The organism is Pontibacter saemangeumensis, from assembly GCF_039541895.1.
Lineage (GTDB): Bacteria > Bacteroidota > Bacteroidia > Cytophagales > Hymenobacteraceae > Pontibacter > Pontibacter saemangeumensis.
This window is the reverse complement of record NZ_BAABHC010000010.1, coordinates 1-57671: the sequence shown is the minus strand read 5'-3', so window position 1 is coordinate 57671 and position 57671 is coordinate 1. Positions and strand designations below refer to the sequence as shown.

General features: G+C 53.4%; 58 protein-coding genes (1 of these 58 running past the window's edge). 37 read left to right on the top strand and 21 right to left on the bottom strand.

Annotated features, from left to right (window positions below; translation table 11 throughout):
- From ABD920_RS09655 to ABD920_RS09640, 4 genes are all read right to left on the bottom strand, one after another.
- Positions 1-1235: the 5' portion of an arylsulfatase gene (locus tag ABD920_RS09655; protein ID WP_345158618.1), read on the bottom strand. The gene continues 520 nt to the left of window position 1, outside the view; 1235 of the gene's 1755 nt are visible here — the first part of the coding sequence; the start codon lies at positions 1233-1235; the stop codon falls past the left edge of the window.
- A gap of 252 nt (positions 1236-1487) precedes the next feature.
- Complete coding sequence (locus tag ABD920_RS09650) at positions 1488-1619, bottom strand: hypothetical protein (RefSeq protein ID WP_345158616.1); 132 nt, start codon at positions 1617-1619, stop codon at positions 1488-1490.
- Positions 1620-3092: 1473 nt separating this feature from the next.
- Positions 3093-3356, bottom strand: coding sequence for a hypothetical protein (locus ABD920_RS09645; RefSeq protein WP_345158615.1), 264 nt, complete (start codon positions 3354-3356; stop codon positions 3093-3095).
- Positions 3349-4104, bottom strand: a complete 756-nt coding sequence (locus ABD920_RS09640; RefSeq protein ID WP_345158613.1) for a ParA family protein — start codon at positions 4102-4104, stop codon at positions 3349-3351. The genes ABD920_RS09645 and ABD920_RS09640 overlap by 8 nt, the downstream gene beginning before the upstream one ends.
- Positions 4105-4876: 772 nt before the next feature.
- On the opposite strand from ABD920_RS09640, the gene ABD920_RS09635 reads away from it, so the two are divergent.
- From ABD920_RS09635 to ABD920_RS09615, 5 genes are all read left to right on the top strand, one after another.
- On the top strand, positions 4877-5008 hold the full coding sequence (locus ABD920_RS09635) for a hypothetical protein (protein WP_345158611.1): 132 nt from the start codon (positions 4877-4879) through the stop codon (positions 5006-5008).
- A gap of 191 nt (positions 5009-5199) precedes the next feature.
- Complete coding sequence (locus ABD920_RS09630; protein ID WP_345158609.1) at positions 5200-5373, top strand: hypothetical protein; 174 nt, start codon at positions 5200-5202, stop codon at positions 5371-5373.
- A gap of 522 nt (positions 5374-5895) precedes the next feature.
- Complete coding sequence (locus ABD920_RS09625; RefSeq protein ID WP_345158608.1) at positions 5896-6942, top strand: replication initiation protein; 1047 nt, start codon at positions 5896-5898, stop codon at positions 6940-6942.
- A gap of 176 nt (positions 6943-7118) precedes the next feature.
- Entirely contained in the window at positions 7119-7859 is a 741-nt protein-coding gene (locus tag ABD920_RS09620) for a replication initiation protein (RefSeq protein WP_345158606.1), read from the top strand.
- 45 nt (positions 7860-7904) lie between these two features.
- Positions 7905-8294 carry a Dabb family protein gene (locus ABD920_RS09615; RefSeq protein WP_345158604.1) on the top strand — a complete coding sequence of 130 codons (390 nt, stop codon included), beginning with the start codon at positions 7905-7907 and terminating at the stop codon, positions 8292-8294.
- 635 nt (positions 8295-8929) lie between these two features.
- On the opposite strand, the gene ABD920_RS09610 is transcribed toward ABD920_RS09615, so the two are convergent.
- Complete coding sequence (locus ABD920_RS09610) at positions 8930-9850, bottom strand: replication initiation protein (RefSeq protein ID WP_345158602.1); 921 nt, start codon at positions 9848-9850, stop codon at positions 8930-8932.
- Between the two features lie 1245 nt (positions 9851-11095).
- Here ABD920_RS09610 and ABD920_RS09605 point away from each other — a divergent pair.
- From ABD920_RS09605 to ABD920_RS09505, 21 genes are all read left to right on the top strand, one after another.
- Positions 11096-11527: a plasmid mobilization protein gene (locus tag ABD920_RS09605; RefSeq protein ID WP_345158600.1), complete on the top strand. Its 432-nt coding sequence runs from the start codon at positions 11096-11098 to the stop codon at positions 11525-11527.
- Positions 11528-11598: 71 nt separating this feature from the next.
- Entirely contained in the window at positions 11599-12990 is a 1392-nt protein-coding gene (locus ABD920_RS09600; RefSeq protein WP_345158598.1) for a relaxase/mobilization nuclease domain-containing protein, read from the top strand.
- A gap of 10 nt (positions 12991-13000) precedes the next feature.
- Complete coding sequence (locus ABD920_RS09595; protein WP_345158596.1) at positions 13001-13627, top strand: ParA family protein; 627 nt, start codon at positions 13001-13003, stop codon at positions 13625-13627.
- Positions 13628-13761: 134 nt separating this feature from the next.
- Positions 13762-14190, top strand: a complete 429-nt coding sequence (locus ABD920_RS09590; RefSeq protein ID WP_345158594.1) for a hypothetical protein — start codon at positions 13762-13764, stop codon at positions 14188-14190.
- A gap of 71 nt (positions 14191-14261) precedes the next feature.
- Positions 14262-14627: a hypothetical protein gene (locus ABD920_RS09585; RefSeq protein WP_345158593.1), complete on the top strand. Its 366-nt coding sequence runs from the start codon at positions 14262-14264 to the stop codon at positions 14625-14627.
- A 26-nt stretch (positions 14628-14653) separates the two neighbouring features.
- The gene (locus ABD920_RS09580) at positions 14654-14950 is read left to right on the top strand and encodes a DUF4134 domain-containing protein (RefSeq protein ID WP_345158592.1); all 297 of its coding nucleotides are present in this window, start codon (positions 14654-14656) and stop codon (positions 14948-14950) included.
- A gap of 1 nt (position 14951) precedes the next feature.
- Complete coding sequence (locus ABD920_RS09575) at positions 14952-15251, top strand: DUF4133 domain-containing protein (protein ID WP_345158590.1); 300 nt, start codon at positions 14952-14954, stop codon at positions 15249-15251.
- Positions 15252-15282: 31 nt separating this feature from the next.
- Positions 15283-17727: a TraG family conjugative transposon ATPase gene (locus ABD920_RS09570; protein ID WP_345158589.1), complete on the top strand. Its 2445-nt coding sequence runs from the start codon at positions 15283-15285 to the stop codon at positions 17725-17727.
- On the top strand, positions 17702-18373 hold the full coding sequence (locus ABD920_RS09565; RefSeq protein ID WP_345158587.1) for a plasmid transfer protein: 672 nt from the start codon (positions 17702-17704) through the stop codon (positions 18371-18373). Before ABD920_RS09570 ends, ABD920_RS09565 begins: the two co-directional genes overlap by 26 nt.
- Positions 18374-18397: 24 nt before the next feature.
- A complete protein-coding gene (locus ABD920_RS09560; RefSeq protein ID WP_345158585.1) occupies positions 18398-19021 on the top strand; it encodes a hypothetical protein in 624 nt (207 codons plus the stop codon).
- Positions 19022-19029: 8 nt separating this feature from the next.
- On the top strand, positions 19030-20025 hold the full coding sequence (locus ABD920_RS09555) for a TraJ family protein (RefSeq protein WP_345158583.1): 996 nt from the start codon (positions 19030-19032) through the stop codon (positions 20023-20025).
- Positions 20026-20039: 14 nt separating this feature from the next.
- Positions 20040-20648 (top strand): conjugative transposon protein TraK, encoded by a 609-nt coding sequence (gene traK, locus ABD920_RS09550; protein WP_345158581.1) that lies wholly within the window; start codon positions 20040-20042, stop codon positions 20646-20648.
- Positions 20626-20946, top strand: coding sequence for a hypothetical protein (locus tag ABD920_RS09545; RefSeq protein ID WP_345158579.1), 321 nt, complete (start codon positions 20626-20628; stop codon positions 20944-20946). The genes traK and ABD920_RS09545 overlap by 23 nt, the downstream gene beginning before the upstream one ends.
- The gene (gene traM, locus ABD920_RS09540; RefSeq protein ID WP_345158578.1) at positions 20939-22105 is read left to right on the top strand and encodes a conjugative transposon protein TraM; all 1167 of its coding nucleotides are present in this window, start codon (positions 20939-20941) and stop codon (positions 22103-22105) included. The genes ABD920_RS09545 and traM overlap by 8 nt, the downstream gene beginning before the upstream one ends.
- Before the next feature lie 32 nt (positions 22106-22137).
- On the top strand, positions 22138-22932 hold the full coding sequence (gene traN, locus ABD920_RS09535; protein WP_345158577.1) for a conjugative transposon protein TraN: 795 nt from the start codon (positions 22138-22140) through the stop codon (positions 22930-22932).
- 66 nt (positions 22933-22998) lie between these two features.
- Positions 22999-24966 (top strand): type IV secretory system conjugative DNA transfer family protein, encoded by a 1968-nt coding sequence (locus ABD920_RS09530; RefSeq protein ID WP_345158576.1) that lies wholly within the window; start codon positions 22999-23001, stop codon positions 24964-24966.
- An 8-nt stretch (positions 24967-24974) separates the two neighbouring features.
- Entirely contained in the window at positions 24975-25319 is a 345-nt protein-coding gene (locus ABD920_RS09525; RefSeq protein WP_345158574.1) for a helix-turn-helix domain-containing protein, read from the top strand.
- 58 nt (positions 25320-25377) lie between these two features.
- The gene (locus ABD920_RS09520; RefSeq protein ID WP_345158572.1) at positions 25378-26010 is read left to right on the top strand and encodes a DUF4099 domain-containing protein; all 633 of its coding nucleotides are present in this window, start codon (positions 25378-25380) and stop codon (positions 26008-26010) included.
- Between the two features lie 14 nt (positions 26011-26024).
- Positions 26025-27122 carry a DUF3991 domain-containing protein gene (locus ABD920_RS09515; protein WP_345158570.1) on the top strand — a complete coding sequence of 366 codons (1098 nt, stop codon included), beginning with the start codon at positions 26025-26027 and terminating at the stop codon, positions 27120-27122.
- 27 nt (positions 27123-27149) lie between these two features.
- Entirely contained in the window at positions 27150-27593 is a 444-nt protein-coding gene (locus ABD920_RS09510) for a beta-barrel fold lipoprotein (protein ID WP_345158569.1), read from the top strand.
- Between the two features lie 243 nt (positions 27594-27836).
- Positions 27837-28154 carry a hypothetical protein gene (locus tag ABD920_RS09505; protein ID WP_345158568.1) on the top strand — a complete coding sequence of 106 codons (318 nt, stop codon included), beginning with the start codon at positions 27837-27839 and terminating at the stop codon, positions 28152-28154.
- 110 nt (positions 28155-28264) lie between these two features.
- Here the strand turns inward: ABD920_RS09505 and ABD920_RS09500 are convergent, their stop codons facing one another.
- From ABD920_RS09500 to ABD920_RS09490, 3 genes are all read right to left on the bottom strand, one after another.
- The gene (locus tag ABD920_RS09500) at positions 28265-29899 is read right to left on the bottom strand and encodes a Kelch repeat-containing protein (protein WP_345158566.1); all 1635 of its coding nucleotides are present in this window, start codon (positions 29897-29899) and stop codon (positions 28265-28267) included.
- A gap of 128 nt (positions 29900-30027) precedes the next feature.
- A complete protein-coding gene (locus tag ABD920_RS09495; RefSeq protein WP_345158564.1) occupies positions 30028-31470 on the bottom strand; it encodes a fibronectin type III domain-containing protein in 1443 nt (480 codons plus the stop codon).
- Between the two features lie 459 nt (positions 31471-31929).
- Positions 31930-33198, bottom strand: a complete 1269-nt coding sequence (locus ABD920_RS09490) for a hypothetical protein (RefSeq protein ID WP_345158562.1) — start codon at positions 33196-33198, stop codon at positions 31930-31932.
- A 466-nt stretch (positions 33199-33664) separates the two neighbouring features.
- On the opposite strand from ABD920_RS09490, the gene ABD920_RS09485 reads away from it, so the two are divergent.
- The 5 genes from ABD920_RS09485 (at position 33665) to ABD920_RS09465 (ending at position 37848) form a co-directional block, all read left to right on the top strand.
- A complete protein-coding gene (locus ABD920_RS09485; RefSeq protein WP_345158560.1) occupies positions 33665-33958 on the top strand; it encodes a hypothetical protein in 294 nt (97 codons plus the stop codon).
- A gap of 417 nt (positions 33959-34375) precedes the next feature.
- Complete coding sequence (locus ABD920_RS09480) at positions 34376-34846, top strand: hypothetical protein (protein WP_345158559.1); 471 nt, start codon at positions 34376-34378, stop codon at positions 34844-34846.
- A 155-nt stretch (positions 34847-35001) separates the two neighbouring features.
- Positions 35002-36519 carry a sensor histidine kinase gene (locus tag ABD920_RS09475; RefSeq protein ID WP_345158557.1) on the top strand — a complete coding sequence of 506 codons (1518 nt, stop codon included), beginning with the start codon at positions 35002-35004 and terminating at the stop codon, positions 36517-36519.
- A 54-nt stretch (positions 36520-36573) separates the two neighbouring features.
- Positions 36574-37257, top strand: a complete 684-nt coding sequence (locus ABD920_RS09470) for a LytR/AlgR family response regulator transcription factor (protein ID WP_345158555.1) — start codon at positions 36574-36576, stop codon at positions 37255-37257.
- 186 nt (positions 37258-37443) lie between these two features.
- The gene (locus ABD920_RS09465) at positions 37444-37848 is read left to right on the top strand and encodes a CorA family divalent cation transporter (protein ID WP_345158553.1); all 405 of its coding nucleotides are present in this window, start codon (positions 37444-37446) and stop codon (positions 37846-37848) included.
- Positions 37849-37959: 111 nt separating this feature from the next.
- Here the strand turns inward: ABD920_RS09465 and ABD920_RS09460 are convergent, their stop codons facing one another.
- The 5 genes from ABD920_RS09460 to ABD920_RS09440 form a co-directional block, all read right to left on the bottom strand.
- Complete coding sequence (locus tag ABD920_RS09460) at positions 37960-39702, bottom strand: amino acid permease (RefSeq protein WP_345158551.1); 1743 nt, start codon at positions 39700-39702, stop codon at positions 37960-37962.
- 9 nt (positions 39703-39711) lie between these two features.
- Positions 39712-40815: a lysylphosphatidylglycerol synthase transmembrane domain-containing protein gene (locus tag ABD920_RS09455; RefSeq protein ID WP_345158550.1), complete on the bottom strand. Its 1104-nt coding sequence runs from the start codon at positions 40813-40815 to the stop codon at positions 39712-39714.
- Positions 40816-40817: 2 nt separating this feature from the next.
- Positions 40818-42755, bottom strand: coding sequence for a KUP/HAK/KT family potassium transporter (locus ABD920_RS09450; RefSeq protein WP_345158548.1), 1938 nt, complete (start codon positions 42753-42755; stop codon positions 40818-40820).
- Between the two features lie 61 nt (positions 42756-42816).
- Positions 42817-43470 carry a DedA family protein gene (locus ABD920_RS09445; protein WP_345158547.1) on the bottom strand — a complete coding sequence of 218 codons (654 nt, stop codon included), beginning with the start codon at positions 43468-43470 and terminating at the stop codon, positions 42817-42819.
- A gap of 101 nt (positions 43471-43571) precedes the next feature.
- On the bottom strand, positions 43572-43898 hold the full coding sequence (locus tag ABD920_RS09440; protein ID WP_345158545.1) for a hypothetical protein: 327 nt from the start codon (positions 43896-43898) through the stop codon (positions 43572-43574).
- A gap of 1167 nt (positions 43899-45065) precedes the next feature.
- Here ABD920_RS09440 and ABD920_RS09435 point away from each other — a divergent pair.
- The 3 genes from ABD920_RS09435 to ABD920_RS09425 all read left to right on the top strand — a co-directional run bounded on the left by ABD920_RS09435 (position 45066) and on the right by ABD920_RS09425 (position 50045).
- Complete coding sequence (locus ABD920_RS09435) at positions 45066-47471, top strand: TonB-dependent receptor (protein WP_345158543.1); 2406 nt, start codon at positions 45066-45068, stop codon at positions 47469-47471.
- Positions 47472-47501: 30 nt separating this feature from the next.
- On the top strand, positions 47502-48725 hold the full coding sequence (locus ABD920_RS09430; RefSeq protein WP_345158541.1) for a DUF4374 domain-containing protein: 1224 nt from the start codon (positions 47502-47504) through the stop codon (positions 48723-48725).
- 84 nt (positions 48726-48809) lie between these two features.
- A complete protein-coding gene (locus ABD920_RS09425) occupies positions 48810-50045 on the top strand; it encodes a PepSY-associated TM helix domain-containing protein (protein ID WP_345158540.1) in 1236 nt (411 codons plus the stop codon).
- Between the two features lie 270 nt (positions 50046-50315).
- Here ABD920_RS09425 and ABD920_RS09420 read toward each other — a convergent pair whose 3' ends face one another.
- From ABD920_RS09420 to ABD920_RS09410, 3 genes are all read right to left on the bottom strand, one after another.
- Complete coding sequence (locus ABD920_RS09420) at positions 50316-51179, bottom strand: polysaccharide deacetylase family protein (RefSeq protein ID WP_345158539.1); 864 nt, start codon at positions 51177-51179, stop codon at positions 50316-50318.
- Positions 51180-51337: 158 nt separating this feature from the next.
- Positions 51338-52207, bottom strand: a complete 870-nt coding sequence (locus ABD920_RS09415) for an amidohydrolase family protein (RefSeq protein WP_345158537.1) — start codon at positions 52205-52207, stop codon at positions 51338-51340.
- Positions 52208-52277: 70 nt separating this feature from the next.
- On the bottom strand, positions 52278-52607 hold the full coding sequence (locus ABD920_RS09410) for a hypothetical protein (protein WP_345158536.1): 330 nt from the start codon (positions 52605-52607) through the stop codon (positions 52278-52280).
- 232 nt (positions 52608-52839) lie between these two features.
- Here ABD920_RS09410 and ABD920_RS09405 point away from each other — a divergent pair, with 232 nt between their 5' ends.
- Positions 52840-53250, top strand: coding sequence for a hypothetical protein (locus tag ABD920_RS09405; protein WP_345158535.1), 411 nt, complete (start codon positions 52840-52842; stop codon positions 53248-53250).
- 69 nt (positions 53251-53319) lie between these two features.
- Here ABD920_RS09405 and ABD920_RS09400 read toward each other — a convergent pair whose 3' ends face one another.
- The 5 genes from ABD920_RS09400 to ABD920_RS09380 form a co-directional block, all read right to left on the bottom strand.
- Positions 53320-53508 carry a heme NO-binding domain-containing protein gene (locus tag ABD920_RS09400; RefSeq protein ID WP_345158533.1) on the bottom strand — a complete coding sequence of 63 codons (189 nt, stop codon included), beginning with the start codon at positions 53506-53508 and terminating at the stop codon, positions 53320-53322.
- Positions 53505-53645: a hypothetical protein gene (locus ABD920_RS09395; protein ID WP_345158531.1), complete on the bottom strand. Its 141-nt coding sequence runs from the start codon at positions 53643-53645 to the stop codon at positions 53505-53507. Before ABD920_RS09395 ends, ABD920_RS09400 begins: the two co-directional genes overlap by 4 nt.
- Positions 53646-53684: 39 nt before the next feature.
- Entirely contained in the window at positions 53685-54068 is a 384-nt protein-coding gene (locus tag ABD920_RS09390) for a hypothetical protein (RefSeq protein WP_345158530.1), read from the bottom strand.
- An 85-nt stretch (positions 54069-54153) separates the two neighbouring features.
- On the bottom strand, positions 54154-54942 hold the full coding sequence (locus ABD920_RS09385; RefSeq protein ID WP_345158529.1) for a hypothetical protein: 789 nt from the start codon (positions 54940-54942) through the stop codon (positions 54154-54156).
- 301 nt (positions 54943-55243) lie between these two features.
- A complete protein-coding gene (locus ABD920_RS09380; protein WP_345158528.1) occupies positions 55244-56047 on the bottom strand; it encodes a helix-turn-helix domain-containing protein in 804 nt (267 codons plus the stop codon).
- A gap of 385 nt (positions 56048-56432) precedes the next feature.
- On the opposite strand from ABD920_RS09380, the gene ABD920_RS09375 reads away from it, so the two are divergent.
- Both ABD920_RS09375 and ABD920_RS09370 read left to right on the top strand, forming a co-directional pair.
- Entirely contained in the window at positions 56433-56861 is a 429-nt protein-coding gene (locus ABD920_RS09375; RefSeq protein WP_345158527.1) for a YbjN domain-containing protein, read from the top strand.
- On the top strand, positions 56848-57576 hold the full coding sequence (locus ABD920_RS09370; RefSeq protein WP_345158525.1) for a PspA/IM30 family protein: 729 nt from the start codon (positions 56848-56850) through the stop codon (positions 57574-57576). The genes ABD920_RS09375 and ABD920_RS09370 overlap by 14 nt, the downstream gene beginning before the upstream one ends.
- Positions 57577-57671 lie beyond the last annotated feature (95 nt).

Here is a 57671-nt window from a genome sequence, read left to right as displayed (position 1 = left end):
CTGACCAGCTCCGGATGCCGGTCCACCAGGTCATGCTCCTGGGATGGGTCCTTTAGGAGGTCATAGAAGGAGGTGTCCTCCGGCATCAGCGTAAGCAGGTATTGGTGTGTTCTTACCGCACCCGGTATGGCACCGAGCTCCCGGATAACATGGTGGGTATAGAACGCCCGTCCCGGATAGGCAATCCCCTTTCCTTTGATGATGGGCAACAGGCTTCTGCCGTCTATTTGCAGGCTATCAGGCACCTTGATACCGGTCAGCTCGGCGATGGTTGGCAGAATGTCGATGTGTGCCCCAAACTGCCGGCGAACCCGCCCGCTTTCTATGCCACCTGCCGGGTACCGGATAAAGAAAGGCACCCGCACCCCCCCTTCGTCCACAGAGGCCTTGATGCCTTTCAAACCTCCGTTGTAGCGCTGTCCGTTGGGGCCGTTGTCGGAAAGAAAGATCACGATGGTCTCCTGCTCCTTCCCGGATTCCCGGAGAGCCTGCAGGATTCTCCCCACATTCATGTCGATGTTCTCCACCATGGCATAGACCGCTGCATTTTTATCGTCGAGCCCTTTGGCCTTGTATTTCTTAAAATACGCCTCCGGCACCTGAAAAGGGCTATGGGGCGTATTGAATGCCAGGTAGCAGAAAAAAGGCCCTTTCTTCCGGATAAATGAGATCGCGCTGTCAGCCAGCAAGTCCGGGACATACCCGCTTGTCTCCACCTCCTGAAAATTATGTGTCAGGCGGGTATCGAAGTAGTTGTTCAAATGCCCTTCCTTAAATCCGAAGAACTGCTCAAACCCCTGCCCTATCGGGTCCGTGGGGTACTGGTGGCCGTTATGCCATTTTCCATAGTAGCCCGTTCTGTAGTTGTGGGAACCCAGGAGTTCTGCGATGGTGACTTCCTGGCTTCTCATCACCTCCTTGCGATGGGTTACCCAGCTTGTGCCGGTTCTAAGGTTATATCGCCCTGTGAGCAGACTGGCCCTGCTGGGCGCGCAGACAGGTGACACGTAAAATCTTTCGAGCTCCGTTGAACCTTTGGCCAGCCTGTCCAGATGGGGCGTTTCCAGGAGCTTATTTCCATGAGAGCCTACATCCCCCCAGCCCTGGTCATCTGTTAATATTAGCAGCACGTTCGGCTTTGGCTCTTTCCCCTGCGCCACTCCCTCTGAAGCGCCGGAAAGCCCCAGCATGGAAGTGCACAACAGCAGCAGTAAGACCTTTTTTGTGTCAATCATATGATAAATTAAACAAAAGGCGCTGCACTGCATAAAGTTTTAGATGAAATAGCCACAAATACCGGCGACCCGCTACCGCTTACCCAAAGCATAAGCGGCTAAAGACGGTCACAAATGCCTGGTCAGCACAGGGTGCTGTATTTCTTTACAGCGGTTGCTGCCTGAGAGAGTCTCCGGTAGAACGTTGCAATTCCAAGGGCCTGTTGAACTGGCTTCCTGGAGAGTCCCCTCCTACCTGGGTAAGTGCCGGAATCAACCAGGGGACACTGTTTTTCTCACGGTCAGCACGGCAGGATTCCACTCCGGAAGCTCGGCGTTTGATTTTTCCCAGGTTACCTGCAGGAACACGGCAAGCGGGTTGATATTAGCGCCCAGGATAATCAAATCCGGCCCGCATTACATTCTCATGTACACGCCCGATGCACAGGGCGTGTATAAAATAGCGGGTAGTTTCGGTAACAGGCAGGAGGACAACCTTGGGTACGCCTTGAGGATCAGAAACAGATTCGAGGTATGCCCGGGGCTGTAAATCAATCGTTGTCAGCGGATTAGGAGCGTTGCCTTTGACGCATTTTCGTTTGCAGCCTCCCTTACATGGAAATTGCTTCCTATACGTAGCCGGTAAAGCGCTTTTATTTGGAAAGAGGGGAAAGCCTTTGTGCGCCCCGGCCTGGCTTCCCCCTCCAACCCTCCCGCTTCTGAGGGGACCCGGCTCCGAGGCGCGGACGCCTTCCTCTCCCCTGTTACCTCCTCATCCCGCACCAGCACCTCCAGGGTATCCCAAGGCTGTTGCAACGCCCTGATGACAGACCTGCCCCTGTTTGAACGCCGGCCTGGGAAAACAACTTTCTGAAGCAATGGCGCCGTCCGCCATGGGGGCACTCCTGCAGTTCGGGAGAATTGCCATGCCCCATGCCGCTGCTTCCCAAGCCAGGAACCAAAGGAAAAGGAAAAGGCACGGGCCAAGGTGGTTTACCGGACTCCTACCCTACCTGGCTTTTGCCAAAAGCCTTCCCGGATGGCGGTCGTGCTTTTGGCGAAACAGGCAAGTCGGTGCAAGGGCAAAAAGTCCCTGTGGAGGCGATAACTAGCCTTCAGGAGCTTAGGACAGTCGTACCGTCTTGCACACTTACATGATGGCTGTCTCATAGCCCGGCAGTATAACAGTAAGGCGATCATAATGTCTTACTGTTATACGAGCTTACAATAAATACATTTTACCGCACGGAGGTAATACAGCTGTCTATTAGGTGCTATGGCTGCTATGCCATACGGTTGTTGCAGGAACGACCCTGCTGTTGCTTTCCGGGCAGCCCTGACGCCAGGACCTCAGCCAAAGATAGCCGCACTGCCCCTGCTACAGCTAAAACAGGCGGCCCCCTAAGCGAGCACCTGGAATAAGCACGACCGCACGTCTGTCATACAGTAATTAAATAAAACAGCAATTCCGTGCTATTGTCTTACGGAACTGCGGCAAATAGCAAGGCAACGGGGGACTTGGCGCCGGCTGAGAAAAGAGGCGCATGAGCGGTGCCCTTGCGCCAGCAGCACATGGAAAGGTGTCCTGTGTGACCGCCATTGTGGAGGAGGTGCAGCCGTACCGGCGTACGATTCGCTTACGGCATTGCGTTAATAAAATCTTACCGTCATACCGTAAGGCACCCATACAATAAGACTGCTCCCTTGTCCTGCTGTCATACAGGCTGTACCCCTGGCCTGATAGAGCCGACTTCGCGTGCCGGCGGCAGAGCGCCCGCTTTCGTGGCACGCAGCATCAGGCGGGAAAGGAAATACCGTCCTGCTGTCATACGGAAATATATTATGACAGCAGGACGGTATGCAGGCAAGGCGGTAACCCTATAATTCCAGCGGGCGGTCCTCCGGGATGGGTTCGAAATCCCGCTCCTTCAGGGCCTCCTGCAGGATGGCCTCCACGATCTCAGACCGGTCCTTGCGGGCATGGTAGGCCCAGCGCTCGATCTTGTCGGCCAGCATGGGGTGAATGGAGTAGGTGACGACGTCCTTCTTCCTGCCGTTCTTCCCTTTTTTACGGTAGTGGTACTCCACGGTCTTCGGTTTGTTCTTCGCCTTCAGGTCGTCTGCGAAATCGTTCTTAGCCATAGCGTTCAATCAATTCTAGGGTTAGTTTATGGTAATCCTCCGCCCCGTTGCAGTCGGGGTCATAGGAAAAGATGTCTTTGTGCTTGAGCTGCGCCTCAAACAGCTTGTTGTTCTCGCGGATGTAGGACCGGAAAGTCCTGTAGTCCGGGTCGCTCTTGATGGCGTTGGCGATCGCCTGGAGCGCCATGCCCCTTTTCTTCTCGTTGTAGCGGGTCAGCACAATGCCGCCCAACTCCAGCCCCGTGTCTTCGGCAATGCTGTTGCAGTGCCCGATCAGCGTGTCGATCCCGTCATAGCTGAAGAACTCCGACTGCATCGGCATGATGTAATAGTCCGAGGCGTACAGGGCGTTGTAGGTCATCAGGCCCAGGTGGGGCGGGGTGTCGATCAGCACGTAGTCATAGCGCCCGGTGACATACTTCTTCACGGCCTTGCGGAGGATGTCCTCGCGGCGCGGCTTCCCGGCGATGGCCTCCTCGAACTCCAGGAGCGTCTTCACCGACGGGATGAGGTCCAGCCGCTCGGCAACGGGCGTGACGGCCTCCTCCACGCTCACGGCCCCCGTCAGGACCTGGCCGATGTGGCACGGGCTGTCATAGGTAAAGCAGGCGCTCAGGTTCGCCTGGGCATCCATGTCAATGAGCAGCACTTTTTTCCCCTGACGGGCCAGGCCCGCCCCCAGATTAGCCGCAGTGGTGGACTTGCCAACCCCCCCCTTGTTCTGCGCGATGGTGATCACCTTTGTCATGCGTTTTTACAGAAATGGTTTATGACCGCAATTTAGTAAAACCCCTTTGCCGCACAATGGTACGAAGGAAAGAATGTCTTACTGTATGACAACCATGCCCTGCCGGAGGCTCCTGTCCATGGTTCCGGGCCGTGCTCCCTGTGGCGATGGGGTAGGAGGGAAGCTGTCGCAGCCTTTCCAGGACTGGCCTTGGACCGGCACGCCCAACCCAACCCAGCCCAGTCCTACCGGCGGCTTCGGTCATGGGAAGCGCCCCCCTTGCCAGCCGGTGCAACGGTCATTCCGCAGGATCGGATGACTGTTACACATTCTTACTGTATGACAGTAAAACAGAACGACTGCCTCGTTGTACGGCAGCACCGCAGGAGGCGCTTACGCCACTTGCCTGCTTCTGCCAGGCAGCGAATAGGTAGCTGAAAGGACGGGACAGGGGGCCGCCCGTTTCGGAATCGCCCAGACGCCATCCGGGTGACAGACAGGCCCTGGCAGGGGTAAAGCAGGAAGGGGAGGGGCGCCAGACACTTCTCCCATGGGGGCAGCCGCGGTAAAGGCCCCGCCCGGCTTTCGGCGGCTACAGGGAGCAGGGGGCAGAACACACTTCTGAGCGAAGGCGAGCCGCCGAGGGGAAGGACGGGCTTAAAAGGGACGTTAGAAGCCGTTCCCCCCGGCATGCACCCCCGAGCCGTTGAGCACCTGCAGTGAACTTGCTAAATTGACTTTGACTGGAGGCTTTTAGCAGGCAGGATTATTTCAAGCACTGCATTTAACTATCATGGAACGGCAAGAAATTGACGCCTCCTCCAAGCGGATGGCCCTTGGCCTCTCCTATGCCAGGGGTTCGGTAAAAGAGGTGGCAGACGAACCGGGCACCGATCCCGGCCGGCTGAGCAAGCCGGGGCAGTAGGACAACTCACCAGCCCGGCCCACAGAAGGGCTGGCAGACCAGCAAAGGGAGATAAACCGGCTACAGAAGAAGCTGAAAGAGGCGCAGCTGAAACGTGATACCCTAAGAAAGGCGGTGAGCACCTTCTCCAGGGGAGACGGGCAGTATACGGGTTCATAAAGGAGCACCGGAGCCAGTTTCCCGTAGAGAAAATGTGTAAAGTACCCCAGGTGAGCGTGAGCGGGTACCATCACTGGCTCAGACATCCCGCGAGCAGAAGGGGGCAGAAGGAGCAGGAACTCGTGGAGCAGCTTAGACAGGCCCATGCGCAGAGCAAGCGCCGCTACGGCTTCCCCCGGCCTGGCCGTAAAAGTGAGAGATACTAAGCGGCGCGGGCCAGGAGACGAACTATGAGAGATACTGAGCCGACGGAAGGCCACGGCGAATTGGGAGTGACACCCGGCGGGGCAGGCCAGCAGACGAACTATGAGAGATACTGAGCCTTCAGGGGCCCGTTGAACCCCAGGAGGAAGAAACAGCAAAACGGCCCCTCCTCGCACCTTCCCCGACTCAGCAGTTCTCACCTTTGGGCGCCACTGAGCAGTTCTCACCCTCACTGCGTACTTCTCATCCTCGGCCACTGAGCAGTTCTCGCCTTTAAGGCCCATTTCACTCAGCGGTTCTCCTAGTTGCCTAACCCACTCTATATAATGTATTTAAAATAGGTATATAAAATATACGTATCTTTTATGTGGCTTAGGAAAGCCTCGCAACCTGTGGATAAGTCTGCAGAAGGCCAAAACGAAAGAAACGAGGTTCGCAGAACCGCCACCGGGCACCGGGGCCCAAGTATGAGAGATACTGAGTGACCCTTGCGAATGCGGCCGCAGGCGCCTACCTTAGATTACATGGACGACCAGCTCTCGATGTTCCCCTCCGGCCCCGAAGGGATAATGATCCCGGCCCACGCCACGCCGATCCAGCTGCGGGGCGACGCACAGGTAGCCCTGTCTAACTTCCTGCTAAACGGGCAGTTCCACCTCAACTACATCGAGTGGCGCCTGTTCTTCGCCATGCTCTCCTGCATCGAGGAGGGCGACACCGAGTTCAAGGACTACTTCATCCGGGTGCAGGACATCATCGAGCTGGCGGACCTCAAATCCGGCAGCCACCTCTACGAGGAGGTCAGCAAGAACATCAAAAGCCTTATGAGCCACGTCGTGGAGTGGGAGGAGGGACCCAACACCACCCGCTACGCCCAACTGGTCACGGACGCCACCTATTACAAGAAGCAGGGCATCGTCAAGATCACCCCGCACCCCGACATGAAGCCGCACCTGCTGCAGCTCCGGAAGGAGTTCACCCAGGCGCAGCTGAAGCAGTGCATCCGCTTCTCCAGCACGTATACCTCCCGCATCTACATGCTGCTGAAACAGTTCGATTCGCCCAAGGCGGGCTACCGAATTATGAGCGTCACTGAGTTCCGCTTCAAGCTCGGCCTGGACTACACCCAAAAGCTGAGCAAGGGCAAGGAGGTGCACTACAACCTGTACCCCAAGTACTCCGATATCCGGCGCTGGGTGCTGGTGCCCGCGCAGCACGAGATCGCCAAGACCGACATCCCCTTTGAGTTCACCCCCATCAAGACGGGCCGCAAGGTGACTGCCATCAGGTTCACGCTCCTGAAGGGCAAGCGGCTGCGCCCCGCCCCGGAAGGAGGGCCGGCCGAGCCGCCGGAGCTCACCGAGCGGCAGGCCATGGCCTACGCCCGCCTGGCCAAGTTCAGGTTCACCGACCACCAGATCCGGCGCATCCTGCAGAACGGCAGCCTCACCGACATCAACAAAGCCTGCTACGAGGTGGAGAACACCAATTTCAACAAGCTGGGGCACCCCATCGAGAACAAAACCGCCTACGCCTACGGGATCTTCAAGAAGAAATTCGGCCTGGACTAAACCCCGGGCACACGCTGCTTCACGCTCAGAACGCAAGGCTAACCAAACGCGCTTGCCAGTGCTTGCGTTTTTGCGTCCTGCCTCTTTCCCAGGCAGGGGTGTCACTCATTTTTTCTCACTTTTCAGGCTAATTCGCGGCTTTTGCGTATCTTGGGTTATCCAAACCTCCGCCTGCTATGAACCCCAGCCCCGCCAGTCAATCCCCTCCGTATCACGCCTTTGCCCACTCTGACTTCGGCATGGACACGCTCCAGGCGAAGGTCTTCACGCACCTGCTGGAGCAGCTCGCCGGGTATGACCGGCTGCCGCCCATCCGGGTGGGCCTGGAGGAGGTCCTGGGCACCAACCCGAGCCCGCAGCACTACACCCTGCTCTCGGAGGCCCTCCACGGCCTGGCGGGAAAACGGCTCACCAAGCCTGGCCCCAACCGCGGCAGCATGGGGTTTTACCCGCTATTCGAGTACCTGACCTTCAGCCAGGAGGAAGGCGGCCAGCTCCTGGCGCTTTTCTCGGAACACGCCCGCCAGGAGCTGGAGGAGCTCACCGCCACCTTCTCCCTGAAGGAAATCGCCAACCTGGTCATGCTCCGCCACAGCCACCCCCAGCGGCTGTTTTGGTTTCTGCGGCCCTATGCGGAGGCGCGGAAGGTGGAGATCTCCGTGGAGGAGCTGAAGGAGGTCGTGCTTGGCGTGCGCAAATACAGGCAGAAGGACGCCGAGTATGAGCGCTACTATGACTTCAAGACCCGGGTGGTGGACCAGGCCATCAAGACGATCCGCGACAGGGGCCTGCTGGACATCCGCTACCGCGAGCACCGCCACAAGCGGGTGGTGGTGAAGCTGGTGCTCACCGTCCGTTCCTGCCGGCCCGCCAGCCCCCCGCAGGCACAGCCTGCCCAGCTCATTCTGTTTCCGTAGGGAAGAGGAGGCCTCCTCTCTTCAGACCATTGATTTTATAGACCCATGAAAAACCTTACGATGACGCTTCTGGCGGCCCTGCTGCTGGGCATCTGCTCTTTCTTCCTTTCAAGCGCCGGGCATTCCAAACCCGGGCGGCTCCGGCATGTGGTGGCTTTTAAATTCAAACCGGGGGTCACCCCGGAGCAGATGGCGAAAGTCACGGGCGACTTCCGCGACTTGAAGGGGAAAGTACCCCAGATCCTCGCATTTGAGGGCGGCCCGGATGTGTCCCTCCAGAAAAAGAGCGGGGGATTCACCCACTGTTTCATTGTCACGGTGCGGGATGAGGAAGCCCTGGCCGCCTATGGGACCCATCCGGACCACCAGGCTTTCAGCAAGTCAGCGGACCCTCTCCTGGCAGAGGTCATGGTGGTGGATTACCTGGCAGAGTAACCCGGGGTGGTGGCCGAGGTTTAGGCCGGCGGCAAAACCCCGAACAGCCTCCGCAGGCCCTTTCATGCCCCCACCCGCCCATTTCCTGAACGCATACACGGGTGGCTTTTACACGCCGGTCCTGCGTTGCGGCCGGTGAACAGGGGCGTTACATACAGAAAAAAGACCTCAGTTCCCCTTTATCCTGTTTCCCAAAACGCACTCTTCTCTTTTGTCCCTGCTGTTGTATCCTGGAACAGGTGATGGCACCTGGCCCTATGAAAAAGGGCATCACATACGGGATTTTGAAATTCTATATAAAAGGAAGAAAATACCCTGTCGTCCAAAATGCTTTTTCGGTGATGCAGTCAGGTGAAGCTTGCCCGGGCTACCCCATACGCCTTTGTAAGAGCATCCCCCCAGGTGACGGCAAAAGACAACATAAGGGAAAAAAGGAAAAGTGGCGCGCAAAGACCACTTATTATAAGCATTGCGGATTGCGGAAAACGCAATGCGGATTGTTGTTGAAGGCGGGGGCCTTACCCGAAGAGGTGTCGTCCGGCTCAGCCGATTCCCTAAACACCTTTTGAAAGAAACACAGCCGAGGGCAGGTCTGGCATGATCACTTTTCCCCCTTTTGTCACTATCGCCTTAAGCTAACGGATGCCCAGCACTTTTAGCAGCAGGCCGCCTGGGTTCTTGTCTGCTTTTGTCCTGCCTGTTTTCAGGCCGTAGCTGAACTTAAAGACAGCATCCACCAGGCCTTTGTCAGACATGATCTCCTGAAGAAGCTTGTTGTCCTTGATGCCGAGGTCATCGAGTATCTGGCGGGCGTTCTGGTGGCGCACCTCCTCGCCTGCCTGGTCAAAGGGAATAGGCAGCTGGTCAGGCAGCTGCGCCTTCATGTAGAAGCGGATACTGTGGAATGCCTTCCCCTGCTTGATAAGGTGGTAGCTGATGCTGAGGTCCGTGTGCTCGTTAATCTGGCGCATGGCAATATCCAGCACACGCGCCTTGAACTGGCTGAACTTTTCGAACTGCTCCGGAAACTTCCCCTTAGGGTCCTTGAGCTTGAGCATAAGCTTCAGCTCCTCGATGGTGTAGGTCTTCGTCTCGCCGATGTCCTTCCACTGGCTGGCCAGCTGGTAGATGCGCTTGGCGTACTTGCTGGAGAGCTTCAGCGCCGAGTGCAACTGGTAGGAGGTGAAGTTGTCCTTCAGCTCAAACAGGTAGGGCCGGATGAACTCAGAGAGCACGATCTCCAGGCAACCATGCCCTTTGATGTACTCTACCTTCTGGAACATCCACAGCTGCTTATAGGCTTTCTCATTCTCCACCTCGAACATCCGTGAGCCCATGTCAGCTGTGGCCTCCCGGAGCTGCTGGTAATTCCACTGGCGCCCGGTCAGCCTTTCCACATCCGCGATGTTGATGCGGTAGGAGACGTTCGGGGAATCCTCCTTCCTCAGGTGAGAGAGCAGGCAGAAGAGTATATCCAACTGACAGGAGGAGTAATCATAGCGGGCAGCTGTGATGGCGTTGTGCTGCCTGATTTCGACGGCTTTAGAGGCTTCCATGGCTTGAACGGTTTAGCCAAAGATATAAAACACTCTCATAAAAACCACCCTTATTTTTAAACGTGGTTTTTAGCTTATAAAAAGTGGTCGCACAACTTATAAAAAGTGGTTTTTAGCTTATAAAAAGTGGTCGTTGAGTTATAAAAAGTGGTTCCAAACTTATAATACGTGGTTTTAAAGTCGTGTAACTTCTTGATAGACACAGGACTTACAGCCCCTGCAAATAGAACAAATATATATAAATACACAAAGTTGTGTTGGGCGCTACCGCGCCATAGCGTTTAGGGGTTCAACAGCCCCTACAAAAGGAAGAATACTCCTGCGGGAAAAGCAAAAAACAACAAAAGGGGAAAAAGAGCACCGGGGCGCGGCAACTAAGTTTTTAGTTGATAGGAGGAGACACAGGTTCATGAGCTACAGGGGAACTGATGGGACTTCTCGTGAATTCTGGCCACAGGACTGCCACAGATCAACGCTGGCAAGCGCTCCGAAAAAAACGGGAAGTTCACCTTCGTAAGGAATTGATGCACTCAGAGGGGCTTAAAATCGATTTTCCGCTAAGCAACAAAATAGAAAAGGAGCCCATCGGCGCAATGCGAGGGGAAAAAGATACAGACCCAAAAACCACTTTTTATAAGTAATCCGCATTACGGAATACGGAAAACGCATTGCAGATTACGCATTGTGTAATGCGGATTGTTGATTAAGGAAAGGGTTTACCCGAATATGTGTAGTCCGGTTTAACCGATTCCCTAACCGCTTTTCAAAAGAAACATGCATGTGGCGCATAGTGCATGACGCAAAACAAATTACACAGTGCGCCATGCGGATTGCTGGGTAAGTGGCCAAGAAATGAACTATTAAGTGGTCGAAGCAGGTCACCCAGAAGAATTTATAAGCACCGGGCCTAGGTAGCGCCGGCATAGCTGGCACCACGTGCAGACCTGATGCATGTAAAGTATTTACCCGGTCTGGAGCGCTGACCCCAGCGTATGTTGGGTAGGTCAACCTATCCATCTTTGAGGGGCTGTGTCCGTCTTCCCCAATCATGGATTATTACAGCTTTTCCGGCTATTCTAAACATGCCGCCGTTTATCCTTTATTTTCTCTTTAACTTGGCTTTCTCCCCTCCGGAGATTTCTTTGCAAGATGTGTTTATGTTGCACATAAACCTCTTGCCTCGCTTTCCACGTAGGGAAAGTTAGGGGAGATTATTCGCAACTCATCATCTTATAAATGTTCCAAATGGAGAACCAGCAGCAGGCACCGGAATGGAAGCCAAAAGGCGGCAGGCCGCCGATGAAGCCAGCGGAGAAGCGCCTTAAAACGGCGAGCATGCGGCTGACGGAAGACGAGCGCACGGCGCTGGAGCAGCGGGCCGCTGCTGCCGGGTACAAAGATTTGAGCGAGTACATGCGGGTACGGCTCCTCTCAGAAGATACTGCGCCTGTCCATAACCCGAAGCAGCTGTTCCGGGCCCTGGATAAAACAGGAGGAGATCTGAAACGGATAGGTACCAACATCAACCAGATAACCCGCTATGTGCACTACCTGGAGAAGAACAACATGGTGGAGGGAAGGGTGCTTGCCCAGTACAACCAGCACTTCCGGGAGTTCCTGCAGGTGGAGAAGGAGTATGTGAAAGCCATCCGCGCCTACCTGCGCACGGTACGCTAAATGCGCAATACGTTTTCCGGATTCCGTCATACGGATTCGCTTTTGTGAGTATCCCTTACATTTACCGGGCTATGATCGTCAAGATACTTTCCTCCGCCGCCACCTTCTCAGGGGTGCAATACAACGAGGCCAAGATAGCCAAAGGCACGGCCCAGCTGCTGGCGTCTGAGAATTTCAGCCTGCTCCACCTGGGTCCCTCCGGCATCGCAGACATGGACTACAAGGGTTACCTGCAGACCTGGTCAAGGGCCGACAACAACCGGCAGACGGTGAAGCAGCCGCAGTTTCATGCGGTCATCTCCTGCGAGGGCAGGGAGAAAGACGCCTACGAGCTGCAGGACATTGCCCAGCAGTACCTGGAAAAGATGGGCTACGGAGAGAACCCGTACCTGATTTACTTCCACTCGGACACCAATAACAACCATGTGCACCTTGTCTCCTCGCGCGTGAATGCGGAGGGCCGCAAGATTGATGATTCCTTTGAGCGCACCAGGAGCCAGCAAGCGATGAAGGAAGTCCTGCAGCAGGATGTAGGCGAGGAAATGCGGTCAAATGTAAACAAGGCCCTTGGTTTTAATTTCTCCACAGCGGCCCAGTTCAGGCTGCTGCTGGAGGGGCAGGGGGTAAAGGTGGAGGATGATGGCATCAGCTATTGCTTTATCAAGTACGGAAGGATAGTGAGCGCACTGGATAAAGCAGAAGTTGCCGAAAAGGCAGCCAGGTACACAGCTCCGGAGGCAAGGGTTAAGCAGCTGAGAGCACTCATCACCAAGTATAAGCCGGGTCTTGAGGAAAAGGAGCTGAAGGCGTTGCTGCAAACCAGGTTCGGGGTGGAGCTGGTGTTTCACCAGGCAAAGGGCAAAGACACCCCCTACGGCTACACCCTCATCGACCACGCTAAACAGCAGGTGCTCAAAGGCTCGCAGGTCATGAAGCTAAGCGAGCTGCTCCACGCTGCCGGGCCGGTGTCAGCTGCCCAGCGACAGGCCCAGCGCGGGGAGCAGGCCAGCCAGTGGACGATTACCAGCCAGGCGGAGGCGCGTATCCTGCAGCGTGTATTTCACCTTCACGCCGGCAGCCTGAAGGTAAACAGCCCGAAAGATGAGGAGGCGCGGGAGTATGCCTCTGACAGACTAAACAGCATGCTGGCCAACGGCAAAGCGCTTCCTGACATGCTGGAAAGCAATGGCTGGAGTATTGCCAGGCTGGAGGGGCAGCATTACCTTATTGACAAAAGGGAGAAGGCCATACACCCGATAAGTGAGCTGACCACCCGCCGCCCCGACTACGGTACCGCTCCTGTGCTGGATATGGACAGGGAGCTGAGTCCGCAGGCCAGCCGCCAGCTGGAGTGCTCAAACGGCGCTGTCACGGAATTGCTCCAGCTCCTGGCCGAGGGCCTGCACCAGAGTGGCTGGTCAGCAGCGCAGGAAAGGAAAAACAAACGGAAGTTAAAACGCTAATCGACCCTATATGAAAATTGTCATCGCAAACCAGAAAGGCGGCGTCGGCAAGTCCACCACCTGCGTGCTGCTGGCCAACTACCTGGCACTGGAGAAAAACGAGGAGGTGGTCATCTTCGACATGGACCAGCAGGAAACCGTTTACTCCAAGTGGGAGCGTGACCGGGAGCTTTATGAGAACGAGCCGCTGTACGAGGTGCTCAAGCTTGACCTGGAGGACTACCCCAGGTATGCCGCGGATCTGGATGCGCTCAAGGGACATACACAGGTTATCATCGACATGCCCGGCAGGCTGGATGATGACAGCATCCTGGCTGTGCTCAAAGACGCGGACCTTATCATCTGCCCCATGGCCTACGAGCGCAGCGTGTTTGAATCCTCGCATGTGTTTGCGCATGTGGCCAGGCACCTGAACGCGGATAACAAGATTGTCTTTCTTCCGACCAGGCTCAGTAAAACCATCAAGTATGAAACAAAGGAGAAGGTCCGGGAGGTGCTGGCTGCTTTCGGAGAGATAGCCCCGGAGATAGCGGAGCGGGTAGCCCTGCAGCGAATCGACACCGTGTCCATTAGCTCGGAAGCGAGGGAAGTAGTGCAGGAATCCTTAGACTTTTTATACGATAGGTATATTAGGTAAATACCATGTAATAAGGTTAGAAACCCCTTAGGATGTCATTCTGAGGGGTTTTTCTTTTTATGTAATTAAATATTTAAAACTTATAAGGAATATGTGATTTAATTTATACTTTAAACGTATCTAATAGTACTGTTATGAATAAGAGCAATTCACTATTAGATAGTATAAAAGCTAAAATGGGTGCTGAGAAATCACCTGTAGCAGCTGGGCCAACGGGCACCTTGAAAGTCGTGACCGAGCGGGAGCAGCCATTAGTTGCCGCTCATCCAAGCAATGGGAGAATTTCTGCTACCCAGCCAGCGCAGGACATAGATACAGTACTGAATAATGGAGGGTTTGTGCTGCTTTTCAAGGTATTAGAAGCTGCTCGGAAAGAGATGGAGATTGATAAAAAGGCTGTCTATGTGGATGAGGAGAGCGCTGAAGTGCTGGAGCTGCTCAAGAAGAAGGCAAAGATAAAATCCAATGTGCTGGTGAGCTACCTGCTGCAGGAGTTCTTCAGCAAACACAAGGAACTCATTCAGGAGTTGGTGGAGAAGCGAAGCAATAGACTATTAGATTAAATCTTAATATACTTTATACGTATTAATTTAAGTGATATAACCCTATTTGTTCATTTTTAAGTAATCATGTTATGGCATGGAGTACATTTTTAGGGGTTGTGATGGGAGCGTACGTCGTCTATTACGTGCTCAATTTCCTCTATGACCTGTTCCTGTCGAGGAAACAGTTGGCGCCAGCTGATGCGGGTGTGCACTATGACATGGAAGAACTTGCCGATGAGGAGGATCAGGGATATGGCCTGACTCAGGAAGAAGCAGAGGACGATGACCAGTATGCCGACGATCTGTATGAGGACGAAGACGAGGAGCAGTCCTATGAGCAGGAGGAGGGCAGCATAGTGCCAGAGCAGGAGCCACCACTACGGGTGGAGGGGCAGGGCATCCCGCTGGAGGAGTTCCTGAAAGAAGCAAAATCATATTCCAGTTCCATATTTTAAACCAGTTCTATTCAATCAACTTCTTTATGAAAAAGAGACTTTCTTTCATGGCAGCGGCACTACTGGCTTTGGTGCAGCAGACAATGGCGCAGGGAGTGACCGGCATCGATGCGGCTTCCTCTGAGCTGACCACCTACGTGGATCCCATCGGCACCCTTATCATTGTCATCGGCGCCATCGTGGGGCTGGTCGGCGGTGTGCGGGTCTTCATCAAGTGGAACACCGGAGACCAGGACGTGCAGAAGTCGCTGATGGGCTGGATGGGCTCCTGCGTTTTCCTGATGCTGGTGGGCGTGGTGGTGAAGGCTTTCTTCGGCGTGTAGCATGCGGCCTGAAAACCGCCCCTCGGGATATCCTGTTTACAAGGGGCTCCAGCAGCCTCTTGTATTCAAGTCCTTCAAAGGGCGCTACATCTACTGGGCAATGGGAAGCATCCTGGCCGGGTTCTTCTCTGCTGTGCTGCTGACGGTTACCATTAACTTCCTCGCCGGTTTTGTGTCCCTGCTGGCCGTTTCAATGGGTGGTCTGCTCTACACCAACAGCCGCCAGAGGAAAGGCCTACATTCAAAGACCAGATCCACTGGCGTGTACATCGTGCCCGCCCGGCTGAAACGCACGCGTTAACTCTTACTCTTCCCGCTATCTATTCCCGCCTATGAAAAACAAACAATTTACCCTGCCCTACATTGGCATTAGCCGGCATAGCCATGACATTCTCTATCACGAGTCAGGAGACCACTCGGTCCTTATCAGGCTAACAAACCCGGTGCTTCAGTACGCCGCGGATGTGGAGGCCTACGCAGATTTTCACTATGTCTTCTCCAACATCATCAAGATACTGGGCTCCGGCTATACCCTGCAGAAGCTGGATATTTTCGCGATCAAGCAGTTCAAGGGCCGCGCCTCTTCTGATTTTCTCAGCCAAAAGTACAATGAGGCGTTTGCCGGAAGGGAGTACCGCGACATCACCACTTATTTTGTGGTAACAAGGGACGTGAAGCGCTCGGCTTTCTTTACCTATGAGGAAAAAGATTTTAAGGCTTTTGAGCGCAATATCACCAAAGTAGTGGAGTTGCTGGAGTCGAAAGGCTTTCACCCGCAGGTGCTTGCAGAAAAGGAAATCAAAACGCTTATCAGCCGCCTGCTGGCCTTTAACTTCTCTGATGAAGTGTATAGCCTCAATAACTTCAGCGCTTCAGAGGAGGGTATAAAATCAGGAAGAAAAACTATCAAAAGCATCTCGCTGGTGGACGTGGACGAAATCAATTTCCCTGCCTCCATCACGCCCCACACAGATGTAAACCTGGGCTTTTCGCTGCCGGTCGATATGCTGCACTTTTTGCACAAGATACCGGCCACGGACTGCGTGCTCTACAGCCAGGTGATCCAGATACCAGACCAGAGAGGGGAGATGAATAAGCTCATCGCCAAGCGAAAGCGCCACACCTCCATGCCGGACCCTGCCAATGATCTGGCGGTGGAGGACATTGACCGCGTGCTGGCTGACATTGCCAGGGAAAACCGGCTGCTCGTGCACGGGCATTTTAATATTCTTGTATTGGCCGGAGAGCAGCACATCGACCGGGCCGTGAATTACATCGAGAGCGCGCTTTTCTCGCTGGGCATCATCCCCTCGCACAACGCCTACAACCAGCTGGAGCTTTTCCGCTGCATGCTGCCGGGCAACGGCTCAGAGCTGAAGGAGTACGATAAGTTCCAGACTACCTCAGATGCGGCGCTGTGCCTGCTATTCAAAGAAGGGTTACTCAAAGACGAGGCCTCGGGCTTTCAGGTATTCTTCTCAGACCGGCAGGGTATCCCGGTGGCCATCGACACCAGTGACATGCCCATCCACACGAACCGCATGAACAACCGAAACAAGTTTGTGCTGGGACCCTCCGGCACTGGCAAGTCCTTTTTTATGAACCACCTTATCCGGCAGTACGCGCTGCAGGACACGGATGTGATTTTAGTGGACACCGGGCACTCCTACAGCGGCCTTTGTGCTTACTACGGCGGCAAGTACATCACCTACTCGGAGGAGGAGCCTATCACCATGAATCCTTTCCGCATCTCAGCAGAAGAGTTCAACGAAGAGAAGCGGGAATTTTTAAAGTCGCTAGTCTCGCTGCTCTGGAAAGGTGCGGACGGCACCGTGAGCCAGATAGAGGACAGCGTGCTTTCCTCGGTGGTGTCAGCTTACTATGAGGATTTTTACAAAAGGGGAAAGGACAGCAGCTACCTGAGCTTCCAATCGTTTTATGATTTCTCTATCGAAAAGATAGGCGCTATCACCCAGGCCGAGGCTATCTCCTTTGACATAACCAGTTACCGCTTTATACTCAAAAAGTTCTGCCTCGGCGGGGATTACGGCACCATCCTCAACAATGACATAGACGCTGCCCTGTTTGATGAGAAGTTCATCGTCTTTGAGATAGACGCCATCAAAGAGCATAAGGTCCTCTTCCCGATTACCACCATCATTATCATGGATGTGTTCCTGCAGAAGATGCGCCATAAGAAGAACCGAAAGGCACTCATTATTGAAGAGGCCTGGAAAGCCATCGCATCCCCGCTCATGGCAGGTTACATCCTGTACGTCTACAAAACCGTGCGCAAGTTCTGGGGCGAGGCGGTGGTCGTGACCCAGGAGCTGGACGATATCCTGGGAAACGCCGTGGTCAAAAACAGCATCATCAATAACTCCGACACCATCTGCCTATTGGACCAGACCAAGTTCAAAGACAACTTTTCTGAAATAGCAGGTTTGCTTTCGCTCAGCCAGGTGGAGCAAAAGAAAATCTTCACCATCAACAACCTGGATAACAAGGAAGGGCGGGGCCGCTTCAAAGAGGTTTATATCAGGCGGGGCAGCACCGGGGAGGTGTACGGTGTGGAGGTGTCGCTTTACGAGTACCTCACTTTCACCACAGAGCGAAGGGAAAAGGAAGCGCTGCAGGTGTATGTGGAGCGATATGCCAATTACCGGCAGGCCCTGGAGATGTTTGTCAAAGACTTCCGCGCGTCGAACATGAAGCTAATGGAATTCATTAACCTAATTAACTATAAGAGCCATGAGAAAATACCTGTACTTGATTAGCGCCTTTACCTTGGGCTGGAGCGCCACACAGGCCCAGCAGCTTGTCTTCGACCCTGCCGTGGTGTCTACGCTCGTGGTGAACCACACCGCGCAGCAGGCGGCCTTACAAGACATAAAAGAAAAGGAAACCGAGATATCCGCCACACAGCAGAGTATCACTTTTAAAATGGGGGAAATCAGGCGGCTGGAGGAGAAGATGTACAACTCGCTCAAGTCTGTTCAGGCGATAGTGGGGCAGAGCAAGAACATTGTATATGCCTCCACCATTGCGCAGGACATCGGCACCTACCAGGGCCAGATGATGGACATTGCCCAGGGAGACCCGGAGCTGCTGCTAATAGCGGCTAAAACAGAACTCGAACTGGTCAACCGCACCGCTGACCTGTTCACCCATATCTACCAGGTGGCGGTCATCGGAACGGATGTGAACCTGATGACCAACGCCGACCGCCTCTCCCTTATTCGCCACGTGGTGGACGAGCTGCGCATCATGCGGGGCCTTTCCTACTCGATTGTCCGGAAGATGCGGGTGGCCAAGCATGCCGGGCTGGTAAAGACCATGAACCCACTCGGACTCAAGTACCCGGATAATAGCCAGGCTATCATCAACTCCCTGCTGGAGGAGTACAAGACAATCAAGAAATAGGCAATGGGACTTCATCTGAATTTTATGAAAAACAGCGGGCGCCTGTTTGTTCTTATAGCAGGGTTTACGCTGACTGTGCCCTCTCAGGAGAGCAGGGCGCAGGCTCCTGTTTCCATCGTGGACGGCAAGTACGTGCGCCACCAGATGGAGCGGGAGGTCGTGACGCGCTGGAACAGCTTCGACCCGAAGTGGTATTTTATCCTCTTCCATAACAAGTACCGCAAAGGCGATGACCGCCGCAACATGCTCCAGCTCCTGCCCACCATGGCAGCGGTCCGCGGCAACCTGCGCGCTGCGGAAAAGGAAGAGGAGGAGGTCACCGCTATCTGGGAGCAGGAGCTGTTCAAAGGCGCTGACCGCAGCCTTAGCAAAAGCTTTCACCTGCTTTACTCGCATAGGATTGACGGTCTGAACACGGAGCTGGACGCACTGCATGCAGCGGCCATCGCGGCGGGTGTGGATCGGGATATCCTGCTCAAGCTCCGGCAGGAAAAAGACCGCATAAACGCCGATATCAAGCTGACCACAGATGCCTATGAGGAGGATGCGGTGAAGGCAAAATCTCACAGAGGGTACCTGGCGGACATGCTGACGCTACGGGGCTACTACCGGCGCATCATCTTCCTTTTCAACACCACCAACAAATAACAAAATAGATGCGCGAGCTCATCGACCGATCCATCTTTGACCTTTTCGACGGCCTGTTTCTTAACATCCGGGACCTGGCCGGCAGCTTCCTGGCCGATGCGCAGGCGGTGGCCGCCATTGCCATGCTGCTTTACTTTGCCGTGGAAGCCTATAAGATGATGGTGGGCGATGAGCCCCTGCGCTACATGGCCCTGTTCAGGCCCTTTGCCCTGGCATTGGTCATCATCTTCTGGGGCGGCTTTGTGGACGTGCTCAACTTCCCGCTCACGGTGGTCAGAGACAGCGCAAAGGCGATGTATACCGGGCAGATAGACCAGGTGGGGGATATGCACCTGGAGCGTGTGGCGCTTATTGACAGCGTGGCTATCAAACTCTCAGACTCCAACGCGGACTTTGAGCAGGTGCAGGCAGAAACCCAGGATAAGGACTGGATGGAGAAGATGGGCATCGACCTGGAACCGATGTTCAACAAAATGAAAGGCTATTACCTCATGCTCATGGCCAAGATGCATTTCACGATGATGCGCCTTGTGGAGTATGTAGTGATACTGCTCTACCAGGTGTGCATCTACATCATCTTCTTTCTACAAATCATCTTTGCCGGCATATTGGTGATACTGGGGCCTTTCTCCTTTGCGCTCAGCATCCTGCCCGGCTTCCGTGATTCCTACCTCACCTGGATAGGTCGCTATATTTCGGTAGGGCTCTACTCTACCATCGCCTACATTGTCATGTCGATTTCTTTCGTGCTGGTCAAGTACGGTTTGATGAAAGAGATCGACGTGCTGAAGGCCGTGCTGGAGAGTGAGGAGATGTTCATTGCCTATGTCTCTTACCCCTCCGGCAGCATCAGCTTCTATATTGTGAGCCTTATCATCGGGGGGCTGGCTATGCTCACCATTCCGGTCATTTCCACCTGGATAATCTATACAAGCGGTATCGGCAACGCCATCGGCTCCATGGCCGGAGGAGCCAGCAAGGCGATGCGCAACCTCTCAAGGTAAACTTTACAAATACCATGATTCAAAACATTGAAAAGAAAATAAAGCTTGCTTTTGCTATCAGCTTGGGCAGTTTCCTTACCTCTCTCGCTGTAGTAGTGGCTGTGTGCGTGTTTGCCTACAGCCTGGTGAACGAGCAGCGCAAAAACATCTACGTGCTGGACCACAACGTGCCGGTGCTGGTGCGCCAGACAGACCAGGGCACGAACCGGGAGGTGGAGTATGCATCGCACGTGAATATATTTCACCTGCTTTTCTTCACGCTTCCCCCGGATGATGAATACATCAAAAACAACCTGAGCAAAGCCATGTACCTGGTCGATGACACGGGCCTTGCCCAGTACAACAACCTCAAGGAGAAAGGTTATTACAATTCTATCCTGGCCAGCTCTGCGCTTCTTACTATTCAGACTGATAGTGTGGTGGTAGATGAGAACAGGCACTTCCGCTATTACGCCAAACAGCGCATCGAGCGGCCCACCTCCATCGCCACCAGGGCGCTGATTACAGAAGGGGATTTACAGGACGTACCGCGCACGGAGAACAACCCCCACGGCCTGATTATTAAGAACTGGAAAACAGTGCTCAACAAGGACCTGGACTATGTGGAGAAGAAAAATTTCTAACTGGGCTTATGGCCACCAGAAGACAATGGTGGCAGGCATGTTCTTCCTGATGGCAACCGGTATTGTGTGGCTTGTGGCCAGTCGTGGCGAGGCGCAGGAGCGCTTTGACGATACAGCGAAGTTTCTCTACTCCGGCTTTAACAGAAAGCAGCAAGCGCGGCCTGTGGCAGCTAACATGCTGGAGATGTGGCAGCTGTACGCTAAGGTGAAAACACTTAACCCTGATAGCCTTACAGCCCGCGACAGCACTCTTCTAAAGGATATTGACAAACAGCTTAATACTATCCTCCATGAATAAGATAGATTTCAAGAAAGGGCGCTACATCCTGCCGCTCATCGTGCTACCGTTCCTCTTTATCTTCAACTACCTCTACCTCGACACCTTCGGGCCTGCAGGGAATACCGCTCAGGATCCAGGTACCGCAGCACTGGTGGAAACAGCATCATTAAACACAGCGTTGCCCGACGCTAACCTTAAAAAGCGTGAGGTAAAAGATAAGTTTGCCGCCTCCAGGGAAGAGCACAAGTACCGCACTGATTACTCTGCCATCCGGGAGTTGGGGGATAACACCGCCACGCCAACCCAGTACGGCAGTGTGTACTCAACCCAAGAGCAGGCGATACTCGACAGCCTCAACAACCAGATACTGGCCAACCAGCAGCCGGAGCCTTTTATGAACCGCGTAAACCAGCGGCAGCAAAACACAAGTTATGCCTCTGCGGCCGCACCGTTGAGAAGAACGGAGAGAAAAACAGAATCCGACTACGAGAAGGAAATGCGCATGTTCCGGGAGCAGATGGCCTACGTGGATTCTTTATCCAGGGCAGGAAACGAACCAGTCAGCAAACCAGCTCCTGCGCGTCCTCTGGCTGTTACCGAACTACACAAAGAAGAAGAACCGGAAGCGCTGCCCGTAAGCAAGACAGCCAATACCAATACCGCCTACTTCAACACTATTTCAGGTGCTCCTACAGAGCAGTTTATCAAGGCCATTCTCGATGAGGGCCTGAAGGTCAGGGAAGGCGGCAGGATTCGCGTCCGGCTACTTGACGACATCTATGTCGCCAACATGGAAATTGAGGAGGGCAGCTACCTCTACGGCCTTGTCTCGGGCTTCAGCGCACAAAGGGTGGATATCACCATTACTTCTATCCTGCAGGGAGACGAGGTGTTGCCTGTCAGCCTGAGCGTGTATGATAACGATGGTTTGAAAGGACTCTATGTGCCGGACTCACAGTTTCGGGAGTTCACCAAAGAGCTGGCCAGCCGTGCCACACAGGGCCAGAGCATCAACTTTGAGAACAACCCGGAGAGCTCCGCGCAAATACTTTACTCCATGGCAGACCGCATGGCCCAAACCGCCACCAGGGCAGCAGGCTCAGCCATCAAAAGAAACAAAGCTAAGCTCAAGTACAACACCATGGTCTACCTGATAGACACTAAAGCAAAAAGATAATGAGGTTCATGAAACTAAAGAATACAATGAATATGAAAAAGTGTTCTATCCTCCTGTGTTTTCTTCTGCTTTCCGCGCTCGCTTTTGGACAGAAGAAAGCACCGGATACCGTCTACATTCACCAGGACATTTCCACACATTTTATCAGCCCGGAGCCTATCCAGTATGTCGATATCTCCACCGATGACGTGGCCGGTGATATACCAGTAGCAAACATCCTGCGGGTGAAGCCCAAGAACGGGACGCCTGCTCTGGGCGTGGTGACCATTGTGGGCGAGCGCTTTATGGTGCAGTACAAGCTGAGTTATGCCCAGACGGCAGGAGGCGCGCAGTCAGAGGTCAGGATTGACCCTACACAGGTAGATGATTTCATCAACCCGGCTGTGGCCATGAGCACTGAAGACATGCAGCGGTTTGCGCTCGCGGCCGTGCAGGAAAAGCCAAAGGTAACGCATGTGTCAAACCGGAAGCAAAAGGTGGAGATACGCCTCAACAACATCTATTCTGTGGGGGATTACTTCTTTGTGGATGTGTCGATGAAGAACAGCACCAACATCCCCTATGACATTGACCAGATCCGCTTTTTGATTGAGGACAAGAAGGTAGTGAAGGCCACCAACTTCCAGCAGCTGGAGGTGGAACCGGTGTTTACGCTCTACGACTCAGGCAACTTCAAGCGCAAATACCGCAATGTGTTCGTGTTCCGCAAGTTCACCTTTCCTGATGAGAAGGTGTTTAACATGGAAGTGGCGGAGGAGCAGGTATCAGGGCGTGCCCTCTCGCTGAAAATAAACTATCGGGACGTACTGAAGGCCGACACGCTGTAGTTTCATTACTATCATGTATTTCATTAACCTCATTATCTTCTTTTCCCTTTTGTAAAACTTATTGCTATGGAAGAATCAAGCGAGATGAAGAAGCTCTATTCGTTTCTGCAGGGGGTTGTCTACTTTACCCTCCTGGTGGAGTTTGCCGTGCTCCTGTATGCGGATGCGGCTTTTCTGGCCAGCGTAAAGCCGGTAGTGGACAGGCTCGCACAGCTGCCTATCTATGAGCACATCTATTTCTCGAAAGCCTTCACCTTTGGGCTCATCATGTTAGTGTCCCTGGGCACAAAGGCAAGGAAAGACCTGAACCATGACCCTTTGAAGCACATCTTCCTTCCGCTTTTCATGGGTGCGGTGCTCTTCCTGGGGTCCGGCTTCTTCTATTATTATGTGAGCGAAACGGTGCTCTTCTACGGCGTCACGCTCTTTGAGCTGCTCTATACTGTGTTTTCCCTGCTGGGTGCCATGATGATACACGTCGCGCTCGACAACGTGTCCAAGCGCATCCGGAGCGGGCTGATGAAAGACAAGTTCAACGTAGAAAATGAGTCTTTCGGGCAGTCACGCGAGCGGGTGGACACGCCCTACTCGGTTAACATCCCCATGCTCTACTACCACAGGCGGAAAATAAACAAAGGCTGGCTGAACATCGTCAATCCCTTCCGCGCCACGCTGCTCATCGGTACGCCCGGCTCCGGAAAGTCTTTCTCCGTAGTGAACCCGTTTATCAGGCAGCTGCTGGCCAAGGGCTTTTCGATGGCTGTGTATGACTTCAAGTTCCCTGACCTGGGAAAACTCGCCTATTACCATTACCTGGTGAACAGGAAGAAAGGGCCACTCAAGAACCACAGGTTTCACGTCATTAACTTCAACAGCGTGGAGCACAGCCGCCGGTTCAACCCGCTCAAGCCGGAGTATTTGCCTACCCTGGCCGATGCGGTAGAGACAGCGGAGGCACTCCTGCAGTCGCTTACCAAAAGCGACAGGGAGTCAGGAGCTGCGCAGTTCTTCATGCAGTCGGCCGTCAACTTCCTGGCCAGCTGCATCTTTTTTATGAGCCGGTACCAGGGAGGAAAGTTCTCCACCTTCCCGCATGTGCTGGCCCTTTTGAACCTGAGCTATGATGAAATCTTTGAGCTGCTGTTCTCTGAACCGCAGCTGGGGAGCCTGCTCTCTCCCTTCCGCACGGCTTATAGGAACAAAGCCTTTGACCAGCTGGAGGGGCAGATTGGCACACTTAAAATCAACATCGGCCGGCTGGCCACAAAGGAAACCTTCTGGGTGCTCTCCGGCGATGACTTTGACTTGAAGATAACAAACCCCAAAGCCCCTTCGGTGCTCGTGATTGCCAACGACCCCTCCACGCAGAGTATCAACAGCGCCTGCAACGCCCTTATCCTCAACCGCATGACCAAGCTCATCAACTCGAAAGGCAACCTGCCCTGCGGACTGATAGTGGATGAGTCGCCCACGCTTTACGTGCACAAGGTAGAGAACCTGATCGCCACTGCGAGAAGCAACAGGATCGCCGTGCTGCTGGGCCTTCAGGAGCTGCCACAGCTTCGCCAGCAGTACGGCAGGGAAACGGCTGATACTATCTGCGCGGTGGCCGCCAACGTGCTCTCCGGCTCTGTGCGGAACAAAGAAACGCTGGACTGGCTGGAGAAAATATTCGGGAAGGTCCGGCAGCAGAAGCAGGGAGTAAGCATCGACCGCAGCAGGATCTCGGTGAGCGTGAATGAGGAAATGGGCTCACTCATCCCCGCCTCCAAGATAGCGAACCTGAGGGCAGGGGAGATGGTGGGGCAAGTGGCCTTTGACAATGCTGCTTATGACGGAAAGCACATCAGCAGCACATATAACTGTAAAATCAATCTCAACCTGAGGGAGGTTGCAAAAGAGGAGGCGCAGTATGCGGATATGCCAATATTTTATAAATTTGGAACAACCGCTGCCCGAAACACCAAACTTGAAGCAAACTTCATTCATATCAATAAAGAGATTGCCTCACTTATTTCTTCGTTCCAAGTATGAATATAGCATTGTCTGATATTGGGGAAAAGCTGAGCACCTTCCGCAAATCACTGGGCCTCTCGCAAAGAGAGGTGGCCTTATCCGTGGGGGTTCACCAGAACCAGGTATCAAAGCTCGAAAACGGCGTAGGCAGCAGCATTGAGCTCCTGTTGCAGGTTTTAAACTTCTACGGCACCACTTACCAGGTAAAGTTCTTGCTGGCAGATACGTTTGATATCGTCATGGGCACAGCAGACGACCCGCTGTCAAGTCCTTACAACAGCATTGCAGTGGAGAAACTCTCACTGCTGGGGGAGGAGGTGCAGGCTAAGCTGGCAGAGGTAAAGAAGCTGCTTACCAACTCTTCTTCTTAATCTATGCTTCTCCTGCTTTTGAATATTATGAAACAAATTATACGCTTAAAGTATTTGTATGAACTTTGACATAAAGGATCTCCCGTACGCGCAGTTTGAGAAGCTGGGACTGAACAGGAAGGATGTGCTGAACATGCCGCCTGAGGACCTGGCCGCCTTGCTGTCCGGTAACCGCACCAGGCTTCATACCTTCACGATGGAACTGTCCGGTGGGCAGCGCTTTGAGGCAGACGCCAGGCTCTCGCTCTTCCGAAACCCTGACAACTCGCTTTCGCTGAACGTGCACCCGGTGCGTGCCCAGGTAAAGAATGACATCGGTGCCACGCCCGAGGAGCTGGAGAAGCTAAAGGCGGGAGGCGTGCTGGTCCGGGACCACGTTGCCCTGAACGGGGAAAGGGAGCCGCACTATTTCCAGCTCGACCGGGAGACAAATGAGATTCTAAAGGCCCGCGTGCGTGACTTCCATGTGCCGAATGCCATAAAAGATGTGGTGCTCAGCCCTGACCAAAAAGAGCAGCTCCGCCAGGGCCATATGATAGAGCTCAGGGCAAAGGGAGGGGAGGAGCTGATACGTGCCCGTGTGGACCTGAACGAGCCACGTGGATTCACCACAAAGCCGGAGGTGCTCGGGCAGGCGGAAGGAAGGGGAGAAAGCACCGAAGAGATAAAGCACTCCGGACCAAAGCGCTAAACTAAATGTAGGCGATGATGACGTTCAGGGAATACCGGGAAAAAGTACCCATCATGCAGGCAGCTGAGGCGCTGGGCTACTCGGTGGACTTGAGCAAGGGGCGCAGAAGCCTGGAGTACAAACACTCGGATGGTGACACGGTTATCATCCATAACCCGCGTGACCCGGGCAGGCAGCTGTATTTTAACCGCGACGGCAGCACAGACCGGGGATCTGTCATCGACTTCGTGGCCAACAGGCTTCACCGGTTCAATGAATCCTATTCCTCCCCAACAGAAGGTGTCAACCAGGTGCTTTCCCGCCTGTCCTGCGAGCCGCAGGCCTACAAGCCTGCTTTTGCCCCACCGCCACCCAAAGCCTTTGATGCGGACCGCTATGCCCCGCAGCCGCTGTCAGCAGGAAAGCTGCACTACCTTACCCGGGAGCGTGGCCTTGACCGGGAAACAGTAGCCAGGTTCCTGCCTTTCATTCGCCTTGTAAAGGACACAGCCAAAGACCCGGAGAAAACATACGCCAATATTGCCTTCCCGCTTACCTGGCCCGGCGCTGATGCTGTCATCGGGTATGACCTGCGGAACTATGGCTTCAGGAGCGTGGCCGCTGGCTCAGACAGGCAAAACGGCATGTGGATAGCAGACTTCGCCGGCGACCCGGCACGCACCCGGAACGTTTTCTTCGGGGAGAATCCCATCGATATGATGAGTTTTTACCAGCTCAGGCGCAGGGAGCTGGATATGGAGACCGCTGTCTTTATCTCCTTCGGTGGCGGCATTGCCCGGAGCCAGGTGCGCCTGGCGCTGGAGCACTGGCCACAGGCGTCAAAGAATACGCTCTTTGACAACGACTACCAAGGCAGGGTCTATGATATCGTGCTGGCCACGGCCATAGCAGGTAAGGAATCCTCCTTCCGGAAGGAATCAAACAGCCTGCACTTCATGGTAAACGAAAAGAGATTTGAAGTACCTGAATCAAAGCTGAGCCTGAGCACCTTTGAGCGGGAGTCCGGTATCCGCTCCGGCCTGCACGTGCACAAGGCCCGTGGCGCCAAAGACTTCAACGAGCTGATTCACCCTTCCAACGCGCAAAAAAAAAGCGTGGCGCTGAAGCTATAATTTAACACAACTCTAAAAAACAAGCTTATGAAAACACTATCAAAGTTAACCGCGCTCCTTTTCTTTGTTTTGCTCCTGGCTGGTTGCGGCGACTCCGGGAAAGATTCCCCTACGCCGGATGCTGCCACCTTCCGGGTAGACATAGAGCAAAGCGGGGACTACGAAAAATTCGGCAAGATTATCAGCATCAAAGGCGGGGAGTTCTACCGCACCGGCACCCAGGAGCAAATGCCTGTTATTCTTTTTGAAGAGCATCTGACAGAGGACAGGTACTCCTATGAGGCGGAGGCCGTGAGAGAGCTCAGCATTCAAACCACCTATGGCTTTTCATCGGTAGAGACCCCGCCTGCCTCCATGCAACTGAAGATTACGGTCTATAAGAACGGAAAGCAGATAGACCAGAAGACCTATGCTTATACCGACAGGGACGCTGAGGTGAACCAGTTCCTCACCTACAAAGCCACTCAGTAGGCAGCCCCATCGCGTACCCCCTCTGATGTTACAAAACGCCTGCATAATACCAAATAATTTCTGATTAAACCAGGTTCCAGCTGATTTAACAAAGGAACAGCGTGAAATTAGACCGGGAGGTTCATGTTACAAAAGGAGCGAAATCTCCCTTGTATTGAGGGATTCATACTTGTATTTTTAATACTGCAAGAGACCCCTTGCAGGGTGCCTGCCCCAGGTCAGCAGCAATGTTAACAGCAGTATGTGAAGGAAGATAACGAAGAAGGAGACATGACAGACGAAACCACACCTCCGCCGCTAAATGAAGCGCAACCTTTCGTGCCGTTCCCACGGGAGTGTGCGCTTAAGCGGACCTTTAACACAACCCCATTGCTTGATGCGGTAATGGAAGAAGATGGCCCTATGGCGGTGGCGCAGTCGCTGGACGACGCATACGCGACACTGGCAGAGTACCTGGCCAGTGACCCCAACACCGCCGGGCGACAGTACACACAGATGCTTTACGATTTGCGCCGGCTGAGGAATGCCCTGCTGCAGGGGGGAGGCTGGCACCGGCTGTAGACCCTCCCCCCTGCAGCAGGGCATTCCTCAGCCGCTTACAGCTGTTACCGTAGTAGGACTAAACATAATACACATTTTCTATGTGCGGCAGATATACAGAAGCAGTTGATCTACTTTATTTTTATTTCATAGATGCCTCTTGATTTGTACGTCGACGGATTCAAACCAAGCCCCAGGTAAATCCTGTCATCGATGACATAGCAAAAACTGTTTTGGCTTGGAATATCTGCGTTCGTAGGGAATATCTCGGTCCAGGAATCTGCCTCTGGCGCGTATTCATACATGCCGGTTGTTCCTGCTCCATAATAGCCAATGCTGCTCTTGCCCCCATATACGAAAAGATGGCCCCTGTACTCGAACAGGTTCGGCCCCAGTGAGCCCCTTTCTTCACCATCGATAACCAGGTCAGCTTTTTTTATCAGTTTCCTCGACGCCAGATCCAGTTCGTAGAGCCTGTGCCTGAAAGTGACGGTGGCAGCGTACTGGTCCTTTTCTTCCGCTGCCACAACATAGATCCTGCCCTGTATGGCGATTCCCTTATAGCCCCACGTCGCGCTTTGGAGCTCCATCACCACCTCCCAGCTTTTGTCGGCCGGGTTGAACACCTGGAGCAAGACCTTTTCCTGGGCAGCGCCATCTACAACCCTTAACTGCCTCCCAATGCAGTAAAGCTTGTTCTGATAGACAAAAGAACCGTTTGGCCGCAAAAATTCATTGCTGTTGGAAGACGAATAGAAGGGGTAGAACTCCCACTCTTCCTTGACAGGATCATAGGCATATATGCGCTCCTGGCATCCAATATAAGTCTGACCGACATAAAAGCCTCTTTTGGAAATACCCCCGAAATAGATTTTGCCGTCAATCTCATGCCCTTCCATCCCCTCTATCAGCTCTTCCGGTGTAGGCACCGACGTCTCTTCCCACTGCTTTGTGCTCGGGCTCCAGGCATGCTGGCGGTATCTATTATTCAAGTTGATAATGTGAACCTTGCCGTTGTATTTATAATACGCCAGGTTGTTGTATGGGTGTTCGTATTGGGAAACCTTGATAGCATCGAATACGTTTCCCTGCTCTATCCTTAGGCCGTCCTCAAAAATCTTTCTGCTTCCATAGTACACCGAGAGGCTGCCAGCTCCTGGCGGCACTTCTTTAGGAACCTGAATGACAAAAGTAAATTTGTCACTCCCCTCTTTTTTTTCGACAGCCACAAGGTTAAGTATGGCGCCACCAAAAGAGACCGCATATCTGTTTAATTCAGTATCTGCATATTCAGCAGTAAGGTAAAGGGTTTCGTATGAAGTGCCCTTTGATTCTATACTTCCTGAGAACCCTTCCCGCCATGCCAGATTAAACCCTGCAGTTTCGAACCCTGCCGCTTTGGTGTATGAAACCTTGCCCTGCACATCCTTGATTTTGACTGTGTACCAGTAGTTGGTGTATGGCTCAAGTCCATCGACACTAACAGAGTAGGCGTCATGCTTCGTGTTGTACTCAGCCACATTCAAAGCGCCGGAGACAGCAGCGGGTGCAAGGGCAGAAGAGTCCTTCGCGATGTAGATCCCCGTTTCAGACACTTCGACAGCGGAGACTTTATACTGGAATACAACACTGTTAGGGGTGACGTCTTTGACGATGCTCTTGTTCAGCGGTATTTCGTAAGTAGTTTTGACAGGTTCCGGATCTTCCTTTTCACAGGAAATTAGCACAAGGAGAAGCGCGAGGAGGACATAGATTGCGTTGCGCATAAGGGAAGCATGTAAGTGCGTAAGGTCCATCAAGCTGTTCTATGGTTGAATTATAGGGGTGTTGACGCGAAACTTTATCGCTGGCTCTTTTTCAGATTAGAGCATATAGCACATACCGTTTCTTCGAACTACTCATCATATTTCCCCTCTGGGTCGAGCTTTAGCACCCATATAGGGTGGTCAATGTAGTACGAAGAGGAGGCTGCCACCATATAGCCTCTATCCGGTGTCTGTAGCAGGTCACTGCCAAAGCCCCCTCCCGTCCCTTCACCATACGAATGTCCCCAGGATTTTTCCCCGCTTGAATCTAGCTTGAAGAGACCAACAAACAGCTTGTCGCCATAGGTGGGGTTCATGTAGCCGGTCAGAATACACCCCCCGTCATCGGTCACAGCAACAGCTTTTGTCTGAAAGGAGACGCCGTTGTTAAAGGACTTATTCCATATCTCATTGCCAGCTTCGTCGATTTTTATTGCCCGCATTTCGCTAAAGTTGTATTCTCCCCAACTGCTCCCGGCCATGATGTACCCTCCGTCCAATGTGGCTTTTAACTGAGCGGGAAAGTCATATCGCCGGTCTCCGTACGTCCGCTGCCACCGGATCTCCCCCTGGGCATCAGCGCTCATCACCTGGAAGTCCATGTCTTCGTAAGTTCCAGTCTCGCACAACAGCATGAAGCCTTCTGAGGGAGACGCTACAATGTCCTTTGCATTATTATATTCTGCCGTACCATACCTTTTTTCCCAGAGCAGGTTTCCACCGGCATCAAGTTTCATTAACAAGGCTTGTGAATTAATGTCTTTGCTCTTGTGGCCAATTGCGCCGACCGCGTACAAGCTGTTGTCATTGGCCTCTACTACGGCGTTGATTACACCCGGCAGCTGTAGTTTCTTCTCCCACAGTATATCTCCATGAGCATTGAGCTTTAACACGATATTTTTTGCGGCCAATAGCAGCCCCCTGTCCTCTGTCTCCGTTACTGCGACATCACTGTCCGCCGTGTTATGCTCAGAAGTGGTACTCCATTGCTGGTTACCCAAAGAATCAATCTTTGTAGCGAACATCATCCATTGGCCCATGCTGATGCTATGAATGGTTCCGGTAATCACATAGCCCTGATCAAAGGTCTCAACAATGGAGCTGCTGCGGGCAGACTCCTTACTTACCGGATAATACTTGCTGAAAGTTGTGTAGGGGCTTTTGGTTGTGAAGGTGAAATCAGAACGCGTGGAATCCCGCTGCGGGTCGTACGCTAGCACATATCCTTTATATTCGGTTTTAGGGGTAAGCCCTTGGATCGTATATGTGGTTGAGTCGAGGTCTGTAGCCACCTTCCGGCCTTCTAAAAAGACGGAGTAAGCCACTTTGTCTTTATCCGGGTCAATGGCCTTTGTCCATTCGAGAAGGGCTTTGTTCTTTGTTCTATTTAATACCTCCGCCTGGAATGCGGATGGTGGGGCGTTGATGCGCGCCGGGTTTATGACCGGGACAGGCGTGTCTGATTTTTCATCATCGCAACTTGTAACCAGGGCAATCACAATCATTAGGCTAACCAGCCAATTACGCTTCATCTTCGTCTATTTTATGTATGGGGTTCGTTATGGCATCCTTATGTGATCTAAGGAAAACTGTATTAATTAGTAGGTACACATAGCTTTATTATGTAGGCTGGGGTTACGATGAGTATCAAATTTTTTATGCATTATGATTTTCTATCTTTAACAGGATCTGCTCTCGCTGCTGAAGCCTTTCGAAGCGGGCGAAATGAAAGCCTTTGCTGTATCCCCTCTGGTGAACTCTCCTATGAACAACGTGCCGGAAGTAATCGATTCACTGTAAGAGCAGCGTGATGTGGTAAACAGTAAAGCTACCTTGTAGTCAGGTGGCTTAAAAGCATGGGGAGGATTAGCGCCTCCCTTTGTTGTTAATCGCTTTCTGCCGGAAGGTTACTGACAGCATACCTTTGACGGCGCGAGGGAAGGTATTGGAAGAAGTCTCTCACAACCGGAGAGACCTCCTATGCCTTTGGCTTATCGGAACCTCTTGCTTATTAGCCGGTACTGCCTCATTTCTTTTCTTAGATAGGCTTCCTGGTTGTTCAGGTAATCATGGTAAGATTGGAACGTATAACCTTCAGCCTTCATCGAGGAGATGAAAGAGAGGCTGAACCTGGTAGTATCTTTCCCTTCCAGGAGCTCAGCACCCAAGTTTCCTAAAAATTCTTTTGCATTGAAAGTTGTTTCCTCCGGAGAAAGGTATACATACCATTGTGCGTTCAGGTCAGACTCCCTGGGCTCCCACATCATCTCGTAGGACATTGGGCCGTCCTCTTCAAACTCAATCCCAAAGTTATCGAACTCGGCCCGCGTGACGGTAAAATCAGCCTTGGCCAGCATGTCCACCTCAGTGGGGACGGTTGTACCGGCATAGCCGTATGAATGCCGGGAGCCTTCGGCGTCATCATAGCTCAGACCCAATTCGAACTCCTCAATGACGGTGGAAGGATAGAGCAGATTGTAGTCATCACCAGGCATGCTAGTGTGGGCATAGAGCAACAGCTGCTTACTGTAGTCGCCAGCTTTGGCGTACCCCCATAGGAACGCGGTGATGGCGTCCACGCCGGGCGGCTTGTTGAACATGTGTCTCTCTGCTGTGATTGCCTCTGAAAAGTCCACATGTGTCTCCTCTGTCCCGGCTTCTGCGAAGATGTACTTCCCCGTGTTGGGCAGCAGCAGGTAGGTTAAGTCAGACGGCAGCAGCCTGTCATATTTCATAGTCAGATTGTCACGATGGAAATCTCCCTCATATCTATTGGTTCCCTCGGATGAAAATCTATGGCGCTTAATGTCAGTAACATTGGAGTAATGCACCGTGCTCACCTGCGTTTCCCCCTGCACTGTGCGGGTACGATAATCTTTGACATGCCAGTTGTTCGGGTTCACCTGGACGTAAGTCTTCATAGTGTACTTGCCTGTGGCCGGGTCTGAGTAGACGGTGGTCACATCGAATTTCGTTTTATCGGACTTCACCACTAAGTTATGATGGGTCCTTGCCGCAATCAGGGTGTCGAGCAGAATGATGCTGTCGTTTAGTGACAGAATCAGCTCAAAGTCCTCAATCCCCTCCGGACGAGGGTCGTATCTGAAGCTGAATGCAACCTCTTTGGCTTCGGTCTCCGGGTCAGGTTCGCCAGGCACCGGCACTTCCGGTTCAGGCTGGGGCACCGGAAGCTCCTTGTCATCTTTGCAGGAGGCCAGGGTGAGGAAGCACAGGAGGGGCAGCAGGTATAATTTCTTCATTGTACAGGAATATTTTTTGTCATTCCCGGAAATACGAACATACCTATATATAGTTTTATTATATAGTAACGGCTCGGGTATATACTCCTCTATGGTGTCTGATTGGGAGGAGTCTGGGCCATCGTTCTGTATGCATGTTACAAAAGGGAAGAAAATGACTTTCAAAGGAGGCTATATTTTAAGAATACCATTATTTTTTTAACCTGCCCATGTTGCAAATCGCCCTTTAAATTTCAATTATTTCAGCCCGAAAAATGCGTTTCTCCCGCATAATAGGATTTTGGATAAATAATCACCGGCTAAATCCCATGTTACAAACGGCGGTGTGATTACCTTGTGTTACTGGGGATATAGCTGCATTTTCGTACTGCCCGCGGTGCCTGTTGCAGGAGTGTAGCCATGAAGACGAGTAGCATGTGATCAACAAAACCGGCGTGTCCCGACACGCAGGAAACGGCAAGGAGCCATGAACGAAGAAACCACCCCCCCGGCACAAGACGACCCCTTTTCTACCCCTCGCCCGTGCGGGGGCTCCCTGAACCGCCCTTTCGACGCGGCCCCGCTGCTGCGGGCGGTGATGGCCGACGACGGCCCCTCGGGCCTGGCCGAGTCCCTGGACCAGGCCTACACGACCCTGGCCGAGTACCTGGCCGGCGACCCGGGCACGGCCGGGGAGCGCTATGCCCATGCCCTGTACGACCTGCGCCGGGTGCGGAACGCCCTGCTGCAGGGCGGCGGCTGGCTCCGGCTGAAGGGCTGATCAAACGATAAAAGCCGCCGCGCGTATGTCTTCTTCGCCCGCTCCCGATCCCCAATAGGCGAACCTGCGATGTGCTTCCACGCCTTCCACTGCCTCCCCGTGCCGGGCGAGTCGCGCTGGTGTGACAGCGCGGACGGTTCCTGGTTATGCTTTCTGAGATGGGCTGCAGCAGGGCGCTTTACCACCTGGAGAGCCTCCAGCCAAAGGGAGTAATCCCAAGTGGCGGTTCCTCCGGCGCAACGGGTGCGCCCGCCACGCTTATTGGGAGGCTCCCTCAGAGGCAAACAGGCGGATGCCCACTCCCTGTCCTTTTCATCACTTTTTTCGCCGTGTCCGTCACATTTAGTTTAGGTTGTGCCGATCCATCCTTAACCTTGCTTCCGAAACGTCCATATACACTATAAAACGATGACCGCTATGAGAACTCACAGCCTGTGGCGATGGCTTCCCGCGCGCACCAGGAGGCGCAGGACAAGCTTCGGCCTTGTTGTCCTCCTGCTCACTGCCGCCGCGCTCACGGCCGCGGGCCGCCTTTCAAACTCGCGGCCTCAGGGCTGTGTTCACCAACCTGTCCCTGAAAGGCTGTCCCTTTACACGGACGGCCCGTGGCGGTGGGAGGCCGTGACAGGCTTGCCTACTCCCCCTCACCTCCTAACCGGCACGAACCCGGCACGTGCCCGGAACGATGGCCGGGGGGCGGCGCGCCTGCAGCGGCCCGCCCCCGTTCCCCGGGAGGATCTTGACTATAACAGCATGGGGTATCGCTTGCTGGGCGAGATCGTTAACAGGGTGGCGTGGGTGCTATACAGCGACTATATCGGCCGCACCGACGGATACAGGCAACAGGAATGCTGTTTGGGCGAGGCGCTGGCCAGGAGGGAGCCATAGGGGCGGTAACGCACAGGCTTTTATATCCTCTTTGGAAGGGAAGCATATTCCCGCCGCCCATGCGCCTGTGCAGGGTCCCCCTGCTTTCTCTGTCCCGCGCTTTCAGGCTTCCATCCTATTTTTTATCCCTCATTTCTTTAAACGATCATTGCCCTATGCATGACCTTGCTCTAAAAAACTTTATCGAGAAGCCTTATGAACAGCATAAGGTGGAATTCTGGGCCGCCACCGCCATCTTCGTTTTCGCGGTGTTCTCCCTTTCGACCGCTGACCTTCCGAACGAGGCGCTGTTTGAGGAGGCGGGGATCCCCTTTCACTATTACAAGCATTACTTCGTCCCCCAGCTGATGCGGTACGCCTTGCTTTACCTGGCTTTTTTGCTGCTGAACTTCGTGGTGGCCCCAAGGCTGATGCGGAAGGAGCGGCTGTTCCTGAATGTCTTGCTGATCTTGCTGACCTTCCTGGCCATGGGATCGGTGATCGGGGTGCTCGACACATATTCCAAAGGCTACCTCTTCCGGGAGTACCGCACGGTGCAGCAGACCTACGACTTCCTCTTCCAGGGCAGTTTCCACCGCGCCTTCTGGCTGTTGCTCATGTTCGGGCTGTATTGGGTGATCAAGTCCTCCGGGCTCTACCTGCTTTCTAACTCGGCCGACATTCAGGAAAGGTATAGGATGATCACAAGGGACGGCCTTGTCGCCTTTGTGCTGTGGATGGTGAGCATGTTCCTGCTCTTGATGGTCAATGCCGACGGAGAGCTGGTTGTGTTCTGGGGGGTGCTGTCCCTCTGTGGGATAGCCCTGTACTGCTACTCCTTCCATTCCCTGCTGCCTAAAGCGCTCAGCAGGAAGCACCCGTTCAGGGACTATGCGCTGAGATCCGCCTTGCTGCTGGCCCTGTCCTTTTTGCCCGTAGCCGTTTTGGTGCTGCTGCTGACCCACCAGGAGGACAGCGCCTTTGGCTTCAGCGTGTTTAACGTTGCCTTCCAGCTGCTCATCACCGTGCCGCTTTCCTGGGTGCTGTTCAAGCGCCACCTGAAGGGGGACCAGGAGCTGCGCGTGCTGAAGAAGGAGCTGGGCCGGTCCAACGCGAACCTGGACTTCCTCCGCTCCCAGATCAACCCACACTTCCTCTTTAACGCCCTCAACACCCTCTACGGCACGGCCCTGCAGGAGAGTAGCGAGCGCACCGCCCAGGGCATCCAGATGCTCGGCGACATGATGCGCTTCATGCTGCACGAGAACCACCAGCAGAAGATACTGCTCGCGCGCGAGATCGCGTATATGCGCAACTACATCGAGCTGCAGATGCTGCGCACCTCCACCTCGCCGGACATCGTGATCCAGACCGGGATAGCGGAGGTGGTGGGCGATGCGCATATTGCGCCGATGCTGCTTATCCCCTTTGTGGAGAACGCCTTCAAGCACGGGATCAGCCTGCAGCAGAAGTCCTGGATCAGGGTAACCTTGCATTGCGAGCAAAACAAGCTGTACTTTGATGTCTACAACAGCACCCACCCCAGACAGGGGCAGGACCCGGAGAAAGACACGCCGGGGATAGGGCTGGAGAACGTGAGGCAGCGCCTGGCCCTGCTCTACCCGGGAAGGCATGAGCTGGCCATCCGGGAGACGCCCGCGGAATTCTTCGTGCACCTGACGCTCCAGCTGTGAGCGGGCAGGGGCATGTGGCGTGTTGGAGGAAAGAGCAACTGACGAGCGTATAGCATGAAGGCAATAGCGATAGACGATGAACCGATGGCGCTGGAGGTGGTACGGTCCCTGGCGGCCAAAGTGCCTTTCCTGGAACTGGTGGCCTGCTTCACAGATGCTTTCAAAGCGCTTGACTACCTGCAGAACGAGCCGGTGGACCTGCTTTTCCTGGACATCAAGATGCCCGACATCTCCGGGCTGGAGTTCGTGGCCAGCCTGCAGCGAAAGCCGCTGGTGGTTTTCACCACCGCCTACTCTGAGCATGCCGTCACCAGCTTTGAGCTGGATGCCATCGATTATTTGCTCAAGCCCTTCTCGCTGGCCAGGTTCGTGAAGGCCTGCAACAAGGCGCAGGAGCTGTTTCAGCTGCGGGGCAACCCCGCTGTCCCCAGGGATTACCTTTTCCTGAAGGTCGGTTTCGAGCAGGTGAAAGTACACTATGAGGAGATTCTCTACCTCGAGGCGGCGGGCAATTACGTGACCTTCGTGCTGGAAGGGAAAAAGCTGCTGTCGCGGGTGACCCTTGGCGAGCTAAGCGAATCACTGCCTGCCGAGCGGTTTGTCCGCCTGCACCGCTCTTATATAGTCGCCAGGGAAAAGATAGACAGGATAGAGCGCCACCAGGTGTCCATCAGGGGCAACTGTGTGCCTGTCGGAGCGTCTTATCTGCAGCTGCTTCAGTCCATGTGCCCTGTTTAGGGTCACCTGACCGAATGCCTCACTTCCCTGCCTCCGCGTGGTAAGGGGGATTTCACCTTTTGTTACGCAATATTGTCCCGGAAACGTGGGGCTCCTGAATTGTAAGCGGGGATTGAATCTTAAAAATTGTATGCAACACAACTAGTGTGATGGGCTGGCCCCTTAATGCTTAGGTAGCGTTATTCCGTGCCGCAGCAACAGATCCTCCAGCACCTCCGCCTTGCTGTGCGCCGCCACCTCCTGCCCCTCTATGGGCTCCTGCAGGTCCACCCACACGCTTTTACCCCGTCCCCCCGCCTCCAGCGCTGCCGGATTTTTCTCCCAGTGCTGCTCGCTGCCTTTTATGTAGAAGCTCTGATCAACAACTCCCTCTCGCTCTCCTCGCAGAAGACCAACGAGGTGATGCGGGTGCTTACTGTTTTCTCGGCCTTTTTCCTGCCGCGCACCTTTATCGTGGGCGTCTACGGGATGAACTTCAACTTCATGCCCGAGCTGGGGAAGACGCGGGGGTACCCGGCGGTGCTGGCCGTGATAGGGATGGTGACGCTGGCTATCTACCTGTCGTTCCGCAGGAAGGGCTGGCTGTCGTAGCGCAACTCTCCCTGGCATGTGGGAAGCCGGTGCCCCATCACGCCGCTTCTAACCGGCAAGTCTGTCGCAGCAAAACAGGAAAATTTATCCGGCTTTTCAAGGGATGTACAACTACGCCTCCACGGATGTTGATTTACGCAGCTTGCTGTTGCGGTACCCGTAAGCGAAATAGATGACAAGGCCGAGCGCCAGCCACGCCAGGAAGCGGCTCCAGTTGGTGATGCCCAGCTCCGACATCAGGTACAGGTTGGTGAGCAGGCCCAACACCGGAATCAGGGACAGGTTTCTGGTGAAGGTAAGCACCGTCATCACGGCTACTACCAGCAGGAAGCCATAAAGGGGCAGCTTGTGCCGGAAAACGGTCCAGCCCCCCTCGGTGCTGAAAAAAGAAGCGACTGCCTGCCCGTTATATATAAACAATAGCGCGGCGGCAGCGAAAACAACCATAGGCAACGTGAACTTCCCATTGATGTAAGGCACCCGGAATCCCCTGTTGGGCGCGGAGGCGGCCTGCCTTTGGTCCAGCACGAGAATGCCGCCGCAAACCAGTACGAAAGCAAACAGGGTGCCGATGCTGGTCAGGTCCGTCACTTCTGTCAGGTTCATGAAAAGGGCGGGCACCGCCACCACAACCCCTGTTACAATGGTGGCAAAGTAGGGTGTCTTGTGCTTTGGGTGGATGCGGGAGAAAGCCCCCGGAAGCAGGCCGTCACGGCTCATGGACATCCAGATGCGCGGCTGCCCGTACTGGAACACCAGCAGCACGCTGGCCATGGCAATAATGGCGCTCACGGCCACAATGCCCGCGATAAAGTCGAGGTTCACGCGGGAGAACACGAAAGCAAGCGGATCGCCGACGGCCAGCTCGCCGTAAGGCACCATCCCCGTCAGGACCAGGGCCAGCACCACATACAGCACCGTGCAGATGATCAGGGAAAAAACCATGGCGCGCGGCAGGTCCCGCTGCGGGTTCTCGCATTCCTCTGCCGTGGTGGAGATGGCATCGAAGCCGATGTAGGCGAAGAACACGGCGGATACGCCTTTCAGAATGCCCGTGAAGCCGTTGGGGGCAAAAGGCGTCCAGTTGTCCGTGTCCACATAAAAGGCACCCACTGCGATGACGAGCAGGAGCACGACCAGCTTAAGCAGCACCAGCAGGTTGGCCGTGCGCTTCGATTCCCGGATGCCGATGTACACCAGGTACGTGATGAGCACCGTGATACCCAATGCCGGTAGATCGGCCACCAGCCGGACGCTGCCCAGGGCAGGGGCCTGCTGCCAGGCCGTGTACGCCTGCTGCATACCCGCCGGCAAGGTGGCAAACGCTTGCCCCTTGGCCAGCATCCCCTGCGCCGCCTCGTATCCGCGGGTGGCACTCAGGTAATCCATCGTCAGGTACTCCGGCATGCCCAGCCCCACGCCCCGCAGCACCGCTGTAAAGTAGTCTGACCAGGAAATGGCCACCGCGATGTTGCCGATGGCATACTCCATTAGTAAGTCCCAGCCGATGATCCAGGCAACCAGCTCCCCGAAGGAAGCATAGGCATAGGTGTAGGCACTGCCTGAAACGGGGATGGAGGAGGCAAACTGGGCATAGCACAGCGCAGAGAATCCGCAGGCGATGGCCGTAAAGATGAAAAGCAGCGCCACACCCGGCCCGCCGGCCGCGCTGGCGTTGCCGATCGTGCCGAAGATACCGGCCCCAATGATCGCCGCTATCCCGAAGGAAACCAGGTCTTTCAGGCGGAGCGTGCGCACCAGGCCGGTCCCCTGGATGTGGCCGTCCCTGTCATAGTCCGCCTGCAGGTCCGTGATGCTCTTGCGGCGGGTGAGTTTCCGTAGAGTGTTGCTCATATGCTGTTTCTATGTAGTCTGCGTTTCGGTGGGATTGGGCAAAGGTAACAGCGGCTGTGGGGAGGCTTCCTCCTTCTCCCCGCGGAACACAAGGGCTGCCCAGCGGGGGAAAACGAAGGCCCCCACCACCAGGTAGAGGTAATAGGTAAGGAGCCGGTAGAGCAGGATCACGATGGTGGTGAAGCTGCCTATAAACACGCCGAAAAAGACCGGGAAGGCAATCTCGGCAAAACCCGCGGCCCCGGGTGTGACCGAGACGAACAGCACGATCTTATAGATAAGGTTTCGGGAAAAGATAACGATGTGATCGTGCAGGGCCAGGTCGGCGAAGGCGGCGATCAGGCAGCCGATGATAAGGTAGCGCGCCGTCCAGACAAAGGCAGTGGAGACGGATGCGTGCAGCCAATAGCTCCTGCCCTTGGTGCGCAGGTGCCCGGAGGAGACCAAAAGCTCGTTTGCATGGCGAAACAGGGAAGCCCGCCACCTGCGGAGCGCCCTGCGCCGCCCCACCCAGATAAGCAGGCGCTTCACGGCGGCAGGGTTCACCAGCAAGGCATAGGCCATGGTGCAGGCGTAAACAGCGATCAGCAGGTAAGAAAGAACGAAGGCCCCTTTCAGGCTTTGCAGCAAAGTACCGCCCGCGCCCGCTATCTCAGGCAGCAGTTGCCCCTGCATCACAAGCACCACCACCGGCACGGCAAGCAGAAAATAAAAGTTATCGAGCATGGCTGTCACCAACACCTGGGCAATGGACTTGCCCAGCGGGATGCCCTCTTTGTACAGCAGGTAAGAGGCAACGGTAGAGCCGCCGGCCACCGAAGGCAGGGCGCAGGAGGCGAACTCCCAGAGCATGATCACCCGGAAACTCTGCTTCCAGCCCAGTGCCTTTTCAGTGATATACCGGATGCGGTAGATGTAGCCGAAATCCCGGACAAAGAGCACCAGAAAGGACATGCCCAACCAGAACGGGCTCGCCTGCAGCAGCGTCTGCAAATGGCCCGGCTCGTAACTCCGGTACAGCATGTAGCCGACCACGCCCAGCCCGAGCACCACCGGGAGAATGAGCTTCCGGACTGAAAACTTTGCCGTGATTTGTTCCCTTGTCAGTGCCATGCTTATCCTGGAATGCGTTTGAGGTCCGGCAGCTTCACCGGCCTGATCACCAAAGGCACTTTCTCCACCTTCACAGAGCTGGTGTCCAGCCCGAACCACTTCGTTTCGGAGGTGGCGAACTCCTTTATATTGAAATACCACTGCATGATCACCCTTTTATTAAGGGGAAGGTCGTTCTCCACGGAAAGGTATTTCTCCAGCACCACAAACCTGAAATCCCCGATCATCTGCTGCCTGCTCAGCGAAGGGTAACGGCTGGTGATGTCCACTTCCCCGTTGCTCACCAGTTCTTCCACCACTTTCCGGAAGAACAGGTTGATGCGCTGCTCCACCCGGAACCCCAGCCTGAAGTCAATCCGGATCACGTCTCCCTCGGCGATATGCCGCACTTTGTATTCGGAGGTATAGGGGGCGTCAGTCGTCTCCACATGGATGAACCAGTAGATATCCGCGCGCTTGGGCCGCTTTTGGAAAATGGAGTAGATCACCTTCGACTCTATTTTTTTAGGATCGGGCGCGCTGGTCATAAACACGAGGTGGGTGGTGTACTTCGGCACGGTTTCATCGGCGCTCAGTTCCTGCAGCGCGGGCAGGTAATGCTTCAGCCGCACATACTCTGTCAGGCTGTGCTTGATGTAGAAGGCGCTGATCCATATATACATCACCGACAGCAGCAGGAAGCCGATCAACATCGACACCCAGCCACCGTGCTGGAACTTGCTTAGGTTCGCGATCAGGAAAGCGATTTCAATGGAGAGGTAAACCACCAGGAATAGCTTTGACAGCAAGTGGGATTTGAACCGGGTATAGAGGTAAGAAGCCATCAGCAGGGTGGTGGAGAGCATGGCGGCGGTGATGGCCAGCCCGTATGCTGCTTCCATATGCGCTGACTCCCTGAAATAAAGCACCACGCCTACGCAGCCTATCCAAAGCAGCCAGTTAACGCTCGGTATATATAACTGACCCTTCAGGTTAGTGGGGTACACCAGCTGCACACGGGGCCACAGGTTCAGCCGGATGGCTTCGCTGATAAGCGTGAAGGAACCCGAGATCAACGCCTGGCTGGCGATGATGGCGGCAATGGTGGCGACGGTGATACCCGCCAGCAGGAACCAATCGGGCATCAGGTGGTAGAAAGGGTTGCCGACCAGGTGCTTTCCTTCCTGCGTCATGAGCCAGGCGCCCTGCCCCAGGTAGTTGAGCAGGAGACTGCTCTTCACAAATATCCAGCTCAGCCGGATGTTCAGTCGGCCGCAGTGGCCCAAATCAGAATATAGCGCCTCTGCCCCAGTGGTACACAAAAACACGGCGCCCAGCAGCCAGAACCCGTTCGGGTAGCTTACAAGCAACTCATAGGCATAAGCTGGGTTGAAGGCTCTCAGGATCTCCGGATGTTGGACAACCGAGGACGCCCCGAGAACGCTCAGCATCGTGAACCAGAGCAGCATCACAGGCCCGAAGGCCTTGCCGACGATCTCAGTACCGAAGCTCTGCATCAGGAACAGGCCAGAGAGAATGGCCAGCACAATGGGAACCGTCGGGATGTCCGGGTAGATAATGCGGAGCCCCTCGACGGCGGACGAGATGGAGATGGGAGGCGTAATGATGCCGTCTGCCAGCAGCGCCGCGCCACCCACCATCGCAGGCACAATAAGCCACGCCGCCCGCCGGCGGATCAGGGTGTACAGCGAAAAGATGCCGCCTTCCCCGTTGTTGTCGGCCTGCAGGGTGAGCAGCACGTATTTAACGGTTGTCTGAAGCGTCAGCGTCCAGAAAACGCAGGAGATCCCGCCATAGACCAACGTTTCGGATATCAGCGCATCCCCCACAATAGCCTTCATCACGTACAGCGGCGAGGTGCCGATGTCCCCGTAGATGATGCCCAGCGAGATTAACAAACCCGCTGTGGTGACAGCAGGCGACTTGGTTGGAAAGCTCATATGCCAGTTACCAATATTATGTTTTTTTAAAGCCGTCTGTACCAGGGGGAGGCAGAAGGAGCTAAAGCTGTTTCCTGGTGCTTATGCGCTGCCTGAGCAACGTAATCACGGGCGGGAGCAGCGATATGCCGATGATGCCCAGCACGAGCAGCGAAAAGTTCTTCCTTACCACCGGCAGGTTGCCAAACGAGTACCCAATCAGGATGAAGAACACCACCCACAGCACCGCGCCTATTACATTGAAAAACAGGAACCTTTTATAGTCCATGTTGCCCATGCCGGCCACAAAGGGAGCGAACGTGCGCACGATCGGGATGAAGCGGGCATAGATGATGGTGCGCCCGCCGTAGCGTTCGTAAAACACCTCTGCCTGCTGCAAATGGGCCTGCCTCAGGAACCAATAGTCCTTGTCGTAGAGCCTGCCGCCAAGCCTGTTGCCCGTGTAGTAGTTGAAGGAGTCGCCCAGCACCGCCGCAATACAGAGCAGCAGCACCAGCAGCACGACGCTCAGACCCGATGACGGGATGGCCGCCAGCGCGCCCAGGGCAAACAGTAGTGAGTCGCCGGGCAGAAAAGGCGTCACCACCAACCCCGTTTCACAAAAGATGATGAGGAATAAAATCAGGTATATCCAGGTTTTATATTCCCGCAGCAGGTCCACCAGATATAAATCAATATGCAATATAAAATCAATCAGTTGCTGTATCAGCTCCATGCTTGCAACCCGTTTAAGGACAGGAAAAACAAAAACAGTTAAGCGCATGCGTTCTTTAGGTTAAAGAACACATGCGCTGTGCTTTGAAATAATAAAGGGGCTTAAGGGCCTTTTGTCAGGATCGTGTGCAGGTGGTCTGTCCTGGAGAAGGCGTAAAAAGCCGGAACAGCGGGGGAAATGGCAGATTGCGGGTAAACCTGTTGGAGCAGGGTCCGAAACAGCCGGCTAAGCAGCACATTGTCCAGTTGCAGCACGCCTTTGGTGTCACCTGACGATACTTCGCCGGCGGTGAGTACAAAGGATGCATCATCAGCAACGCTAAGTGTTTGCTTTGCAACCTTGGAGGGTGCAGGATTGGTAACAACGGGCAGGGCGAAAGTCAGCACAGCACACAGCAGAATTGCCAGCAGGGCAGACAGCTTCCTCAAAAAAGATGCACCTATTGTTATCATGCAGCAAAGGAAGAGGGCACCGTGCTATAAAGCAACAATTTAAGTTTAATTATTTTTACTATCCAGACACTTTTCCAGAGCGAACCACCGCGCACAAAGCGTGGATATATAGGGGAAAAGAGGAAGCCAGGGCCGAGGCAATACCTGCACCATGCCATGTCGGTGCCAGGGTCAGCATGTGGAGCATGGCTGGGTTAGCATGATTCGGTCACGCGGGCGTGCAGAGAAGGCCCTTTTCGCGTTTTAGCACCTCTTTCCCTGCTTGGCAAAGCCTGCCAGAGTGGTCCTACTGTGTGGAACGGGTTGTTCGAAGGCACTGGGTGTGACGTTGCTTCCCGTTCATCAGTTGCGTTCATCATTTGCCATGGCGCCTGTAGGGGAGATGGTATCCCACCTTCATTGTCTCAAGCATATACATGCCCGTTCCCGCACCGGCAACCAAAACAGGAGGAGCACAAAAGGGAAGAGAAACAGCAAGCCAGAAGCTTAGGCATATAAGCCGGCAAGCCCTATGGCTTGTCTTCGTCCGCCGCCAGTTGCCAGCACAGCCAGCAGAGGAGGGCGGTCGCTATGAGGGAGGCAGACCAAAGAAAAAAATCCATATACCAATATAAGTGTATGCAGACGAATAAAACGCCCTTGGCGCGCGCTCACCGGCACGGCTTCAGGGAGCAGACACGGGCAGGAAGCCTTGGCCTGGCACTTTCCACCGCTCCAGTGCGTGCTGCTTATCATAAAAGCTGTTATGGACGTTATGGATAAGCCTATTGATGCTCTCAGTACCAAAGGGCATGTATATAGCAACAGCGGGAAAGCGCCTTTACCCTAAAAGCCGCCTAAACAGGATAAAGTTTCTTTTGAAACCCAGATGCCCGCTTCCTGAATAGAAGACAGGCACTTATTGTGGGGTCTGCTTCTCCTTGCCTCTGTCAGGTTCTAGATATTGAGCCATCAGACGCTATGGAAACTGCTCACTGCACAATCCCTATGGCTTATCTATGAAAGCGTCTCTTCAGCAAATTGTCAGTATCTCTATGGTACAATCTATGGCTTTATTTATAATTGATCTAAATAATTTTTCCTCCTTTCTATTAATCTTCTATATTTGTGACAATTTAAAATCAATCTAAATAGCAACTGGCTTTGCTTCAGCAAGAAAAAAACATCAAGGCGCTTTTCGTCTTTCTGGCGCTCGTCTGTCTCAGCGGGGCGGTCTGGGGGCAGAGCTTGGAGAAGGCAAGTATATCCGGGAAAGTGAGCGCGTCGTCAGGGGAAGCGTTGGCTGGTGTTACGGTGGTGCTCCGAGAGTCAAACACGGCCACCATGACAGACGCAAAGGGCCGTTTTGAGTTCCTAGTCATCTCACCTGGCAGCCATGTGCTGGTAGCCAGTTATTTGGGGTACGAGGCACAGGAGAAGACTATCCAGCTAGAGCCTTCGCAGCAGGTAGAGGTCAACTTTAGCCTTCTGCAGAAGTCTTTTGAAGTAGAAGGTGTGGAGGTAATCGGTAAGTCCGCCACCCGCCAGGTGAACGAGCAGCCCTATGCCGTCACCGCCGTCTCCACCAAAGAAATCCTGAACAGCACCTCAGACGCAAAGGAGGTGCTGAACCGTGTGTCTGGCGTGAAAGTGCTGGAAGAAGGGGGGCTAGGCTCCAATGCAAGCTTTACGCTGAACGGTTTTACGGGAGACCAGGTGAAGTTTTTCCTGGACGGCATCCCGATGGACAACTTTGCCTCATCCCTGCAGCTTAGTGACATACCTGTTAACACCATCGAAAGAATAGAGGTGTATAAAGGGGTGGTACCGGTATGGCTGGGCACCGATGCCCTGGGCGGGGCGGTTAACATCATCACAAACAAAAAGAGCAGGTTCCTCGACGCCTCCTATTCGGTTGGGTCATTCAACACGCACCGCCTGTCGCTCAACGGGGCCTACACAAATCCCTCCAGCGGCTTCACCTTCCGGGGGAACGTCAACTACAACTACTCTGACAATAACTACAAGGTCTGGGTGCCGATCAAAGAGGGGAACAACATTGTCGATACAGCAGAGGTGGAGCGGTTCCACGACCGCTATAGCTCCGGCACCCTGATGCTGGAGACAGGCTGGACAGATCGGAAATTTGCCGACAACCTCCTGCTGGGTGTCATCGCGTCCGGCAACGACAAGCAGGTGCAGACGGGGGCCACCATGAGCAGTGTATATGGCGGCATCACCCAAAACAGCCGATCTGTGGTGCCAACGCTGAAGTACAGCAAGGATAACCTGTTTGTAGAGGGATTGAACATCAGCCTGTACAGCGCCTACAACTACTCGAAGAGTGAAGTGGTTGATACGCTGAGCGGGGTTACCTACAATTGGCTGGGAGAGCCCACCTATATACCTGGTTCCAGGGACGGTGAACTGTCCCGGACGCACGCCACCCTGGATGATGATGACTTCAACAGCCAATTCAATGCTGGCTATGCCTTGAATCCAGTACATTCACTGGCCCTCAATTACTCCTTGTCCTACTTCAACCGGGAGATCTTCGACTCGGAGAACCCAGACAGAATCGAGAACCGGTTCCCGAAGGCACTGAACAAGCAGGTGCTGGGGCTTGCCTATAAAATTGACCCTTCGGACAAGTGGAGCACCACGCTTTTCGGCAAGTTTTACCGCCTCAGGGCAGAGACCAGCAAGCTGTATGACTTTGCAAAGGAGACGCAGCGGGTAGAGGCGCTGGAAACCAGCAAACAAAGCATGGGCTATGGCCTGGCGAGCTCTTACTTCCTGCTCCCCGGCCTTCAGGTCAAAGCCTCGTACGAACACACTTACCGGATGCCCTGGGCCACGGAGATTTTCGGCGACGGGTTGTTCATTCAGCCCAACCCTGACCTGGGGCCGGAGCAAAGCGATAACCTGAATGCCGGGGCAGCCTATGGGTTCAAGCTCGGCGGGGGCCATGAGTTTAACCTGGAGAGCAGCTTTATCTACCGGGATTCAAAAGACCTTATCTACCAGGTAGTGAGGGTAGCCAGCCCGGAGACTTATTACGACAACCTGAGCGACACACGAACCGTGGGTGTGGAGGGAAGCCTTCGGTACTCCTGGAGAGAAACCCTGCGCCTGGGCGGGGGCTTTACCTTCCAGGACGTCACCGATGAGGCTGATTTTGTCTATAATGAGTCCTACACCAGCACCGGCTACCAGACAAATTACCAAAAGGGGTACCGCTTGCCGAACATCCCTTACCTGTTCGGTAACGCGACAGCCGGGCTCACACTCAGAAACATCCTCCTGAATGAGTCTGTCTGGGGCATCAACTACTACTACAACTATGTAGAGCAGTATTTCCTGAGCTGGGCGGAGCTTGGCTCCAAAGACAGAAAGAAGGTTATCCCCAGCCAGTCGGCTCATAACCTGGAACTCTCCCTGAGCTTAAAGCAGGGGAAGTATAACATCTCCGCTGAATGCCGCAACCTGACCGATGCGCGGCTTTACGATAAATATTATCTGCAGAAACCGGGGCGTGCCTTTTACCTGAAACTCAGGTACGTCCTTTAACTATTACAAATTAAAATCAAAGCAATTCGTATGACTTTACCGAATATCACAAGACGACTGGCACTGCCCGTTCTGAGCCTTTTTGCAACGCTATTATTCACATCCTGTGACGACGACAAGCAAAATGAACCTGATCCTGTTGCACAGGATAGCCAGTTTGTCGTTTCGCTTGCCGTACAGGGGAGCGATGGCGGCTTCACATACTATACCGTGCCGTTTGATGACGTCATGACCGGCTCCCTTTCTGCCGTGGGGCAGGGTATTGAGCAGCCGGGCTACTATGACTTTACACAGATAGACAATACCCTTTACAGCATAGGCGGGCTGGATGACGTGAATGTGGTGGGCATCACCAAAAATGCGGCGGGGGAGTTAACCCAACTGGGCAACGTTTCTTTTACCAACAGCCTTTCCGACATTGTGAAGGCGGATGACAACACGCTTGTGGCGCTGGAACTGTCGTCTGCTTCGGATATGGTAAAGTTTCATACCATCAACGCCAACACGGTGACGGTGGCCAGTACCAAGCAGCATCCGGTTTCAGACATAACGGACCTCGAGGCTCCGTCTTATTCCGGCATGGCCATCAGCGGCAACCACCTCTTCCTGAGCTATTACATCAGCGACCCGACGACCTTTGCGACTCCTTACACCGACAAGGCGCAGATCGCGGTTTACTCTTACCCGGAGTTGGAGTTCCAGAAGGTGATCGAGGACGACCGCACGGGTCCGATTGGCGGGTTTAACACAAAATCAGGTTTGACAAAAGACGAAAAAGGAGATGTCTACGCCCTGTCGCACTCCAACCCGGCCAACGGGTACAGCCAGACGACCAAGGAGGGCGGCATCCTGCGCATCAAAAGCGGTGAGACAGCATTCGATCCATCTTACTTTTTTGATGTGGAGGAAGCCACTGGCGGTAAAACCATAGCGCACCTGATGTACCTGGGTAATGGAAAAGCGTTTGCCGAGATAAACACGGCGGACAGCGAGCAGCAGGCCCGTTGGACTGACAGCCCCTTGAAATCGGCTATCATTGACCTGTATGACAACACGGTCACATACATCGAGGGAATGCCCGAGCACGCGGGAAACGGCCGCAGGCTGGCGGCTTTGCATGAGGGGAACTATGTCTATATGGCCATCCCGGAAGGCAATGGCATTTATGTGTACAGGATAGACACTGAGAACCATACCGCCACGAAAGGCGCTGAAGTGCAGGCCAACTTTGTGGCAGGAATCTCCAAGCTTTAGCACCCGGAAATATAAAAACACCGGCTCCGTCCACCCATGGTGGGGCCGGTGCTGTTTCCTTTACCAACTACGTTTCAGTTAAAGATGAAAAGCAAGAAGCATAGCAGCAAGAGCGCTTTCAGGAGAGCCAACGACTGGCTGCACCTTTGGCTGGGCCTTGCCTCCGGGATCGTGGTGTTCATTGTCAGCATCACGGGTTGTTTCTATGCTTTTCAGCAGGAAATAAAGGATGCCCTGGAACCATGGCGCTTCGTAGAGGTGCAGGACAAGCCATTTGTGCCGCCGAGCCAACTGCTGGACACGGCCCGGGTTTATATGCCGGACGCCACACCCACCGGGCTTACCTACAGCAATGCAGAAGGCGCCGCCGCCGTAGGGTATGAGGGCTCTGAAGAGGGGGAGCATGGTTTTACGGCTGTTTTCCTGAATCCTTATACTGGAGAATTCTTGAAAAAGCAGCAGTCGAAAGGGGAAAGCGAGTTTGACTTTTTCCGTTTCATCATAGACGGCCACCGCGCGCTCTGGCTACCATATAAGATAGGCCGCCCGATAGTAGGGGTGGGTACGCTGATTTTTGTTGTGCTGCTCGTGACGGGCCTTGTGATGTGGTGGCCAAAGAAGTGGAACAAGGCCAACATGAGTAGGAGCTTCCGGATCAAGTGGAACGGCAGCTTTAAGCGGGTGAACTATGACCTGCACAATATTTTAGGCTTTTATAGCCTGCTTTTGGCTTTTGTGCTGGCGGTCACGGGGCTGGTCTGGAGCTTTGAGTGGTTTGGCAACTCCCTTTACTATATAACTTCAGGTGGTGAGGCCAAGGCAGGGCACCATCACCCGCATTCAGACATTTCGAAGGCAGGCCTGCTTGCCAACGGCACTGTTTCCGCGCTTGACAAGGCATGGTTCAAAACCTTGGCCCAGGAACCGGATGCGCAAGGGTTTTATATGACGCCTGAACTGCATGACAGGGAAGATGCGATTGAGATAATAGCGTATCAGGACCACGGCTCCTGGTATAACCGCAATGAGTATTACTATGACCAATATACCCTGGAGCCTTATCGTGTGAAGGGGGATCGGTACTCGGAGGCAGACCTCGCGGACCAGTTGGTTATGCTCAACTATGACATCCACATCGGGGCCGTGTGGGGGCTGCCGGGTAAAATACTGGCCTTTTTTGTAAGCTTGATCTGTGCCAGCCTGCCTATAACAGGCTTCCTGGTATGGTGGAACAAAAAGGGAAAGCCAAGAAAAAAGTCTGCTTCGGTCGGAGGTTATCGAAGGAAGAGCACTACAGAAACGGGCATTGCTACAGCTTGACCCAATTTTAAACAAATGGATTGGGGAATGTGCACTCATGGCTGTAGCTGGGCAGCAAACAAGAAAAAGGCTCCTCATCCCGGGAAGCCTTCCTTGTTCTATAGCGGTAGTTCTGTTTACCACGACCGACTGTAAAGCGAGGTAACGTCCATTGAAGAAAGCAGGGGCTTTCTCTATGGACGCAAAGTATCGGTTTTGTAATTGATCGGCAGAAAGCTGTTACAGCCTTGTTTTATTCTGTTGTTATGCACTGTTTTTTTGTTTTATAGGTCAGTACAATACACTTTTAATTTCTTTCCATGTTATTAGTTGAATCCCATTGTCTATGATCTTTTGCTTACACTTCTGACTTGTAAAATAGTCATAATCAATCTGTCTCCACTCAGATCCGAAATTTGGATGCTCAATAGTAACTCCTTGCATTTCCTGAGTATCAAAAGCGGGATGAATTAAAACAATGTTGACCCCTTCTACTAGTTTGTCGAGCGATGAATCATAAAAATCGTAAAGCCCACCATTCTTGAAAACTTCATAATCGCCTAAGACAACGTTATCTATGACGAAATCCCTTTCATTCAAACATTGATCAGCATTCAAGCCACAATCTTCTATTAGTTGCCTGTTTAAAAATACAGGTAATTTATATTCAGCCCCAATCTCTTTATAAGCTTCTAAGAACTCACTCTTCAATCCTAAGGTGTACATATGAGAATCTAAATGTGTTGGGTTTAAACCCAAATCATATGCCTTCTCGATCTGAGCATGGAGCTCTCTCTTAACATCTTCAGCAGTAGCATGTTTCTTAAAGTCATCTCTACTGCTATAAAAATTCCCTTGCGAATTTACCAGACTGGGGACTTCCGTTTTAGACAAAATCGGTCCCCATTTATAGTTCTTCCACTCACAAGTCAGGGTTAAATGAACCCCATAATCGAACTCATCTTTTTCTAAAGCAAAATCAGCTACCTCCTTAAACCAAGGGCATGTGGTCATGATACTGTAGGAATTAACAGTGCCAGCTTTAAGGGCTGCAATTGTAGCTGAATTTTCTGCATGAGACAAGCCCGCATCATCAGCATGGATAATCAGTAATTTCGTGCCTTTCGAAAGGCCTAATTTTGTTAGTGCGTCCATTTGTTTTTTGTGCATAAGGGCCTCGCATATGGCTTGTGGCGGTTTTGAAGCACTTCAATATCCACACGAGCCGACCTTTGCTAAGAGCCGAAAACCTTGTATGAAGCAGTTCACCTGTCATAGGGTATGTGCATTGTTAGCTACTGCCTTCTAATGATTTAGCTCTTCTCCGATTTCCTGAAGAATCGTTCAGCGTTCTGATGATACAACTTTCTTTTTTGAGCTTTTGACAAAAAATCAATTGATTCCACAGCGTTCATCACTTTGATTATATCCCCATTGTCTGTACCAAACATGAGACGATCTTCAAGCCCTGCGTCTATAGATGCTTTCATTATTGTAGAAAACTTCTCTGGAGGCACCATATCTGGGTTAGAAATAACGGAGATATCAGTATAGACCAGTTCATTATCTTTCATAATACTGATCGCTTCTTTATAATACTGATCTCCGCTGTGCATAATCCAAACTTTTAGCTTTGGAAAGCGAGACAACAGTGGTTTCAATAACAAAGGGTTTCCCATTTCCATTTCAAAGTTTGGACTGCCATGATCTGGTCCTGCACCACCCGTATGAATCCCTACAGGTAAATTATATTTCAGTGCCAAGGTATAATAAGGATACAGTGAAGAATCAGAAGGCGAAATTCCATAATATTGATTTAAAATCTCACCGAAGTAGTCGATCCTCTTTTCCATAATTTGTTGTTCTACCCAGCTAATGGAAGGCCACTCTTCACCTGTTTCAAAACAGCTTTGCAAGCTGTATGGTACTTTCCCATTTGCACAGGGGAACATCAGTCCATACAGCAAGCTGATATTAGAAAAGTCTCTGTATCTATTTTGTAAGTCCCATGAGGTACTAATTGCAGCTTTGTAAACACCAGCCTCTTGTAGTGCAAGAACCTGTGATGAAGGGCCCTCACTGCCATGAAGGTGTACGTCAAAAATCTTTTGCGAGGAAGATTCAGTTCGGTCTAAAAGCATCATCCCTGACAATAAAACAAATAATATTAATAGTGTTTTCATACATTTATTTTAATAAGGTGCCCACTCGTATGATCCGAAGTAATAGCAGCTAACTTCTACATAACTTCTTTTAAGCAGCTTCTTTTTTAAGTTCAGAGAGCTTTCGCCCCAGGTAAATAAGCTTGTCCTGCTTGTGCTTCTGCTGATGAGCAGTCAGTTCCACAGGTTTAAACCCTTGCTGGCAAGATACCATTCTGTAATAGCTGGTGGCAACCTTGTTCGCTGTTGCACCTATGGCATACCGGGTTCCGCCTCTTGCTTTCATGCGGCGGCAGTAGTCGCCGAGCCAGTTGTCGCTCCGCTGCACGTCATTGGCCGCGTTGCGGAAAGCCTGGCTGACCTGCCACAGACGCTGCGGTTCCTCTTGCGCCTTGGCGAGCAGGAAGGTTGACCCGTGCATGCTGTCATCGTTGAGCGTGTGCAACCTGTATCGAATGCATGCGCCCCGCTAGTGGGGCAGCCAAAGGCAGGGAAGCCCGCTTTGTTCCATGCGCCACAAGCCGGCTTGCCGTATTATATTTCCAACGGCTGCCTTTCGAGGGCGGGGGCTACGGATTTAAACGTAAAGAATTGCAGGTGAGGAGGTTTAAACGCTTATATTTGAAAGTTTGAACATCTAAGAAAAGGGCTGCATGAGAATACACAGCGAACTTGTCAACCTTGACTACAACCCGGCCACCGACGTGCTCACCGTGGAGTGGCCGGACATCCGCGCCTGCCAAGCGGATGAGATCAGCTTGGCCTTGGGGGACATCGTGGGCAACATCCGCAACTTTGGGGTGAGGCGGCTGCTGGTTGACTCCAGGAAAACAGCGGGGGGGATCAGCGACGGGCAGTACGAGAAGGTAACGGCCCGGTTCATCCGGGACATCATCGCTTCCCCCGTGGAGAAGGTGGCCAGGCTGGAGAGCGCGGACGCCGCAAGGGAGGCCCGCCTGGCAGGTCTTGTCAGGGGTTGCAGGATGACGATAGCCTTCCGCAACTTTGCCACCAGGGAGGAGGCCGTCAGGTGGCTGGAGCAGGGAGTCTACAGTTTCCGATGAGCGGCTTCCCAAAGCCCGCTGCCACGCCGGCGCAGCACCGCCGTCCTTGGAACGGGCTCAAGCTAAAGTTCAGCACCGTAGAAAGTCCGCCCTAATCAGCACCCGCTCCTCATCAGCGGGCGTGACACGCGTGACTTCCACCAGGTCGCTTTCGTGAAAATAGCCGGCAATGCCCTTGATGATGCCGACCGCCACCCCTGCCATCCTGCGCTTGGAGTGGTAGTCCACGATCAGCTGCTTTTCCCCTTTCTTTGTCACCAGCCGCCGCGGGGGCCGGTTCTGCCGTCCCCCTTCCTGACCGCCCCGTGCAGGGCCGCCTCGGTGTTCAGGAGCATCTGGTAGGTGCGCCACTCGGGCTGGATGTACTTGCCATAGATGAGCATCAGGTCCGGCACGATGAACTGCCCGTACTGCTCCCCGAAGATGTGCCTGAGCTAGAAGAGCGTCTGCTTACAGGGCCCCTCCTCCGGCTGCCAGGGCAGCGGGTGGTAAAGGTTGTAGAAGTTGCCCACCGCCTTCTGGTAGTGCAGGTGGCTGGGCACGCAGCAGAAGCCGTCAAAACGGCGCACCTTCTTTACCTCCTTGCGCGGCGGGTCCTGGCGAAGTGTCTCCGATGACCAGGGAATCCACAGCTCCACATAGTCTCCCTGGATGGTGGGCTGCCGGCGATGAAGGAAGGCGGCGGCCTGGCTGACGTTGAAGATGAGCTCCTGCTCCTGTTGGGGATCGCGCTCCTCCAGCAGGCGCCCCAGGTGGCTCATTTTCTCATGCAGCAGGCGCATGGCCTGCGGAAGTTGCTCAAAGGTGAAGTTTTCCATAACAGCGTTTTATTGGTTTGTGCTGCAATGGTAGGGGCTTGTTTGGGCGGGTTGCAGGAAGGCTGCGCCCTATCCTGCCTGTATCTTACTGAATGGTATAGTTTTTCTGCGTGCGGACTACGGGAAAGACGGAGTAAGTGCCGTCCGGCTGCTTTCGCACGTCCAGGATAGGAGACTGGCAGGGCTTGGCGTAGGAGGAGATGATGGCGGCCAGGTAGTTAGGCGGCAGGGGACTTTGCTGCTTTCGGTACACATAGGCAAAGTTTGCCGATATCCATGCCTCGAGCTCCCCTTTCAGACAGCCCACGAGGAGGTTGGCCTCGTAGAGCTGTTTGAAGGCGTCGGCCAATTGGTTACCGTTCCCGTGAAAGAGCAGGGGAGAAGAAGGAGATTGGTTCTCCTGCAGGAGGGGCAGTAGCTGCTCCTGGTCCTCCGGGGTGAAATATCCCTTGAAGATTTCAAAGAGCTTCTCCGTTACCCCATGCACAAAGTGAGGATAACCTCTAACAGGCCTGGCAGGGGCGGGTTCAAGCGGGAGCGTATCCTGCTCCTCCGGGGCGGGTAGCAGGGCCGTTACACTCCGGATAAATTTGGCCAGCAAGGATTCCCGTAGCTTGACCGACTCACTTAGGTCATCCACCAGCTCCTCGCGAACCTCTACGTTGGCATGGGCGGGCTGCAGGTGATGCATGACAAACAGGGCAGGCAGGTTCATCTGGTGCAGGTAACCAGCCGGATAGACCTGCCCCTGGTCCAGGGTATGGTTGTGGAAGTTGACCCAAAAGGCCCTGAACCGCTCCTCTATCCCGGTGATTTGCTCCAGGACCACTTGCAGCTGCCTGTGGTGGAGGGAAAGCAGATCGAGTGCGGCCATCTCAGAGAGGAGCCTGAGCTCACTTTCAAAAACAGCGGCCTCGTCATAATGCGTCTCATGCCTGAGGTCGTAGCTGACCTGCCAGTGGACCCACAGCTACTATCCTATGGATCAGGTGGAGCTCAAAGGTATGCAGTCGGGCCAGAAACTTCTTCAGGTGCTTCACGGGGTATGCTTTTCAGGTTGGGGTTGTCTCTCTTAACCCTTTTTTACGATAATCCATATTTCATAAACTAACGTGAGAGCGGTATAGCCTTTATTTTAGCAATAAAGGCTTTCTCTATCAGTAAGAGTAACCATATTAGGAATCTCGTTTGGCCAACTCCTCTACCCGTTGATTTAAGTTTTGTACTACTTGTTGCAGCATGGATAAACGCTCCTCAAGGGATAGGGGTTGCTGCAAGCTTGTGTTATATACACCCCGAACTTCCCATAGCTCCTGCAGTTGTGCGATGGGTACGGTGTTAGCGGCAATACCTGGCTGCTCAGCCACTAGCAGAAGATGCGCCTCTTGAACTGCTAACAGCCTCCTGATAAGGATGTCCTGCCTTGTCACCATTACATACACCCGCCCCTGAACGAGGTTCTCCCGTTGGCTTGTGTCCATGGAGGTTGCGATCACTGTACTTTCAGGGGGTAGCGTGGGCGCCATCTCGGAACCGGTCACTTCGAAGGCGCGCACATGACCTTTTTCAGTCGGCACCACTAACTCGAGTCTTGGCAACTGTTGCTGGTACTCTGCCTGGTTGTGTTGGTGCGCGTAGGCAGTAACTTCCGAGGCTTTCACCAAGGCGACATCACCGGGTAGCCGAACGGGAACTTCTGGCTCTGCTACTTTTATGAGAACATCTCCTTTTTGGTAGTTCTGCTTGAATATATCAAACCTGTAGAGCTCGTTTATAGTGAGTTCTTTGGTAAGCAGGGCATCAATTGAAACACCAAAATGCTTTGCTATCTGTACTAAGGTATCAATCTTTGGCTCTGAACGACCCTCTTCGTAAGCACCAACGCTCGGTCGGGCTAAATTGAACAATTGTGCGAATGCCGCCTGGCTCAGGTTCTTGATCGTGCGGATCTTCTTTATATTCTTTCCAATATACGACATAATAAAAATATAATTGCTAATACTTTGAGCTTTAAATTTATTTTAATATAATTACATCATTAAATCAGACTAAAATACTGTTTATATTTCACAATAGTTCTATAAGTATGAGCAGGTGGGGTAAGTAATAAAACTTTTATCTATATAGGGGATGAACTATAAAGTTTGTTAATTTACGTCTCATTAGCTCAACACAAAGAATAAAAAAGGCTTTATACTTTCTTTCTCAGTTGTCTGCGGGACTTAACCACAAAAGACACTCCGTTCGCTCCTTGATCCTATACCGGCGCTATTGCACCGGATTAAATTATGTAAAAGTTTGTGTGAGCTCCTGCATTTGGCGGTGCCAGTTTATCGTCTAGTTTTTACATCTTAAGTCTAACCCATGGAAAACAACTACTTTATTAAAGTGAAGGGCTACCTGCTCGAACTGGACTTTCAAATCACCTACGAAGATGAGACGGAGTGTGTGTTTGTAGTAGAAAAAGAAAGCCTAGGCGTAAAGAACCTCGTTATCGGCTGCGCGGATCCGCTCCTGATCCTGGAGCAATACATTTTAGAGCTTCCGGAACAGGCTTCTGCTGCTATCTACCGCAGTTTACTGCAAAAGAACCGCGACATTATACATGGTGCCTTCGTGCTCGATGAAACAGGCAGAAAGGTAATCTTCCGGGACACGCTGCAGATCGAAATGTTGGACCTCTGTGAGATTGAAGCCACTTTCAACTCACTGGCCCTGCTCCTGAGCGAATATTCTGATCAGTTAATCAAATTCTCAAAAAACCAAATTGAATACAGCTATGAACATATTTAAGCGCATCTTTAAAATAGGGCAGGCCGAAGCCCACTCTGCTGTAGACCAGCTTGAAAACCCGATTAAGTTAACCGAGCAGGGGATACGCGACATGAAAGAAGACCTGGAGAAAAGCCTGCGTGCCCTGGCCGAAGTGAAAGCCATGGCCATACGTGCCCGCAATGATGCCGAGCAGTACCAGGAGAAAGCCAAAGATTATGAAAACAAGGCAGTGCAACTGTTACAACGAGCTCATAAAGGCGACTTGGATGCATCGGAGGCAGACCGTTTGGCAGGCGAGACATTGATGAAGAAAGAGGAGAACCTGAAGCAAGCGGCACAGGCGAAGGATGATAAAGAGAAGTTTGAGCAGTCGGTTTCGCAGCTGGATGCCAGTGTGAAAAACCTGCGTGGTGCCATCAGCAAGTGGGAAAACGAATTGAAGACGCTTAAAAGCAGGGTAACGGTGAGCAACGCAACCAAAACAATCAATAAGCAGCTGGCCCAAATCGACTCATCGAGCACGGTAACATTGCTGGAGCGCATGAAGGAAAAAGTAGCCGTGGAGGAAGCCTTGGCAGAATCTTATGGTGAGATTGCCAACGAAAGCCGCTCAGTAGATGAGGAGATCGACAAAGCCCTGCAGAATAGTGATGCCCGCAAAGCGTCTGACGATGTGGCAGCCTTGAAAGCGAAACTCGGCCTGACACAGGTACAGGCTCCGGCACAAGAGTAAGTTTAGCTGACTTGAGGCTGTAAAACTAACTGTGTCAAAGGTTCTTGAGTAATACCTTTAACGCAGCTAACATGGAAGAGAAAAACGAGCTGGAT

Coding starts and splice junctions, on each gene's coding strand:
- ABD920_RS09645 (WP_345158615.1), bottom strand. CDS start 3,356: ATGGCTAAGAACGATTTCGCAGACGACCTGAAGGCGAAGAACAAACCG.
- ABD920_RS09640 (WP_345158613.1), bottom strand. CDS start 4,104: ATGACAAAGGTGATCACCATCGCGCAGAACAAGGGGGGGGTTGGCAAG.
- ABD920_RS09635 (WP_345158611.1), top strand. CDS start 4,877: ATGGAACGGCAAGAAATTGACGCCTCCTCCAAGCGGATGGCCCTTGGC.
- ABD920_RS09630 (WP_345158609.1), top strand. CDS start 5,200: ATGTGTAAAGTACCCCAGGTGAGCGTGAGCGGGTACCATCACTGGCTC.
- ABD920_RS09625 (WP_345158608.1), top strand. CDS start 5,896: ATGGACGACCAGCTCTCGATGTTCCCCTCCGGCCCCGAAGGGATAATG.
- ABD920_RS09620 (WP_345158606.1), top strand. CDS start 7,119: ATGAACCCCAGCCCCGCCAGTCAATCCCCTCCGTATCACGCCTTTGCC.
- ABD920_RS09615 (WP_345158604.1), top strand. CDS start 7,905: ATGAAAAACCTTACGATGACGCTTCTGGCGGCCCTGCTGCTGGGCATC.
- ABD920_RS09610 (WP_345158602.1), bottom strand. CDS start 9,850: ATGGAAGCCTCTAAAGCCGTCGAAATCAGGCAGCACAACGCCATCACA.
- ABD920_RS09605 (WP_345158600.1), top strand. CDS start 11,096: ATGGAGAACCAGCAGCAGGCACCGGAATGGAAGCCAAAAGGCGGCAGG.
- ABD920_RS09600 (WP_345158598.1), top strand. CDS start 11,599: ATGATCGTCAAGATACTTTCCTCCGCCGCCACCTTCTCAGGGGTGCAA.
- ABD920_RS09595 (WP_345158596.1), top strand. CDS start 13,001: ATGAAAATTGTCATCGCAAACCAGAAAGGCGGCGTCGGCAAGTCCACC.
- ABD920_RS09590 (WP_345158594.1), top strand. CDS start 13,762: ATGAATAAGAGCAATTCACTATTAGATAGTATAAAAGCTAAAATGGGT.
- ABD920_RS09585 (WP_345158593.1), top strand. CDS start 14,262: ATGGCATGGAGTACATTTTTAGGGGTTGTGATGGGAGCGTACGTCGTC.
- ABD920_RS09580 (WP_345158592.1), top strand. CDS start 14,654: ATGAAAAAGAGACTTTCTTTCATGGCAGCGGCACTACTGGCTTTGGTG.
- ABD920_RS09575 (WP_345158590.1), top strand. CDS start 14,952: ATGCGGCCTGAAAACCGCCCCTCGGGATATCCTGTTTACAAGGGGCTC.
- ABD920_RS09570 (WP_345158589.1), top strand. CDS start 15,283: ATGAAAAACAAACAATTTACCCTGCCCTACATTGGCATTAGCCGGCAT.
- ABD920_RS09565 (WP_345158587.1), top strand. CDS start 17,702: ATGAGAAAATACCTGTACTTGATTAGCGCCTTTACCTTGGGCTGGAGC.
- ABD920_RS09560 (WP_345158585.1), top strand. CDS start 18,398: ATGAAAAACAGCGGGCGCCTGTTTGTTCTTATAGCAGGGTTTACGCTG.
- ABD920_RS09555 (WP_345158583.1), top strand. CDS start 19,030: ATGCGCGAGCTCATCGACCGATCCATCTTTGACCTTTTCGACGGCCTG.
- traK (WP_345158581.1), top strand. CDS start 20,040: ATGATTCAAAACATTGAAAAGAAAATAAAGCTTGCTTTTGCTATCAGC.
- ABD920_RS09545 (WP_345158579.1), top strand. CDS start 20,626: ATGTGGAGAAGAAAAATTTCTAACTGGGCTTATGGCCACCAGAAGACA.
- traM (WP_345158578.1), top strand. CDS start 20,939: ATGAATAAGATAGATTTCAAGAAAGGGCGCTACATCCTGCCGCTCATC.
- traN (WP_345158577.1), top strand. CDS start 22,138: ATGAAAAAGTGTTCTATCCTCCTGTGTTTTCTTCTGCTTTCCGCGCTC.
- ABD920_RS09530 (WP_345158576.1), top strand. CDS start 22,999: ATGGAAGAATCAAGCGAGATGAAGAAGCTCTATTCGTTTCTGCAGGGG.
- ABD920_RS09520 (WP_345158572.1), top strand. CDS start 25,378: ATGAACTTTGACATAAAGGATCTCCCGTACGCGCAGTTTGAGAAGCTG.
- ABD920_RS09515 (WP_345158570.1), top strand. CDS start 26,025: ATGATGACGTTCAGGGAATACCGGGAAAAAGTACCCATCATGCAGGCA.
- ABD920_RS09510 (WP_345158569.1), top strand. CDS start 27,150: ATGAAAACACTATCAAAGTTAACCGCGCTCCTTTTCTTTGTTTTGCTC.
- ABD920_RS09500 (WP_345158566.1), bottom strand. CDS start 29,899: ATGCGCAACGCAATCTATGTCCTCCTCGCGCTTCTCCTTGTGCTAATT.
- ABD920_RS09495 (WP_345158564.1), bottom strand. CDS start 31,470: ATGAAGCGTAATTGGCTGGTTAGCCTAATGATTGTGATTGCCCTGGTT.
- ABD920_RS09490 (WP_345158562.1), bottom strand. CDS start 33,198: ATGAAGAAATTATACCTGCTGCCCCTCCTGTGCTTCCTCACCCTGGCC.
- ABD920_RS09485 (WP_345158560.1), top strand. CDS start 33,665: ATGAACGAAGAAACCACCCCCCCGGCACAAGACGACCCCTTTTCTACC.
- ABD920_RS09480 (WP_345158559.1), top strand. CDS start 34,376: ATGAGAACTCACAGCCTGTGGCGATGGCTTCCCGCGCGCACCAGGAGG.
- ABD920_RS09475 (WP_345158557.1), top strand. CDS start 35,002: ATGCATGACCTTGCTCTAAAAAACTTTATCGAGAAGCCTTATGAACAG.
- ABD920_RS09470 (WP_345158555.1), top strand. CDS start 36,574: ATGAAGGCAATAGCGATAGACGATGAACCGATGGCGCTGGAGGTGGTA.
- ABD920_RS09460 (WP_345158551.1), bottom strand. CDS start 39,702: ATGAGCAACACTCTACGGAAACTCACCCGCCGCAAGAGCATCACGGAC.
- ABD920_RS09455 (WP_345158550.1), bottom strand. CDS start 40,815: ATGGCACTGACAAGGGAACAAATCACGGCAAAGTTTTCAGTCCGGAAG.
- ABD920_RS09450 (WP_345158548.1), bottom strand. CDS start 42,755: ATGAGCTTTCCAACCAAGTCGCCTGCTGTCACCACAGCGGGTTTGTTA.
- ABD920_RS09445 (WP_345158547.1), bottom strand. CDS start 43,470: ATGGAGCTGATACAGCAACTGATTGATTTTATATTGCATATTGATTTA.
- ABD920_RS09430 (WP_345158541.1), top strand. CDS start 47,502: ATGACTTTACCGAATATCACAAGACGACTGGCACTGCCCGTTCTGAGC.
- ABD920_RS09425 (WP_345158540.1), top strand. CDS start 48,810: ATGAAAAGCAAGAAGCATAGCAGCAAGAGCGCTTTCAGGAGAGCCAAC.
- ABD920_RS09420 (WP_345158539.1), bottom strand. CDS start 51,179: ATGGACGCACTAACAAAATTAGGCCTTTCGAAAGGCACGAAATTACTG.
- ABD920_RS09415 (WP_345158537.1), bottom strand. CDS start 52,207: ATGAAAACACTATTAATATTATTTGTTTTATTGTCAGGGATGATGCTT.
- ABD920_RS09410 (WP_345158536.1), bottom strand. CDS start 52,607: ATGCACGGGTCAACCTTCCTGCTCGCCAAGGCGCAAGAGGAACCGCAG.
- ABD920_RS09405 (WP_345158535.1), top strand. CDS start 52,840: ATGAGAATACACAGCGAACTTGTCAACCTTGACTACAACCCGGCCACC.
- ABD920_RS09390 (WP_345158530.1), bottom strand. CDS start 54,068: ATGGAAAACTTCACCTTTGAGCAACTTCCGCAGGCCATGCGCCTGCTG.
- ABD920_RS09385 (WP_345158529.1), bottom strand. CDS start 54,942: ATGGCCGCACTCGATCTGCTTTCCCTCCACCACAGGCAGCTGCAAGTG.
- ABD920_RS09380 (WP_345158528.1), bottom strand. CDS start 56,047: ATGTCGTATATTGGAAAGAATATAAAGAAGATCCGCACGATCAAGAAC.
- ABD920_RS09375 (WP_345158527.1), top strand. CDS start 56,433: ATGGAAAACAACTACTTTATTAAAGTGAAGGGCTACCTGCTCGAACTG.
- ABD920_RS09370 (WP_345158525.1), top strand. CDS start 56,848: ATGAACATATTTAAGCGCATCTTTAAAATAGGGCAGGCCGAAGCCCAC.